General features: G+C 55.4%; 58 protein-coding genes, 1 tRNA gene, 3 pseudogenes and 1 riboswitch (1 of these 63 only partly in view). Of the genes and pseudogenes, 35 read left to right on the top strand and 27 right to left on the bottom strand.

Annotated features, from left to right (window positions below):
- Together dhaT and ACOI7Z_RS17185 are read right to left on the bottom strand one after the other, a co-directional pair.
- Nucleotides 1-33, bottom strand: the 5' end (the start) of a protein-coding gene (dhaT, locus tag ACOI7Z_RS17190) for a 1,3-propanediol dehydrogenase (protein WP_032454132.1). 1131 nt of this gene lie to the left of the window's left edge; 33 of the gene's 1164 nt are visible here — the first part of the coding sequence; its start codon is at nt 31-33; its stop codon lies beyond the left edge, outside the window.
- Nucleotides 34-54: 21 nt separating this feature from the next.
- On the bottom strand, nt 55-483 hold the full coding sequence (locus tag ACOI7Z_RS17185) for a GlcG/HbpS family heme-binding protein (RefSeq protein ID WP_087848567.1): 429 nt from the start codon (nt 481-483) through the stop codon (nt 55-57).
- A 415-nt stretch (nt 484-898) separates the two neighbouring features.
- Between ACOI7Z_RS17185 and ACOI7Z_RS17180 the strand changes: the two genes are divergently transcribed.
- From ACOI7Z_RS17180 to ACOI7Z_RS17160, 5 genes are read left to right on the top strand one after another with little or no spacing between them, the layout of a single operon-like run.
- Nucleotides 899-2566, top strand: a complete 1668-nt coding sequence (locus tag ACOI7Z_RS17180; protein WP_023291059.1) for a propanediol/glycerol family dehydratase large subunit — start codon at nt 899-901, stop codon at nt 2564-2566.
- Between the two features lie 12 nt (nt 2567-2578).
- Nucleotides 2579-3163: a propanediol/glycerol family dehydratase medium subunit gene (locus ACOI7Z_RS17175; RefSeq protein WP_065882634.1), complete on the top strand. Its 585-nt coding sequence runs from the start codon at nt 2579-2581 to the stop codon at nt 3161-3163.
- A gap of 2 nt (nt 3164-3165) precedes the next feature.
- Nucleotides 3166-3591, top strand: a complete 426-nt coding sequence (locus tag ACOI7Z_RS17170; RefSeq protein WP_023291057.1) for a glycerol dehydratase small subunit DhaB3 — start codon at nt 3166-3168, stop codon at nt 3589-3591.
- Between the two features lie 12 nt (nt 3592-3603).
- Nucleotides 3604-5427: a diol dehydratase reactivase subunit alpha gene (locus tag ACOI7Z_RS17165; protein WP_065882635.1), complete on the top strand. Its 1824-nt coding sequence runs from the start codon at nt 3604-3606 to the stop codon at nt 5425-5427.
- Between the two features lie 53 nt (nt 5428-5480).
- On the top strand, nt 5481-6284 hold the full coding sequence (locus tag ACOI7Z_RS17160; protein WP_044524799.1) for an MIP/aquaporin family protein: 804 nt from the start codon (nt 5481-5483) through the stop codon (nt 6282-6284).
- A 68-nt stretch (nt 6285-6352) separates the two neighbouring features.
- Here ACOI7Z_RS17160 and hdeB read toward each other — a convergent pair whose 3' ends face one another.
- Both hdeB and ACOI7Z_RS17150 read right to left on the bottom strand, forming a co-directional pair.
- A complete protein-coding gene (gene hdeB / locus ACOI7Z_RS17155; RefSeq protein ID WP_087777152.1) occupies nt 6353-6658 on the bottom strand; it encodes an acid-activated periplasmic chaperone HdeB in 306 nt (101 codons plus the stop codon).
- 26 nt (nt 6659-6684) lie between these two features.
- A complete protein-coding gene (locus tag ACOI7Z_RS17150) occupies nt 6685-7260 on the bottom strand; it encodes an HdeD family acid-resistance protein (RefSeq protein ID WP_023291053.1) in 576 nt (191 codons plus the stop codon).
- Nucleotides 7261-7500: 240 nt separating this feature from the next.
- On the opposite strand from ACOI7Z_RS17150, the gene ACOI7Z_RS17145 reads away from it, so the two are divergent.
- Nucleotides 7501-8163, top strand: a complete 663-nt coding sequence (locus ACOI7Z_RS17145; protein WP_072096602.1) for a YfdX family protein — start codon at nt 7501-7503, stop codon at nt 8161-8163.
- Nucleotides 8164-8253: 90 nt separating this feature from the next.
- On the opposite strand, the gene ACOI7Z_RS17140 is transcribed toward ACOI7Z_RS17145, so the two are convergent.
- Both ACOI7Z_RS17140 and evgA read right to left on the bottom strand, forming a co-directional pair.
- Nucleotides 8254-11496 carry an ATP-binding protein gene (locus ACOI7Z_RS17140; RefSeq protein WP_087848568.1) on the bottom strand — a complete coding sequence of 1081 codons (3243 nt, stop codon included), beginning with the start codon at nt 11494-11496 and terminating at the stop codon, nt 8254-8256.
- Between the two features lie 4 nt (nt 11497-11500).
- On the bottom strand, nt 11501-12115 hold the full coding sequence (gene evgA, locus ACOI7Z_RS17135) for an acid-sensing system DNA-binding response regulator EvgA (protein WP_023291050.1): 615 nt from the start codon (nt 12113-12115) through the stop codon (nt 11501-11503).
- 302 nt (nt 12116-12417) lie between these two features.
- On the opposite strand from evgA, the gene ACOI7Z_RS17130 reads away from it, so the two are divergent.
- Nucleotides 12418-12783, top strand: coding sequence for an HdeA/HdeB family chaperone (locus ACOI7Z_RS17130; RefSeq protein WP_170927796.1), 366 nt, complete (start codon nt 12418-12420; stop codon nt 12781-12783).
- A gap of 68 nt (nt 12784-12851) precedes the next feature.
- On the opposite strand, the gene ACOI7Z_RS17125 is transcribed toward ACOI7Z_RS17130, so the two are convergent.
- A complete protein-coding gene (locus ACOI7Z_RS17125; RefSeq protein ID WP_032691249.1) occupies nt 12852-13124 on the bottom strand; it encodes a hypothetical protein in 273 nt (90 codons plus the stop codon).
- Between the two features lie 759 nt (nt 13125-13883).
- Here ACOI7Z_RS17125 and ACOI7Z_RS17120 point away from each other — a divergent pair.
- The 4 genes from ACOI7Z_RS17120 (at nt 13884) to ACOI7Z_RS17105 (ending at nt 17009) form a co-directional block, all read left to right on the top strand.
- A complete protein-coding gene (locus ACOI7Z_RS17120) occupies nt 13884-15305 on the top strand; it encodes an integrase family protein (RefSeq protein WP_064157973.1) in 1422 nt (473 codons plus the stop codon).
- Nucleotides 15292-15888 carry a hypothetical protein gene (locus ACOI7Z_RS17115; RefSeq protein ID WP_139988936.1) on the top strand — a complete coding sequence of 199 codons (597 nt, stop codon included), beginning with the start codon at nt 15292-15294 and terminating at the stop codon, nt 15886-15888. Before ACOI7Z_RS17120 ends, ACOI7Z_RS17115 begins: the two co-directional genes overlap by 14 nt.
- A 92-nt stretch (nt 15889-15980) precedes the next feature.
- Entirely contained in the window at nt 15981-16181 is a 201-nt protein-coding gene (locus ACOI7Z_RS17110; protein ID WP_040968888.1) for a helix-turn-helix domain-containing protein, read from the top strand.
- Nucleotides 16182-16475: 294 nt separating this feature from the next.
- Complete coding sequence (locus tag ACOI7Z_RS17105) at nt 16476-17009, top strand: Bro-N domain-containing protein (RefSeq protein ID WP_420702417.1); 534 nt, start codon at nt 16476-16478, stop codon at nt 17007-17009.
- A 411-nt stretch (nt 17010-17420) separates the two neighbouring features.
- On the opposite strand, the gene ACOI7Z_RS17100 is transcribed toward ACOI7Z_RS17105, so the two are convergent.
- Nucleotides 17421-17606, bottom strand: coding sequence for a YlcI/YnfO family protein (locus ACOI7Z_RS17100; protein WP_058836928.1), 186 nt, complete (start codon nt 17604-17606; stop codon nt 17421-17423).
- A gap of 195 nt (nt 17607-17801) precedes the next feature.
- Here ACOI7Z_RS17100 and ACOI7Z_RS17095 point away from each other — a divergent pair, with 195 nt between their 5' ends.
- The 15 genes and pseudogenes from ACOI7Z_RS17095 (at nt 17802) to ACOI7Z_RS17025 (ending at nt 28866) form a co-directional block, all read left to right on the top strand.
- A complete protein-coding gene (locus ACOI7Z_RS17095; protein WP_087812480.1) occupies nt 17802-18011 on the top strand; it encodes a host cell division inhibitor Icd-like protein in 210 nt (69 codons plus the stop codon).
- Nucleotides 18008-18349 (top strand): hypothetical protein, encoded by a 342-nt coding sequence (locus ACOI7Z_RS17090; RefSeq protein ID WP_236948731.1) that lies wholly within the window; start codon nt 18008-18010, stop codon nt 18347-18349. Before ACOI7Z_RS17095 ends, ACOI7Z_RS17090 begins: the two co-directional genes overlap by 4 nt.
- Nucleotides 18342-18542: a hypothetical protein gene (locus tag ACOI7Z_RS17085; protein WP_048963659.1), complete on the top strand. Its 201-nt coding sequence runs from the start codon at nt 18342-18344 to the stop codon at nt 18540-18542. Before ACOI7Z_RS17090 ends, ACOI7Z_RS17085 begins: the two co-directional genes overlap by 8 nt.
- Nucleotides 18535-18813, top strand: coding sequence for a host cell division inhibitor Icd-like protein (locus ACOI7Z_RS17080; protein WP_279763988.1), 279 nt, complete (start codon nt 18535-18537; stop codon nt 18811-18813). Before ACOI7Z_RS17085 ends, ACOI7Z_RS17080 begins: the two co-directional genes overlap by 8 nt.
- Complete coding sequence (locus ACOI7Z_RS17075; RefSeq protein WP_022065368.1) at nt 18806-19003, top strand: hypothetical protein; 198 nt, start codon at nt 18806-18808, stop codon at nt 19001-19003. Before ACOI7Z_RS17080 ends, ACOI7Z_RS17075 begins: the two co-directional genes overlap by 8 nt.
- Complete coding sequence (locus ACOI7Z_RS17070; RefSeq protein WP_099842777.1) at nt 18996-19367, top strand: hypothetical protein; 372 nt, start codon at nt 18996-18998, stop codon at nt 19365-19367. The genes ACOI7Z_RS17075 and ACOI7Z_RS17070 overlap by 8 nt, the downstream gene beginning before the upstream one ends.
- Nucleotides 19364-21178: a DNA primase family protein gene (locus ACOI7Z_RS17065; protein ID WP_244357494.1), complete on the top strand. Its 1815-nt coding sequence runs from the start codon at nt 19364-19366 to the stop codon at nt 21176-21178. Before ACOI7Z_RS17070 ends, ACOI7Z_RS17065 begins: the two co-directional genes overlap by 4 nt.
- Before the next feature lie 286 nt (nt 21179-21464).
- Nucleotides 21465-21630 (top strand): annotated as a pseudogene (locus ACOI7Z_RS17060) (single-stranded DNA-binding protein); the annotation flags it as partial.
- Nucleotides 21631-21795: 165 nt separating this feature from the next.
- Nucleotides 21796-23136, top strand: a complete 1341-nt coding sequence (locus ACOI7Z_RS17055) for a Fic family protein (RefSeq protein ID WP_064157981.1) — start codon at nt 21796-21798, stop codon at nt 23134-23136.
- Nucleotides 23137-23472: 336 nt separating this feature from the next.
- Nucleotides 23473-24144, top strand: coding sequence for a hypothetical protein (locus tag ACOI7Z_RS17050; protein ID WP_142383825.1), 672 nt, complete (start codon nt 23473-23475; stop codon nt 24142-24144).
- Between the two features lie 434 nt (nt 24145-24578).
- On the top strand, nt 24579-24755 hold the full coding sequence (locus ACOI7Z_RS17045) for a hypothetical protein (protein ID WP_012540151.1): 177 nt from the start codon (nt 24579-24581) through the stop codon (nt 24753-24755).
- Nucleotides 24756-24826: 71 nt separating this feature from the next.
- Nucleotides 24827-25558, top strand: coding sequence for a hypothetical protein (locus ACOI7Z_RS17040; RefSeq protein WP_244357491.1), 732 nt, complete (start codon nt 24827-24829; stop codon nt 25556-25558).
- A gap of 20 nt (nt 25559-25578) precedes the next feature.
- On the top strand, nt 25579-26061 hold the full coding sequence (locus tag ACOI7Z_RS17035; RefSeq protein ID WP_048965090.1) for a hypothetical protein: 483 nt from the start codon (nt 25579-25581) through the stop codon (nt 26059-26061).
- Entirely contained in the window at nt 26058-27932 is a 1875-nt protein-coding gene (locus ACOI7Z_RS17030; protein ID WP_048965091.1) for a hypothetical protein, read from the top strand. The genes ACOI7Z_RS17035 and ACOI7Z_RS17030 overlap by 4 nt, the downstream gene beginning before the upstream one ends.
- A gap of 346 nt (nt 27933-28278) precedes the next feature.
- Complete coding sequence (locus tag ACOI7Z_RS17025) at nt 28279-28866, top strand: hypothetical protein (protein ID WP_211775891.1); 588 nt, start codon at nt 28279-28281, stop codon at nt 28864-28866.
- Nucleotides 28867-29789: 923 nt separating this feature from the next.
- Here ACOI7Z_RS17025 and ACOI7Z_RS17020 read toward each other — a convergent pair.
- Nucleotides 29790-30077: a DUF3892 domain-containing protein gene (locus ACOI7Z_RS17020; protein ID WP_071891521.1), complete on the bottom strand. Its 288-nt coding sequence runs from the start codon at nt 30075-30077 to the stop codon at nt 29790-29792.
- A 718-nt stretch (nt 30078-30795) separates the two neighbouring features.
- Nucleotides 30796-30871: transfer RNA gene (locus ACOI7Z_RS17015), tRNA-Ile, on the bottom strand.
- Between the two features lie 124 nt (nt 30872-30995).
- Here ACOI7Z_RS17015 and mug point away from each other — a divergent pair.
- Nucleotides 30996-31502, top strand: a complete 507-nt coding sequence (gene mug, locus ACOI7Z_RS17010; protein WP_002917636.1) for a G/U mismatch-specific DNA glycosylase — start codon at nt 30996-30998, stop codon at nt 31500-31502.
- Nucleotides 31503-31588: 86 nt separating this feature from the next.
- Here the strand turns inward: mug and rpoD are convergent, their stop codons facing one another.
- The 3 genes from rpoD to rpsU all read right to left on the bottom strand — a co-directional run bounded on the left by rpoD (nt 31589) and on the right by rpsU (nt 35722).
- The gene (gene rpoD / locus ACOI7Z_RS17005) at nt 31589-33430 is read right to left on the bottom strand and encodes an RNA polymerase sigma factor RpoD (protein ID WP_004174339.1); all 1842 of its coding nucleotides are present in this window, start codon (nt 33428-33430) and stop codon (nt 31589-31591) included.
- Nucleotides 33431-33649: 219 nt separating this feature from the next.
- Complete coding sequence (dnaG, locus tag ACOI7Z_RS17000; protein WP_017899733.1) at nt 33650-35395, bottom strand: DNA primase; 1746 nt, start codon at nt 35393-35395, stop codon at nt 33650-33652.
- A 111-nt stretch (nt 35396-35506) separates the two neighbouring features.
- Nucleotides 35507-35722, bottom strand: coding sequence for a 30S ribosomal protein S21 (rpsU, locus tag ACOI7Z_RS16995; protein ID WP_001144069.1), 216 nt, complete (start codon nt 35720-35722; stop codon nt 35507-35509).
- 237 nt (nt 35723-35959) lie between these two features.
- On the opposite strand from rpsU, the gene tsaD reads away from it, so the two are divergent.
- Entirely contained in the window at nt 35960-36973 is a 1014-nt protein-coding gene (tsaD, locus tag ACOI7Z_RS16990) for a tRNA (adenosine(37)-N6)-threonylcarbamoyltransferase complex transferase subunit TsaD (RefSeq protein ID WP_002916879.1), read from the top strand.
- A gap of 44 nt (nt 36974-37017) precedes the next feature.
- Here tsaD and ACOI7Z_RS16985 read toward each other — a convergent pair whose 3' ends face one another.
- The 8 genes from ACOI7Z_RS16985 to ACOI7Z_RS16950 all read right to left on the bottom strand — a co-directional run bounded on the left by ACOI7Z_RS16985 (nt 37018) and on the right by ACOI7Z_RS16950 (nt 43728).
- Complete coding sequence (locus ACOI7Z_RS16985) at nt 37018-38625, bottom strand: purine-cytosine permease family protein (protein WP_087848570.1); 1608 nt, start codon at nt 38623-38625, stop codon at nt 37018-37020.
- A 152-nt stretch (nt 38626-38777) separates the two neighbouring features.
- Complete coding sequence (ureG, locus tag ACOI7Z_RS16980; RefSeq protein WP_023291043.1) at nt 38778-39395, bottom strand: urease accessory protein UreG; 618 nt, start codon at nt 39393-39395, stop codon at nt 38778-38780.
- Between the two features lie 8 nt (nt 39396-39403).
- Nucleotides 39404-40078: an urease accessory protein UreF gene (locus ACOI7Z_RS16975; protein ID WP_032428994.1), complete on the bottom strand. Its 675-nt coding sequence runs from the start codon at nt 40076-40078 to the stop codon at nt 39404-39406.
- 1 nt (nt 40079) lies between these two features.
- Nucleotides 40080-40556 carry an urease accessory protein UreE gene (ureE, locus tag ACOI7Z_RS16970; RefSeq protein ID WP_017899736.1) on the bottom strand — a complete coding sequence of 159 codons (477 nt, stop codon included), beginning with the start codon at nt 40554-40556 and terminating at the stop codon, nt 40080-40082.
- A 9-nt stretch (nt 40557-40565) separates the two neighbouring features.
- Complete coding sequence (gene ureC / locus ACOI7Z_RS16965) at nt 40566-42269, bottom strand: urease subunit alpha (RefSeq protein WP_023291041.1); 1704 nt, start codon at nt 42267-42269, stop codon at nt 40566-40568.
- On the bottom strand, nt 42262-42582 hold the full coding sequence (locus ACOI7Z_RS16960; protein WP_023291040.1) for an urease subunit beta: 321 nt from the start codon (nt 42580-42582) through the stop codon (nt 42262-42264). The genes ureC and ACOI7Z_RS16960 overlap by 8 nt, the downstream gene beginning before the upstream one ends.
- A gap of 9 nt (nt 42583-42591) precedes the next feature.
- A complete protein-coding gene (locus ACOI7Z_RS16955) occupies nt 42592-42894 on the bottom strand; it encodes an urease subunit gamma (protein WP_002916871.1) in 303 nt (100 codons plus the stop codon).
- 9 nt (nt 42895-42903) lie between these two features.
- A complete protein-coding gene (locus ACOI7Z_RS16950) occupies nt 42904-43728 on the bottom strand; it encodes an urease accessory protein UreD (protein WP_064157986.1) in 825 nt (274 codons plus the stop codon).
- On the opposite strand from ACOI7Z_RS16950, the gene ACOI7Z_RS16945 reads away from it, so the two are divergent.
- On the top strand, nt 43718-43864 hold the full coding sequence (locus tag ACOI7Z_RS16945) for a hypothetical protein (protein WP_032428993.1): 147 nt from the start codon (nt 43718-43720) through the stop codon (nt 43862-43864). The two genes, ACOI7Z_RS16950 and ACOI7Z_RS16945, sit on opposite strands and share 11 nt — an antisense overlap.
- A 10-nt stretch (nt 43865-43874) precedes the next feature.
- Here the strand turns inward: ACOI7Z_RS16945 and ACOI7Z_RS16940 are convergent.
- Together ACOI7Z_RS16940 and plsY are read right to left on the bottom strand one after the other, a co-directional pair.
- A pseudogene (locus ACOI7Z_RS16940) lies at nt 43875-43940 on the bottom strand (hypothetical protein); the annotation flags it as partial.
- 185 nt (nt 43941-44125) lie between these two features.
- Nucleotides 44126-44743, bottom strand: coding sequence for a glycerol-3-phosphate 1-O-acyltransferase PlsY (gene plsY, locus ACOI7Z_RS16935; protein WP_004205257.1), 618 nt, complete (start codon nt 44741-44743; stop codon nt 44126-44128).
- Between the two features lie 107 nt (nt 44744-44850).
- On the opposite strand from plsY, the gene folB reads away from it, so the two are divergent.
- Nucleotides 44851-45234 (top strand): bifunctional dihydroneopterin aldolase/7,8-dihydroneopterin epimerase, encoded by a 384-nt coding sequence (gene folB / locus ACOI7Z_RS16930; RefSeq protein ID WP_004150923.1) that lies wholly within the window; start codon nt 44851-44853, stop codon nt 45232-45234.
- A 198-nt stretch (nt 45235-45432) separates the two neighbouring features.
- Nucleotides 45433-46254, top strand: a complete 822-nt coding sequence (gene bacA, locus ACOI7Z_RS16925) for an undecaprenyl-diphosphate phosphatase (RefSeq protein WP_023291038.1) — start codon at nt 45433-45435, stop codon at nt 46252-46254.
- Nucleotides 46255-46265: 11 nt separating this feature from the next.
- Here bacA and ACOI7Z_RS16920 read toward each other — a convergent pair whose 3' ends face one another.
- On the bottom strand, nt 46266-47507 hold the full coding sequence (locus ACOI7Z_RS16920; RefSeq protein WP_087848572.1) for a multifunctional CCA addition/repair protein: 1242 nt from the start codon (nt 47505-47507) through the stop codon (nt 46266-46268).
- Between the two features lie 61 nt (nt 47508-47568).
- Nucleotides 47569-48189, bottom strand: a complete 621-nt coding sequence (locus tag ACOI7Z_RS16915) for a TIGR04211 family SH3 domain-containing protein (RefSeq protein ID WP_023291036.1) — start codon at nt 48187-48189, stop codon at nt 47569-47571.
- Between the two features lie 214 nt (nt 48190-48403).
- Here ACOI7Z_RS16915 and ACOI7Z_RS16910 point away from each other — a divergent pair, with 214 nt between their 5' ends.
- The 3 genes from ACOI7Z_RS16910 to hldE are packed head-to-tail and all read left to right on the top strand — an operon-like array spanning nt 48404 to nt 54052.
- Nucleotides 48404-49702 (top strand): inorganic triphosphatase, encoded by a 1299-nt coding sequence (locus ACOI7Z_RS16910; protein WP_086074941.1) that lies wholly within the window; start codon nt 48404-48406, stop codon nt 49700-49702.
- A 20-nt stretch (nt 49703-49722) separates the two neighbouring features.
- On the top strand, nt 49723-52560 hold the full coding sequence (gene glnE / locus ACOI7Z_RS16905) for a bifunctional [glutamate--ammonia ligase]-adenylyl-L-tyrosine phosphorylase/[glutamate--ammonia-ligase] adenylyltransferase (RefSeq protein WP_170927797.1): 2838 nt from the start codon (nt 49723-49725) through the stop codon (nt 52558-52560).
- A 58-nt stretch (nt 52561-52618) separates the two neighbouring features.
- Entirely contained in the window at nt 52619-54052 is a 1434-nt protein-coding gene (gene hldE, locus ACOI7Z_RS16900) for a bifunctional D-glycero-beta-D-manno-heptose-7-phosphate kinase/D-glycero-beta-D-manno-heptose 1-phosphate adenylyltransferase HldE (protein WP_023291033.1), read from the top strand.
- Between the two features lie 80 nt (nt 54053-54132).
- Here the strand turns inward: hldE and ACOI7Z_RS16895 are convergent.
- A pseudogene (locus ACOI7Z_RS16895) lies at nt 54133-54279 on the bottom strand (hypothetical protein); the annotation flags it as partial.
- Here ACOI7Z_RS16895 and glgS point away from each other — a divergent pair.
- Nucleotides 54271-54468 (top strand): cell surface composition regulator GlgS, encoded by a 198-nt coding sequence (gene glgS, locus ACOI7Z_RS16890; RefSeq protein WP_004205248.1) that lies wholly within the window; start codon nt 54271-54273, stop codon nt 54466-54468. The pseudogene ACOI7Z_RS16895 and the gene glgS overlap by 9 nt on opposite strands.
- Nucleotides 54469-54502: 34 nt before the next feature.
- On the opposite strand, the gene ubiK is transcribed toward glgS, so the two are convergent.
- Nucleotides 54503-54775, bottom strand: coding sequence for a ubiquinone biosynthesis accessory factor UbiK (gene ubiK / locus ACOI7Z_RS16885; RefSeq protein ID WP_004174355.1), 273 nt, complete (start codon nt 54773-54775; stop codon nt 54503-54505).
- 120 nt (nt 54776-54895) lie between these two features.
- A riboswitch (FMN riboswitch) is annotated at nt 54896-55047 on the top strand.
- The last annotated feature ends 7 nt before the right edge of the window (nt 55048-55054 follow it).

Raw genomic sequence — 55054 nt, 5'->3', positions numbered from 1 at the left:
TGGCACCAGATAATCAAACATACGATAGCTCATAATATACCTTCTCGCTTCAGGTTATAATGCGGAAAAACAATCCAGGGCGCACTGGGCTAATAATTGATCCTGCTCGACCGTACCGCCGCTAACGCCGACGGCACCAATTACCTGCTGATTTAAAATAACCGGCAGGCCGCCGCCAAAAATAATGATTCGCTGTTGATTGGTCAGCTGCAGACCATACAGAGATTGTCCGGGCTGAACCGCTGGCGTAATTTCATGGGTGCCTTGTTTCAGGCTGCAGGCGCTCCAGGCTTTATTCAGCGAAATATCACAGCTGGAGACAAAGGCTTCGTCCATCCGCTGGACAAGCAGCGTGTTGCCGCCGCGGTCAACCACGGAAAACACCACCGCGACGTTGATCTCATTAGCTTTTTTCTCCACTGCCGCCGCCATTTTCTGGGCGGCGGCCAGGGTGATAGTCTGAATGTGTTGGCTCTTTTTCATGATTATCTCCCGCGCCAGGGTAATGCTGACGCGAATAGTCAGTAGGGGGCGAAAGTAAAAAAACTATCGCCACGCGGTTGGCTTAATTTATTTTTCTCAGCGTTATTTTGTCGCCCGCCATGATTTAGTCAACAGGTCTAAAAATGCTTCGGAAAAACGCGGTGGCGGGCTTTTTTTATTAATTGATTTATATCAATGCGGGCGATCACATTTTTTATTTTAGCCGTTGCGGCGGGGTTTCATAGTGAAACTGTTTGCCGATTTAACGTGCCAGATTGAAACAAAATTAATTTTATTTTTTTCACCAGTGGCTCATTTAAAGTTCCGCTATTGCCGGTAATGGCCGGGCGGGCAGCGACGCTGGCCCGGCGTGTTCGCTACCGTCTGCGGATTTCACCTTTTGAGCCCATGAACAATGAAAAGATCAAAACGATTTGCAGTACTGGCCCAGCGCCCCGTCAATCAGGACGGGCTGATTGGCGAGTGGCCTGAAGAGGGACTGATCGCCATGGAAAGCCCCTTTGACCCGGTCTCGTCGGTCAAAGTGGAAAACGGTCGGATCGTCGAGCTGGACGGCAAGCGCCGGGACCAGTTTGACATGATCGACCGGTTTATCGCCGACTACGCGATCAACATTGAGCGCACGGAGCAGGCGATGCGTCTGGAGGCGTTGGAGATAGCCCGCATGCTGGTGGATATCCACGTCAGCCGGGAGGAGATCATCGCCATCACCACCGCCATCACGCCGGCCAAAGCGGTTGAAGTCATGGCGCAGATGAACGTGGTGGAGATGATGATGGCGCTGCAAAAGATGCGCGCCCGCCGAACGCCCTCCAACCAGTGCCATGTCACCAACCTGAAGGATAATCCGGTGCAGATTGCCGCCGACGCCGCCGAGGCCGGGATCCGCGGCTTCTCCGAGCAGGAGACCACGGTCGGTATTGCGCGCTATGCCCCGTTCAACGCCCTGGCGCTGCTGGTCGGCTCGCAGTGCGGCCGCCCCGGCGTGTTGACGCAATGCTCGGTGGAAGAGGCCACCGAGCTGGAGCTGGGCATGCGTGGCTTAACCAGTTACGCCGAGACGGTGTCAGTCTACGGCACCGAGGCGGTATTTACCGACGGCGATGACACCCCATGGTCAAAGGCGTTCCTCGCCTCGGCCTACGCCTCCCGGGGGCTGAAAATGCGCTACACCTCCGGCACCGGCTCCGAAGCGCTGATGGGCTATTCGGAGAGCAAGTCGATGCTCTATCTCGAATCGCGTTGCATCTTCATTACCAAAGGCGCCGGGGTGCAGGGTCTACAGAACGGGGCGGTGAGCTGCATCGGCATGACCGGCGCCGTGCCCTCGGGCATTCGGGCGGTGCTGGCGGAAAATCTGATCGCCTCCATGCTCGACCTCGAAGTGGCCTCGGCCAACGACCAGACCTTCTCCCACTCGGATATCCGCCGCACCGCGCGCACCCTGATGCAGATGCTGCCGGGCACCGACTTTATTTTCTCCGGCTACAGCGCGGTGCCGAACTACGACAACATGTTCGCCGGCTCGAACTTCGATGCGGAAGATTTTGATGATTACAACATCCTGCAGCGCGACCTGATGGTTGACGGTGGACTGCGTCCAGTGACCGAGGCGGAAACCATCGCCATTCGCCAGAAAGCGGCGCGGGCGATCCAGGCGGTCTTTCGCGAGCTGGGGCTGCCGCCGATCGCCGACGAGGAGGTGGAGGCCGCCACCTACGCGCACGGCAGCAACGAGATGCCGCCGCGTAACGTGGTGGAGGACCTGAGCGCGGTGGAAGAGATGATGAAGCGCAATATTACCGGCCTCGATATTGTCGGCGCGCTGAGCCGCAGCGGCTTTGAGGATATCGCCAGCAATATTCTCAATATGCTGCGCCAGCGGGTCACCGGCGATTACCTGCAGACCTCGGCCATTCTCGATCGACAGTTCGAGGTGGTGAGCGCGGTCAACGACATCAATGACTATCAGGGGCCGGGCACCGGCTATCGCATCTCCGCCGAACGCTGGGCGGAGATCAAAAATATTCCGGGCGTGGTCCAGCCCGACACCATTGAATAAGGCGGTATTCCTGTGCAACAGACAACCCAAATTCAGCCCTCTTTTACCCTGAAAACCCGCGAGGGCGGGGCGGCTTCTGCCGATGAACGCGCCGATGAAGTGGTGATCGGCGTCGGCCCCGCCTTCGATAAACACCAGCATCACACCCTGATCGATATGCCCCATGGCGCGATCCTTAAAGAGCTGATTGCCGGGGTGGAGGAAGAGGGACTTCACGCCCGAGTGGTGCGCATTTTGCGCACGTCCGACGTCTCCTTTATGGCCTGGGATGCGGCGAACCTGAGCGGATCCGGGATCGGCATCGGTATCCAGTCGAAGGGGACCACGGTCATCCATCAGCGCGATCTGCTGCCGCTCAGCAACCTGGAGCTGTTCTCCCAGGCGCCGCTGCTGACGCTGGAGACCTACCGGCAGATTGGCAAAAACGCCGCGCGCTATGCGCGCAACGAGTCACCTTCGCCGGTGCCGGTGGTGAACGACCAGATGGTGCGGCCGAAATTTATGGCCAAAGCCGCCCTGTTTCATATCAAAGAGACCAAACATGTGGTGCAGGACGCCGAGCCCGTCTCCCTGCACGTCGACTTAGTAAGGGAGTGACCATGAGCGAGAAAACCATGCGCGTGCAGGATTATCCGTTAGCCACCCGCTGCCCGGAGCATATCCTGACGCCCACCGGCAAACCATTGACCGACATCACCCTCGAGAAAGTGCTCTCTGGCGAGGTGGGCCCGCAGGATGTGCGGATCTCCCGGCAAACCCTTGAGTACCAGGCGCAGATTGCCGAGCAGATGCAGCGCCATGCGGTGGCGCGCAATTTTCGCCGCGCGGCGGAGCTTATTGCCATCCCTGACGAGCGCATTCTGGCTATCTATAACGCGCTGCGCCCGTTCCGCTCCTCGCAGGCGGAGCTGCTGGCGATCGCCGACGAGCTGGAGCACACCTGGCATGCGACGGTGAATGCCGCCTTTGTCCGGGAGGCGGCGGAAGTGTATCAGCAGCGGCATAAGCTGCGTAAAGGAAGCTAAGCGGAGGTCAGCATGCCGTTAATAGCCGGGATTGATATCGGCAACGCCACCACCGAGGTGGCGCTGGCGTCCGACGACCCGCAGGCGAGGACGTTTGTTGCCAGCGGGATCGTCGCGACGACGGGCATGAAAGGGACGCGGGACAATATCGCCGGGACCCTCGCCGCGCTGGAGCAGGCTCTGGCGAAAACGCCATGGTCAATGCGCGATGTGTCTCGCATCTATCTTAACGAAGCCGCGCCGGTCATTGGCGATGTGGCGATGGAGACCATCACCGAGACCATTATCACCGAGTCAACCATGATCGGTCATAACCCGCAGACCCCGGGCGGGGTGGGCGTCGGCGTGGGGACGACCATCGCCCTCGGCCGGCTGGCGACGCTGCCGGCGGCGCAGTATGCCGAGGGGTGGATCGCGCTGATTGACGACGCTGTCGATTTCCTTGACGCCGTGTGGTGGCTCAATGAGGCGATCGACCGCGGGATCAACGTGGTGGCGGCGATCCTCAAAAAGGACGACGGCGTGCTGGTGAACAACCGCCTGCGCAAAACCCTGCCGGTGGTGGATGAAGTGACGCTCCTGGAGCACGTGCCCGAGGGGGTGATGGCGGCGGTGGAGGTGGCCGCGCCGGGTCAGGTGGTGCGGATCCTGTCGAATCCCTACGGCATCGCCACCTTCTTTGGGCTGAGCCCGGAGGAGACCCAGGCCATCGTCCCCATCGCCCGCGCGCTGATTGGCAACCGCTCAGCGGTGGTGCTCAAGACCCCCCAGGGCGACGTGCAGTCGCGGGTGATCCCGGCGGGCAAGATCTACATCAGCGGCGAAAAGCGCCGTGGAGAAGCCGATGTCGCCGAGGGCGCGGAGGGGATCATGCAGGCGATAAGCGCCTGCGCTCCGGTACGCGACATCCGCGGCGAACCGGGCACCCACGCCGGCGGCATGCTCGAGCGGGTGCGCAAGGTGATGGCGTCCCTGACCGGCCATGAGATGAGCGCGATCCACATCCAGGATCTGCTGGCGGTGGATACATTTGTTCCGCGCAAGGTGCAGGGCGGGATGGCTGGGGAGTGCGCCATGGAGAATGCCGTCGGGATAGCGGCGATGGTGAAATCGGATCGTCTGCAGATGCAGGTTATCGCCCGCGAGCTGAGCGCCCGACTCCAGACTGAGGTGGTCGTGGGCGGCGTGGAGGCCAACATGGCCATCGCCGGGGCGTTAACCACGCCGGGCTGTGCGGCGCCGCTGGCGATCCTCGACCTCGGCGCTGGTTCGACGGATGCGGCGATCGTCAGCGCGGAGGGGCAGATCGCCGCGGTGCATCTCGCCGGGGCGGGAAATATGGTCAGCCTGCTGATTAAAACCGAGCTGGGTCTCGAGGATCTTTCGCAGGCGGAAGCGATAAAAAAATACCCGCTGGCCAAAGTGGAAAGCCTGTTCAGTATCCGCCACGAGAATGGCGCAGTGGAGTTCTTCCGGGAAGCCCTCAGCCCGGCGGTGTTCGCCAAAGTGGTGTACATCAAGGAGGGCGAACTGGTGCCGATCGATAACGCCAGCCCGCTGGAAAAAATTCGTCTTGTGCGTCGCCAGGCGAAGGAGAAAGTGTTTGTTACCAACTGCCTGCGCGCGCTGCGCCAGGTCTCCCCCGGCGGTTCCATTCGCGATATCGCCTTTGTGGTGCTGGTGGGTGGCTCATCGCTGGATTTTGAGATCCCGCAGCTTATCACCGACGCCCTGTCGCATTACGGCGTGGTCGCCGGGCAGGGCAACATTCGGGGAACAGAAGGGCCGCGCAATGCGGTCGCCACCGGGCTGGTGCTGGCCGGTCATGCCGATTAAGCCGGCGCTCGCGCCAGCCTCTCTCTATAACGTGCTATTTCAGGATGCCAATGATGAACCAGACTTCTAGCTTAACCGGGCAGTGCGTGGCCGAGTTTCTTGGCACCGGACTGCTCATTTTCTTCGGCGCGGGCTGTGTCGCTGCGCTGCGGGTCGCCGGAGCCAGCTTTGGCCAGTGGGAAATCAGTATTATCTGGGGCCTCGGCGTCGCCATGGCCATCTATCTGACGGCTGGCGTCTCCGGCGCGCACCTTAATCCGGCCGTCACCATTGCCCTGTGGCTGTTCGCCTGTTTTGAACGCCGTAAAGTACTGCCGTTTATTGTCGCCCAGACGGCCGGGGCATTCTGCGCCGCCGCCCTGGTGTACGGGCTCTATCGTCAGCTGTTTCTCGATCTTGAACAGAGCCAGCATATCGTTCGCGGTACCGTCGCCAGCCTTAACCTGGCCGGGGTCTTTTCTACCTACCCGCATCCGCATATCACCTTTTGGCAGGCGTTTGCCGTAGAGACCACCATCACGGCGATCCTGATGGCGATGATCATGGCTCTGACCGACGACGGCAATGGCATCCCGCGCGGGCCGCTGGCGCCGTTGCTGATTGGCTTGCTGATCGCCGTGATCGGCGCGTCGATGGGGCCGCTAACCGGCTTTGCGCTGAATCCGGCGCGTGATTTTGGCCCTAAACTGTTTACCAGTCTGGCCGGCTGGGGTGCGATGGCCTTTACCGGCGGGCAGTCGATACCCTACTTTTGGGTGCCGCTGCTGGCGCCGGTGGTGGGGGCGATTATGGGAGCGTTTTTATACCGCAAGCTTATCGGCCACCATCTGCCGTGCGAATGCGCTAGCGATGAGTGAGACGGGGTCCGCCGCATCACGGCGGGCAACGAGGTTAACTTCCCCCGGCGAGTCGCCGGGGATCAGGGTTACTTCTTGATGACCGCATTGAGCTCGCCGAGTTTGGCGGCGGGGTTCTTGTGGCACTGCTGCAACATTTTCGGCACCGAAACGGTCTCGACTTCATGCCAGTCGACGTAGTCCCCGCCGCTGAAGTCGGTGTTGCGGTTCACCACCCAGAAGGCCACCGGGGTCATGCTTTTTGGGTTCATATCCATAAACTCCTGACAGGTCATATTCTGCGGTGTGGTTTCCAGAACCGCGAACGCCGGGCTGGTCATCAGACAGAATGTGGTGGCCGCTACGGTCAGTACGAGTACTTTAGGCAAATTCATTTTCTTCTCCAGTGACAAAATAGGGCTTAAGCCTGGGCGTGCTTCATTTTATTGCGCAGGACCAGCAAGCCGATGGCGCTAAATATCATTTCAACGCCGATAAAGGCGGTAATAAATATCCAGCTTTGCTGCGGATTCATGGCCAGCCACAGGCAGGCGATAAGTAAATCCAACAGGCCGATAAAAATATTCCAGCCGGCGCCGCTTTGTTTTCGGGTTTGACATCCGTTGACGATGCGGGAAATACCGCCGAGAACAAATAAAAAGCCGAATAAGAGGGCCAGGCTGCTCATGCCGTTAAGAGGATTAACGACAAAGCTCAGGCCGAGCACGATCCAGGCGATGGCGAAGATCAGCGCCACCAGGCGTGATTTCCAGTGCTGCTGGCGGAAGACGATCAGGCTGTACAGTGAGTAGAAGCCGCAGATCATCAACAACATGCCGGTCACCGTGGCGAGATACCAGCCGGCGACCAGCGGCCAGGCCAGGCAACAGGCCCCGCAGATAAACAGCAGCGCGGCCATCAAGCCGGCATGCCGTTTATATCGAATGAAGACGCGTGGGTTAAACGCATTTAAGGTGTAATGGCTAAACATAAACATAATTTCTCCGCAGATCCCAGTTGCCGGCCTGACGCTGAATAAAATGCGTCATGCTTTATTCAGCGGGCCAAAAGAAAGGTCTGAGGAAAATAGTAGGCCGCGCTATCGGCAGGCGTAAATAAGAGCGCTGAGGTGACTTTATACGCCTTGTCTGACAGCTGTCAGACAAGGCCCGCAATATTCCTTCCGGGCTCTGATTCTCAATGCCCATGATATTTTTTAAGCTGGCTGCGTTTGGTGATGCTTACCGATTTTAATCAGGAGTTAACGATGAAAAAAGTCATTCTGGCGAGCCTGCTGGCAACCATGATGGGTACCTCTCCGGTGTGGGCAGCAGATAGCGCGACGGCAGCGCCAGCCGCGGCAGCCACAGCGCAGGTGCAGAAAGAAGCCGCCGATGTGCTGCAGGTGGCAGTGCAGGGCGCGAACGCGATGCGCGACGTCCAGTTCGCCCGTCTGGCGCTGTTCCATGGCCAGCCGGATAGCGCTAAAAAACTGACTGACGACGCCGCCGCGCTGCTGGCCGCCGATGACGCCAGCTGGGCGAAGTTTGTGAAAACCGATGCTAAAGCCAAAATGATCGCCGATCGCTATGTGGTCATTAACGCCTCTATCGCTCTGTCTGAAGACTATGTAGCCACGCCGGAAAAAGAGAGTGCCATTAAATCCGCTAACGAAAAACTGGCGAAAGGCGATCAGAAAGGGGCTATCGATACCCTCCGTCTGGCCGGTATTGGCGTAATTGAGAACCAGTATCTGATGCCGCTCAACCAGACCCGTAAGGCGGTGGCGCAGGCGCAAGACCTGCTGAAAGCTGGAAAATATTACGAAGCGAATCTGGTGCTGAAAGGCGCTGAAGAGGGCATCGTGGTGGACAGCGAGATGCTGGTGGCAGGCAACTGATACCTGTTCCACCCTGAGAGAGTGCAGAGGAAGAAACTGACAAGGATGTCCCCTTAACGGTCGGGCAGGCGGACTGCCCGACCGGAACGGCTAGCGGCCGATCAGGGCGTCGATTTCGCCATCGATTTCGCGCATGACGCCGGTGATGCGCTGTACCACCTCCAGACAGCTTGCCGGCGTTAGCGAGTCAGGCCGCTTCGCCTCAAAAGGGGCGCACAGCGCTTGCAGCGCAGTAATCCCCAGAATTTGCGCTGAACCGTGCAGACGGTGCAGCGCTCGCAGAAAGATCTGTGGCTCATGCCGGGCGATTGCCTGTCCGGCAGCCTGTAAATCCGCGGCCGACGCATCGCGGAACGTCTCCAGCATCTCAGTCATCAGCGCCTGGTCTCCCCCGGTATTTTCGGTCAGCACGCTGAGCCGCAGGTGTCGGGCGACGTTTGGCGATGCGTGGCCCACCGCTAAACGGCTGAGCTCGTGGCTCAGCGTCTGAACCGACACTGGCTTAAACAGACACATATTCATGCCGCTGGCCAGACAGGCCTCCCGCGACTGCGGCAGCGCGCTGGCGGTCACCCCCCAAATCATCAGGTCCGGGTAGCGCCGACGTAGCGACGCCGCCAGCGCCAGGCCATCTTTCTTCGGCATATTGAGGTCCGTGATCAGCAGATCGTAATGTTTGCCAGCGAGCTTATTCTCCGCCTCTTCACCGTCGCAGGCTTCATCGACGCTATAGCCGATAGTGCTGAGCTGGCGCTTGAGCAGCAGCCGGTTGGTGGGATGGTCGTCGGCTATCAATATCGACAGCCCGGGCAAGGCCTGCTGCCTGGCCGGCAACGCCTTCGGCGCGCGAACGGCGCAGCGACTCACCTTGACTGGCAGGGTGATGGTGAAGGTGGTCCCCACGCCAGGATGGCTAACCATCTCCAGTCGGCCCTGCATGAGTGCGACCAGCTCCTGGCAAATGACCAGACCCAGGCCGGAACCGGTCTGTTTGCGCCCCTGGCGCGCCTGCGCATAACGGTGAAAGAGAGTGGTCTGCTCTTCTTCGCCGATCCCGCAGCCGCTGTCGCTAATGATGAGGGTCAGCTCCCCCTGCGTCTCATCCGCTTGCGTCAGCCGGCAGTCGACCTGAATCGCGCCCTCGGTAGTAAACTTCAGCGCATTGCCGATGAGATTATTGAGGATTTGCCGTAGCGCCTGCGGGTCGATCCACAGCATGGTCCCCTCCTGTAGCGCGTTATGGTCGTGGAGCGCGATCCCTTTTTGCTGCGCCAGCGCGCCGAAGGTGTGGCACTGCTGCGACACGACCTGTGCGACATCGCTCCACTGCGGGGTGATCTGGTATTTCCCCGACTCAATCTTGTCGATATCGAGAATATTACCGATCAGCCCCAGCAGGGTTTGCGCCGTCGACCCCGCCAGCTCGATCGCCTCTTTACGCTGACCGACGCTCAGCTCCGGTTTCGCCAGCAGTTCCAGAAAGCCGACGATGGCGCTCACCGGCGTGCGCAGCTCGTGGCTCATGCTGGCCAGAAAGCGACTCTTGGCTTTTGTCGCCTGAATCGCTTTGTCTTTTTCCCGCTCCAGGGCGCAGGAGAGGGCCTCCTTCTGCGCCAGCTCCTCCTCCAGCCGCTGCTGAGAGTCTTTACGTTTGCGCACTTCCCGGCACAGGGAGAGTCCCCACCCGAGACTGATGGCGATCAGCACCAGCGCGAAGGCGATCAGCTGGTAAAACTGGCGGCTGTACTGGCTCCAGTTCTCTATTTGCTGGCTGGAAATTTTCGACCACTTCTCGGTCATCTGCAGAATATCCCGCGGCGGAATGGCCTGCAGCGCTTTGCTGAGGATGGCGGCCAGCACCGGCTCATCGCGCGGGATCGCCAGCCGAATGGCGGCGACCGGGAGTCCGTCGATGCGGGCGTAGTGCAGACCCTGTGGATAATAGTGGTCGATCATATAGCGGGCGGAAAGCTCCGACGCTACCGCGGCATCCACCTCGCCTTCCTCCACCATCTTCATCGCGACGCCAACGTTATCCGTCTCCACCCAGTCAACCTGTGGAAAGCGCGCTTTCAGGTCGTGGGCGGCGATTGGCCCCACTGGCAGGGCGATCCGCGCCGGGCGGGCCAGCAGATGTGGGTCGGGGGCGCTGCCGCGGGCGACCAGCACAAAAGCCACGTTAATCAGCGGGTCGCTGAGGGTGACGTAGGCCTGCGGCTGTGGGGTCAGGGTCGCGGCGGGCATGATCGCCCAGTCCTCTTTTTCCATCCGCTTTGCCAGATCCTGACGGTTGCGCACCAGGATGGGGTCAAACTGCAGCCCGGTCTGTAGCGAGAAAATATTCAGCATATCGGCCATAATGCCGCGCAGCTCGTCCTCGTCATCCACCAGAGTAAAAGGCGGAAAATAGGGGTTGACCAGCAGGCGGACGCGACGATGCTTCTGTAGCCAGCGCTGCTCTTCGGCGCTAAAGGACAGCGGCGTATTGAGAAATGACAGATCGCCGCGGTTGAGCCAGTTTTGCATGATCCGCATCGCGGTATCGCTGTCGATAGCGTGGATAAAACGGTCAAGGAGCTGGTGCAGCGCCGGTCGATCCTCGCGGGTGACAAAGCGGTTGTGCTGCTCCTGCTGACGAAAATAGTGTGCGATGACCAGCGATTGCGAGAAATATTTCGAGATGCAGTGGCCGGTGGTGATGTTGTTGCCGATGAAATACTGATTCTCGCCGCTGACCACCGAGGCGAGAGCCTGATAGTCGCTATCGTAAAGGGTGATTTTGGCGTTGGGAAACGCCTGCTGAATGATATCGAAAAAGGCGCAATCGCGGGTGCAGGCCAGCGTGACGCGGCGGTCGGTGGTCAGCGGCGGCAGGGGGGATTTTAGCGAGGTGACCAGCGTCGGCCAGGTTTTGATCAGCGGTGCGGTGTGCGTCAGTCCCGGGGCGAGCGCATCCCGGTGCGCCACCTGAGTGAGCAGGGTATCCACCTGGCGGTCGGCCAGGGCGGCCAGCGCCTGCTGCTCGGTGTCATATTGGCGGATAACCACCTTCAACCCGAGGCTGTGCGCCATTAGCGCCAGATAGTCGGCGTTAATTCCCTGATAGCTCTCCTCGTCGCTGTCGTAGACGATAGGCGTCATCTCAGGCAGCCAGGTGCCGACGGTCAGCGTCGGCCGGGCGGCCAGCCAGACCTTTTCCGTATCGTTAAGCGGAATGTCGATTGCCGCAATGTGGGCATGGCTTTTCAGCTCCAGTTGCTTCATGGCAAACGCGGCGGGGGAGTGGCTTAGCGCCAGTCCGACAATCAGGGATAAAATAAGACGAACAACCATGGCATCACCCTATTTTATTGCGTTGCGCAAAGTCATAAAGCTCAAGCAGGGAGCTGCAGCCTAATTTATCCATCAGACGGACCTTATAGGTGCTGACCGTCTTATTGCTGATATTCATTTTGCTGCCGATGGTGGTGTAGTCGACGCCGCTGAGGATATAGCGGAAGACTTTCATCTCCTGCGTTGACAGCGTATCCAGCCGGTCCTGATCGGTGATGCCGTGGGTGCAGAAGCGCTCCAGTGAAAAGGGGAAATAGCTGTAGCCATTATTGGCCGCCTCGATCGCGGCGAGGATATTATTCATTCCCTCTTTTTTACTCACAAAACCATTGGCCCCGCAGTCGGCGCTGCGTTTGCCGTAGAACCGTTCATTTTTGGCGGAAATGACGATAATTTTTCCCTGGTAGCGGCGTTTGCGCAGTTGCTCTAGAACGTCGATGCCGCTGAGCTCCGGAATATCAACGTCAACGATCAGCAGGTCAGGCTGCATCGTTTCGGCGGCCTGCACCGCATGAGCGCCGCTGTCGAGCTCTGCCGCGACGGTAATACCGTTGGTATCGAGTAGGTTGCGAATGGCGATACGTGCCAATGGATGATCGTCAATGATTATCGCATTCATGGGGGCGTAAATCCTGATATGAAAAAGAAGGGCGATGTCTGGTGCAGGTGCGGCGGGGGTTATTTTTATCGATGCCGTAATAAGGCGCAATTGTAACACAAATCGTTTTCGCCCGGGGAAGATATTCTGGGCGAACCCTTCACTGAATATATTTGCATATCGGGATGACAGCTGTAGGAACAGGCGTTCGCTTACTTCAGCGCTGTCTGGTATTAAAAAAAATGCAAACGATTAATCTGCTCTTTTTAAGGTGAGTTGCCGGGAATATCGTCCGGTGACAACTGGCAGGTAAAATAATAACAATGGCAAAAGTGAAGCTCGCCCTTTGGCAAAAATGGGTTTGGAAACGTCTAATGGCAGGAATAATACTCGTGGCAATGAGTAGCGCCGCGGTGGGAAAGGACGCCTCGCCTGCTGAGGCGCGGACGCGCGATATGATGCGCTGTCAGGATTATCTGCAACTGGATCCGCGCACCTGGACGCCGATGGTGATCTGGCTGATGAACGATCCTTTTTCCCTGCAGCCGCCGGAGTGGACCGACTTCCATGAAGCCGAGCTGGTGCTGACGCCGATCCTCTCCGAAATCTGCCGTCAGGAGCCAGATGCCTGGCTGACTTCGCTGCGTGAACGGCTCAATTCCTACCAGCAGGTGCGGTCGCTCAATTAAGCGACCGCGATAAAGCGGCAGAAAAAGTGACTAAATGTGCAGTTAGCAGCCTTCTCCTGCGCAAAGGCTCAGCAGCGGCCCGCTTTTTTCGAGAGAGCGTCGCAGGTTTTGCTGGCTGGCGTCGGGTTGCTGCCGGCACAGATGGCATCCGAGACGGTACTGCCGCCGCCCAGCGGGATCAGTCCGTAAAGTTTCGGCTCGGCGGCTTTTGTCACATAGCATCGATGGCTGGTTTTGCCGATGGTGGCCACAAAATTGGTTTTCACATCCTGCTGCTTCGCATCGGAAATTGTCACCTGTGAAGCATCGACATTAAAAGCAAAGGCGGCGGCCTCTTTCATTTCACTTTCCGTCGCCATTGGCGGTTTTGCTACGCAACCCATTAATAACAGTGCCAGACAGGTACTGATTGATATATCCCGTATTTTCATCATTTCATCCTTTTTGTGAGTCAACGGGTTATATATAAGAGGAGCGAGAGGGGGGCGTTGATTTTGATCAGCTGGTACAGGGAAGGGGTATTTTTCGGAAATTGGCCTGAATTGTTAAAGTTATCGTGAGCAGTATGAATTCCAGCGTTGAGGGAATGAAAGGCGTTTTATGCCGACCTTGCGTAGTAAGACAGAGTAAACAGGAACGCGGCAATGATGGACTGGCTTCGGGAGGTGGGCAACGCAGATGGCCTGCGCAAACTTTTGCCAGGATAGAGCACTGTCTATTTTAGCGTAAGCGTAAATTTTCCTTTTCGCGATAACGGATTTTTTATCCTCTTAGCGGAATGGCAAGAAAATGCTGACCACGCGCATTGCTCAACGGCTTATGTTGCCATTTTATCGCTATTCTAAAATTTAGAAACAAAAAAGCCACTCTTTCGAGTGGCCTAACTGTATGTATTTACTGCTAAAATTTGGTGGCCCCTGTTGGGTTTGAACCAACGACCAAGCGATTATGAGTTATAGGATTGATTTATAACCATTATTCATTTTCGTTGAAAAACAGGTATTTAATCGTATGCATACCCCGCCATAATGCACTAATATTACCCAATATTACCTATCTGAAATATCCCCGGCATATCCCCGGGATTGCGAGAGGGAAGATTGGAAACCATCAAGTTCACCAAAGCTGCCATCATTGCGATCGCTTCTGATTCAGGGAAAAGGCTTGAGTTTGCTGACAGTGTTTTGCCCGGTCTACGCCTGCGAGTTACCCCTACAGGGTCGAAATCATTTTGTGTTACCCGGTACCGGGAAGGCAAATTCATCCGTGTCACTTTGGGTAAGTTTCCCGATCTCACTGTAGACCAGGCCCGTGACATGGCCTCACGCATCCTCGGTGAGGTGGCGACGACCCGCAGGAATCCAAACGACCAGCGGCGGGAAGATAAAAACAAATCCATCACCCTGGCTGAAGCGCTAGCGGAGTACATCAAATCCCGCGCTGGGCGTATCAAGCCGACAACTATAGAGCAGTATAAGGGCGTGCTGACTAACTTCTCTGGAGACTGGCTTAAAACACCGCTGGCGGCCATTGACCGTGAGAGAGTTGAAGTTAGGCATAAAGCCATTACTGATGGCGGTATATGGTTTGGCGATAAACCGCAGCGTGCTGGAGTAGCAGCAGGCAGTAAAGCCCAGGCTGATTTATGGGCGCGGGTTTTGCGTGCGGTCTACCGGTATTCGCATGATCATTATCGCGACAACGATGGCAACCGTCTGTTACCTGATCCGCCCACGATGGTACTGAGCACCAAACGAAAATGGCACGGCACAGCGCGTAAAACATCCCGTATCCGCAATAATGAGCTTTCCCGTTGGCTGGCCTCTGTTGATGCCGTTCGGCAACATGGAGCCAGTATCAGGGATGATTTTGCCGTATCGGTCTGCGATGCGCTGGATGTGGCTTTATTTACGGGCTTGCGCCGTGCGGAGGTGTTCGGGCTGGAGTGGGTCAGGGTGAATATGTCCGGCCGTTACTTCTGGATTGACCAGACGAAGAACGGAGACCCGCTTGAACTTCCGATTACCGATACACTGTTGGCTATCTTCCAACGCCGAAAAGAATTACGTCGTGATAATAACCCGTATGTATTTCCGGCGGAGAAAGGCGGAATAGTTACGGATCCCCGAAGGGTGATAGGCCAGATAAGCGAAGCTACCACGCAGGGCGGTACAGAGAGCGCCATTGGTTTCACCTGTCATGATGCTAGGCGTACTTTCGGCAGTGTGGCGGAGTTGGTAGGCGTTGGTTCATACATTCTTAAACGCCTAATGAACCACCGCACTTTCCGTAGTGCTGATGTCACACAGGGCTACTTGCACTATTCCGCCGATGAGTTGATGGAACCAGCGCAGAAAGTCGAGCGGGCAATACTGGAGCATGCTGGGTTAATTGAAAAAACTGGTGGGTTAGATAGCCAGTTGCTGGCCGTTATGGGGGCAATGACCGATGAAGAAAAACGCAGGATTCTTTTTGATATTCTTAATATTGAAATTAGGAACATAAATCATGGAAAAATTTAACGTGCCGGATAAATTATATTATCCAATTCATGAGGTTGCGGAAAAGTTAGGAGTCACTGTAAGGGACTTGTATCATTTTGAGGCTGTTTGTGCATTGGAACTTTGTGTGTATATAAAACACCATAGATATGATGAGAATCATAGTTTGAGTGGCACCTATAAAATTCTCCATGGCAATTTTTCAGAGGCTCAATTTGATGATGTGGATATAATCATCTACAGTGTTAAAGACGAGAGTTTAGATATTGATGGTGATATAGGTGAAATAGATTTTGGCGATGCACCGTTAGTTGTTGATTCAAAGTTTTTATATATAGAAAGAGATAGCTTGCATAAATTCCATCAATTATCCATCGATTATTTTAAAAGTACTCAGTCTGGAGAACATCCCCGAACAGCGAATAGAAAGGGAGAAGTAATTCCTGCATTATTGAAAATGATTCCAGAATTTGATGATGTTGATTTGGAAGGTGAAAGTATAAGTAAAATAGCTTCAATTTTAGAAGCAATTGCAGCAGCTAAAGGAATTGAGTTGAATCTTCCAGATAAAAATACTTGGGCGCGTTACTTGGGGAGAAAGTGAATTCACTTCTTACCTAAGTGAATTCACCCAAAATCTAGCCCGAGATACCAATAATCCTCACCGTTGTTACCCATTAACCACGGTGAGGCATCATGACTACCAACACCATGCAAGACAAAAAACTTACCCGCCCGGAAGCTGCCGCATACATTGGGGTTGCTCCGCGCACTATGGCTAACTGGCACAGTACAGGCCGGGTAAAAATCCCCTTCTACAAAGTAGGCCGTAAAAAAACTATCTACCTGCAATCAGATCTTGATACGTATCTGGCATCGGTTCGCCAGTCTGCGTAATGGGGTGGGATATGGCACAAAGAAAAGCTCTTCGTATCCGCAACTCCACTCTGAAGAAAGGCAAAACTCTAGCATCAACATGGGCACCAGAGACGAGTTTCACTCCCGCTGCTGTACCTAACGTCAATAACCCATATAGCCGTAAATCGGCCTAACAGAAGACCAATGCAACCACACGCAACTTCGTCTGATCAGCGAAAATAAATTTTGTTGCGTGGCGTTGCGTTAAAAATATTGCAGCATACCTAACGCTGTCGCGGCGGCTCTGAATAACAACTTTTTGGAGCGATAGAAATGACTCGGAAAAAATTAACTGCCTTAACTGGCAGCGGCCAGACTCACCCTGAAACCGGCAAAAAGGCGAATTTCACGGCAAATGAAAATGATATTTCGGTAATTAAATTTGAAGGGCGCACAGTCAGGATTGTGAATGTCTTCGGTGAGCCGTGGTTCGTTGTCTCTGATGTATGCCAGGCGTTGGAAATCAGCAACCCTACCAGTGCCGTTGCCTCTCTGGATGGTGACGAGGTAATGACCCTAACTTTAACTGAGGGTCATTCGGGTAAGCGTGGTGGAGCACGTAGCTGGAATATGGCCGCAGAATCCGGCTTCTATAAACTGATTGCCCGCAGCCGCAAGGCATCCACTGCTGGGACGTTCGCCCACCGCTTCAGCCGCCGCAAGGATCAGTACACAAAGAAAGCCAGTAAGTGCGGTAGTGACCTACAGGCGTGCAAAGGAGAGAAAGCCCGTCTTGAGATGGAAGAAATTGGATTATGGAGAAAGTATCAACCCGGATTGCTGGAGGGAATTGAAGATGATGCATAAAACAAAGGCAGCTTTGCAGAGCTGCCAATGTCACTACGAAAAACCGAAACAGATTAAGCATACCAGGGTTAATGCTGGTGGTCAAAACCTCACCCAACTCAATTTTGAGGGCGCTGATTTTAGTGGTTTTTTTAGCCAGCGCAATTCTGCGCCCACTGATTTTACTCAGCTTTTATGGCAAAGCCCAAAAGTGAGTTTTGCGTATAACTCATTGATTCCCGCATTCTTCCTCACTTTGGGGAAAAAGGGCGGGAAATCAAACCCTACCCTGTGCTTTCTGTTTCTTCAGTCTGATTACCGTGTTAGCCAAATAAGGGCTTTAACAATCCAGTATGTGGAATACGCAGTTGCAACTAAAAAAACAACAGCGATGGCGTCTCGCCATTTACCCCGTTCCGTGTCAGGCATAAATCATTCCTCTGGATCTGCCTTAGCTTTTTTGCGCTGCCGGCGTTTAATTTCGCCTTCTAAAGCTGCGACGACAAACTGCCCGGTGCTTTCTCCCGGCTCTTTCAATTGCTCCATCGAACCTGCGATCTCATGCGGAACCCTTGCGGCTATAGTCTGCGATTTTCGGTTGACTGCTTTGGTTGCCATACTGTTTCACTCCCTAAAAGGTGTTCTACAGTATGTACGAAATAAAAAAAGTGTTCAACACTTGACGTGTTCAACACCTTTGCATAAATTGGTGTTGAACACCTTGTGTTGTCTAAACACAATAATAGCGAAGCCCGGCAGTGCGCGAACACTAACCGGGCCTCTGACCACAAACCGTTAAGTGAGGTAACAGTTATGGCTGACAATCAGTCTACCCAAACTCGCCCTGAATTTACATGGAGATTTCTCTCCACTTCTGAGCAGTACCCTACTGCCAAACCATTGGTGATCTACGTCAACGCATCCAGTGAGCAGGAAGCCCGAGACACCATGCCCGGCGTAACTCTCATTTTCGCCGCCCGTCTTCCATTTCATGCCTTTCAGGTGATGGAGGCGGCAGTATGAATATTGCTCAAAGAGATCGAATCCTGGAACGTGTAACTCAGGTCATTGGGCGTACAGAGAGTATTGTGCCTAATACTCCAGAAAGTAATTCACACGATCGTTTATTGCGGATAAGCGCAGGTCTCTTGCATCTGTTAAATGAGGTCCTTCCTGGCATTGCCAATACGACTGAACGCGAAGAAATAGACGAAATAGCAGTGTGGGTAGATGCCATGTATTCCATCACGATGATAGAAGCGTTAGATGCAAAATCACTGCCTCCCACAACCGAGCCAGGCTTTCGCAATGAAGTACCTGCGCCGACATTCCCTTCAGGTCAGGAGGTTCGCCATGAGTGAATTAACCGTCCAGCAAGCTGCTGATAAAGCATATCAGGCAGAAATTATTCTCGCCCTGATGCAGGGAAAGTCGGCTGTGCGCATGGAAGATAGCGAAATTGACGCGCTGATCGTGATGGTTAAAGAGTTGATCGGCGATGTAGGTAGTTTTCTTGGTGAAGAAGCATCACGTGAGGAGGTGGAAAATGCATAACCCTCAGCCTAAAAACTTTACCTGGCTTTTTCTGGCAACTTACGCCGATGCTAAAGCGCTCCCTGTCGTTCTGCGTACTCAGGCTAATACCGAAGATGAAGCCCGTTCACAGCTTAGTGGTGATTTTTCTCTGACATTCGCGGCAAAAATCCGTTCCGATTGTCCTCTCACTTGTCATTGGGTGGATCGGGATAGTTCTGTTTTGTGGTCTGTCATGGGCTGCAATGCTGACGCCTCAATTCAGCAAATGAAGGGGGGCCGCAATGTCTAAGCTCGAAATATTGACCCTGAAGAAGGCGAAATCGCGAACTTTACAGCTTTCAACGTTGCTTATGGTGATTTCAGAGAACGCTGTGCAGGAGCACGAAAGGCAATCTCTGGTCGAGCTTGCATACGACATTTCGTGTGAGCTTGCTTCCTTCATTCTTGAACAAGAACTGCCGGAGGTAGGCCATGCATAACCCGGCTGAGTTAAACGAATCGCTTGAAAGGCGTGTGGAACTGCTGACTGAAAAGGTGCTGTTCCTTGAGCAGCAGATCAAAACACTGACTGACAGCCAGGGGGGAGAAATCCCCCCGGGTATGGCACCAGTATCTACGCTGGCTGCTGAGTTCGGTATCTCCACCAAAAAGGCGGAAGAACTGGCGAAAAATACCGGCGTGATGATGGTGAAGTTAAAAGCAGGTGGCTTTGTTGCGCCGGAAGAGAAATTCAGGGAGGTGGCCAGACAGGTGTTACGTAGCGCTAAACGTAAATACGGATCGGCGTACTGGTATCACCCGTTGTTAGGTAAATTCCAGATGAGTGGAGGGATCCCGAAGTGAAAAATGCACCGAACCTTAAACATCTTCCCAGGGAGAAATTCACCGAGGCAGTTATTTTTGCGGGAACTGATGCTTATGCGCATGCGAAAGGGTGGGAGGAGGGCCTGGGTAAACAGGTTGCCGAGGATACGACGCCTCCCATCTACCTGGGCCCAAAACAACTGGCTGAGCTGGCGAACCTGAATATCGTCGATAAAGGGCGACGGAGTGCCCGCGTGTACCTGGCCGGAGATATTGAACCGATACAGATTAACGCTATTGGTGAAAAGCTGGCGCTGGCAGGTGTACAGGATGCCAAATTGTATAAAGGTATTCCCGATCGCCAGCCTGAGGACTGGCACGATTATCTGAGTCGACTGCGTGAACAAGCGGAACGGAGGAAAAGAACGGTGGTCGATCTGCCAGTAACTAAGCGAGAACCCTTGCAAAATAACGTAGTGCCAGCACTGAACCAGATGGGGGCCAGCCAGCGCGGTGAGGTGCTGTTGGCTCACTATGATGGCAACCTGGCGATTCATGCCGACTCCGATACGGTTCACCACTACAACGGTGTTGTCTGGAATCCGCTGCCGGATAAAGAACTGCAGCGTGAAATGGCACAGATCTACATCGATTCCGAGGTGGCTTACTCACAGAACGCCATTAAGTCTGCTGTGGAAACTATGAAACTGAGTCTCCCGGTTATGGGGGTTACAGCCCGCAACCTTATCGGCTTCAGCAATGGGGTATTTGATACCCGGACGGGGCAATTCAGGGAGCACAACAAGACCGACTGGCTGCTGATCGCCAGCGAACTCCCGTTCAGTCCGCCAGCAGAAGGCGAGACACTGGCGACTCATGCGCCGAACTTCTGGAAATGGCTTCGTCGTTCTGTGGCCAGTAATGACCGAAAGACCGACCGTGTACTGGCTGCGCTGTTTATGGTGCTTGCGAACCGCTACGACTGGCAGTTGTTCCTTGAGGTCACGGGGCCGGGTGGCAGCGGTAAGAGTGTCATGGCAGAAATTTGCACGATGCTGGCGGGCAAGGCCAACACCGTATCAGCCAGTATGAAAGCGCTGGAGGATGCGAGGGACAGGGCGCTGGTGGTTGGTTATTCGCTGATCATCATGCCAGACATGACGCGATACGCTGGCGACGGCGCCGGTATTAAGGCCATTACAGGTGGCGATAAGGTGTCAGTCGATCCCAAACATAAGGCACCTTACTCGACGCGGATACAGGCGGTCGTGCTGGCCGTCAACAATAACGCCATGACGTTCAGCGACCGCAGTGGCGGAATATCCCGTCGTCGGGTGATTTTTAACTTCTCCGAGGTCGTGCCGGAAGATGAACGTGACACGATGCTGTCCGAAAAGATAGAAGGTGAGCTGGCCGTCATCATTCGTCACTTGCTGATCCGCTTTGCTAATCAGGACGAAGCTAAAAGACTGTTACATGAACAACAGAAATCAGAGGAGGCGCTGACTATCAAGCGTGAAGGTGATTCACTGGTGGACTTCTGTGGCTATCTGATGGCATCGGTGGTGTGCGATGGCATGTTTATTGGTAACGCTGAGATTGTACCATTCAGCCCACGCCGCTATCTGTATCACGCCTACATGGCATACATGCGGGCCAATGGCCTGAGTAAGCCAGTGTCGTTAATGCGGTTCGGTACGGATATGCCCGGAGCTATGGCTGAGTATGGGAAGAAGTACGAAAAACGGAAGACCAAGCACGGTATCAGGTCAAACGTCACCCTGCATGATGATTCAGAAGACTGGATGCCATCATGTAACAGCACTTCTGAGAACGGCAAGGCAGAGTAAAGTTACAGATTAAGTGTTCACCAGTATTCACCCTGTTAAAAAAATTATTTATAACAGTAGGTTAAAGGGTGAACACTTATTTGTTAAGTATTCACCAGGTATTCACCTGTTCACCTTTTGATTGTTTTTTGTCCTAAAAGGTGAAGGGTGGGGTGAACACTTGTGAACACCTTAAAGAAGAGTGTTCACCATATAACTACATGAATTTAATTATGAAATTTGAAAGGGTGAAGGGGTGAACACTTAAATGCATATTTTTTAATTTTATAGCTTTGGGGCTTCGAAAATGACAGTACAAATATCAGCATATGGTCGGCTGGTGGCCGACCCTGAGACCCGGACAACGGGAAAAGGCGCGAACATGGCTATGGCACGCGTGGCAGTATTGCTGCCCTGTAATGCGGTTCATACCAGAGAGGTCTTTCTGGCTGCTTGTTATAGTCTTTGATCATTAGGCTGACACGCTGGCTAAACACCGTAAAGGTGACCCTGACAGCAAGGTGGCCTAGATAGATTGCAATGACTAAGGGGCAATGCAAACGAGATGTGCAGACTTGACTGAGTTGGAAGAATTGCATAATCTCAAATCAACATCAAATTTTATAAATTGAGGTAATATGGCAAAACATCCAGTAGAACAAGCACCTGTGCTTAATTTTTCAGATCTAAAGATTGACTCAATCTTACCATACCTCAGTAAATATGGTGTGATTGACGAACGTGGACGCTATCTACACTGGAGCCAGCTAAAATGGAGGGTACCAAGTAAGGAAGCAAATGATATCTGGTTGGCCATCAAGTTTAATAGACATCACTTGAAGAAAAATATAGGTCTTCTGGATAAGTCTAACAATGGATTTCATTATATTATTCATGACTCTCTGGAGCCAAAATTGCATAAAATTGTGCAGTTAGGGGCGGGAAGGATTGCTGCCGTTGCTGGTGCTCAGGCGTCTAATAATATAAAACAAAATTATCTTGTTTCTTCATTATTGATGGAGGAGGCGATAACCAGTGCTCAATTAGAGGGGGCTGCGACTACAAGGGCAGATGCAAAAAAAATGCTGGAGGAGGAGCTGTCTCCGGTAACTGAGGGTGAAAGGATGATACTCAATAATTATATGCTTTTGAGGCTAGCGGATAGGAGAAAAAACGAACCGTTAACAAGAGACTTAATGCTTGAGTTTCATCGTGTGGCTACCAAAGGAGTATCTGAGAATAATAATGTACCAGGAGAATTCAGATGCAGTAATGATATTTATATTGGTGATGAGGATAATCCATTATTTTACCCTCCAGATCACTCTCTCCTAGAGGAGCGGCTAGAAGCTATTTGCAGATTTGCAAATGATAGTCATGATGGTGAGAGTGGCTCTAAGTTCATTCCTCCGGTAATTAAGGCTATTATTTTGCACTTTCTGATGGGGTATGAACATGCATTTAGAGACGGGAATGGGAGGACCGCTAGAGCAATTTTCTACTGGTTTATGTTGAAAAATGGATATGATATATTTGAATATATATCTATTAGTAAAGTTATAAAGGAACACGCTCGGGATTATGGTCTGTCATATCTGTATGTTCAAAAAGATTTCGGTGATTTGACATACTTTATTGATTTTCATTTGAGGGTTATTTTAGAGGCTTTTGATGAGCTTCAGGAATATTTGAAGGTTAAAACCGATGAGTTTTATGAAATAGTAAAAATACTGGAGTATTCAAAGTACAAAGATGCCTTAAGCTTTACTCAAAAGGATTTGATAAAAAAAGGTATAAAAGAGCCAGGGAGAATGTTTAAGGTCAAATCTGTTCAAAACATTTATGGTGTCAGTGAAAATACAGCAAGGAAAATCTTAAGAGAGTTGGTTAGTTTGGGTATTTTCTTGCCCATAACTCTTGGGCGAACTACTCATTATATTGCGCCGGCTGATTTGAGAGACAGATTAAAGACTAAATAGTAGTGCTTTCGTATTGCTAAATAGGCTAGTTTGTTGAATTAGACGGAGAGGAAATTGATATATGGATAATAAAGAGATCTGCGCCAGAACTGTAAGACGAAACAGCAAGGCAGGGCAGCAGGAGGCTGGTTACTAACGCCTTGCGTCGGGCACCTGAGCAACATTCACCAGCAACCGTTTATGGCGATTTTTGAGCAGATGCCGACATTTAATGATGGTTTTTTGTATCTCCACAAGTTTGGGGTAATTTGATGTACTGATGGAGTAATTTGAAAGGTAAATGTATTTTTATTACTAGTTTCTTGGTTTTTATTGTTAAAGTTGATAGGTGTTAAAATGGATATTGAAAGAAAAAATGAGTATTTACGGGTGCTTTATCATGAATTAGGACATTGGTTTGTAGCAAAACAAGTAGGTTTTAATCCATTGTATATCAAGGTTAAATCTGAGTGGGCCTCAACATGGGTTTCTAGCGGTCATTGCTCGACGGCTTTGTATTGTTTATGTAAGCAGGAAAATGTTACTGACTATTTAATTGATAGGCAGTTAGTATTGCTTGCGGGAGCGGTTTTCGAGGCTGTTTATTTAAATGTAAGTACAGAATGTGCAATTTATAATCTTCAGAACGATACGGCTAGCAATGACAATGAAAAGTTTATGGAATTGGCTATGCTTTCACTTAATTTATTACTTGGTAAATTTGGCAGTAAAGTGGATGATTTATATGAAAGGTCAAATAAACTTCAGCGTGATTGTCTGCATGAAGAAATTTTAATGCATAGAAAAGATCTTGTTGAGATTATTTTCCTGGTCTGTCGCAATAAGATTAATCATTTTTTTGATGAGGTTGGGTGCATTTTTGATGATTATTTAGAGTCACAAGGTGATATTGGTGAGGTCGAGATTCCAAGTGAGGCTTTAGATATTGCTTACAAATCAATTATTAAAGATGTTTATTTTTTTAAGGATGCCTCAGCATTTAGAAAAGGATTTTTTCGGAATCTATAATTTATCTTCTATGAGTTTATTATTTTCAGGGGCGTGGCATTCCTTCTTTATTTATAATTGCTCTCAGAATATTTTTCTTAAGTTCAGGATATTTATCAGGTGGGTATGTTTATCTTAGCGTTGTTTTCATGTATTGATTTTTAATACTGAAACCACTCAGTAGTTTGAGTGTTACACGTAAAATAATAACTCTCATAAAATGCCTTTATCTGGCAAGGAAAAGGACCCAATTCGCCCTCATCTCCACACATCTCTTCCTCACCCCTCAAGGCTACTTAACTTTCCCCTCCATTCGGTAACTCACCCAGCACCTCTCAGAGAGTCCTTAATCTTTATGATTAAAATATTTTATCTTGACGATTTAATTTATTGATCATAAGTTAACCCCATACAGAAGAAGTCTGTACGTTTAACCAGTGTCAGGAGGTCAGGAAATGGCAGTAACCAGCAAAAAGCCGATTCTTGTCGATCAGCCGATTCTCGAAGGTTTACAGCGCCTTCGGGATGATGAATGCCGACGTTCTGCCGTTGGCGCAGCTCCAAGCATTCAGGAGCTGGCGCGTCATCTTTTGCGGCAGGGTATCCACCGGCATGAGGCGGGCAAGAAGTAACGCTACCGCCCAAAAAGGAGAAACCAATGCCGCTAATGAAACTACCCTCATGGGCGCGAGCAGCGTTCGGTATGAAAGGTAAGAAAAAACAGTCCCAACTCTCTGAGGAAAAACCATCTATGTTCGATTTCTCGCATCTTTCAGGAAAAAACAAAACGAAGGGTGAATCTGATAACGGGAATGTGCCACTGAAACTGGACAGTGACGACACCAGGATCGCCAGACCTAAGCAGCACAGTCGCGGCCACAATGTCGCGGTTTCCCCGGAGGCAAAAAATAACCCGGTTCTGGCGGTTCGTTTGTTGAAGGAAACGGAGCTTTCTTCGAAGAAAATAAAGCTGCAGCTGGCATCGTCGCCGATAGCGCTTTCTGTGTTTACCCAAAAGTTTATGGAAGAGAACGACCCGACCTGGGAATTTCAGGATGACGAAGAGAAAGCTCGCTCGGCGCTAACGTTTTCAACGCAGAACCGTGATGCAAATGGTTACTCTGCTGCCCAGAGTAGCGCTCTGAAGGCGCTGAAGAAGATGGAAGAGCCTCTGACAGAAGACGAGATTAAAGCATTAGCCAGCAAGGCATCTAAGATGCAAAACGACTATGACCCTATGTCACCTCAGAATGTGAATGCTCGCCGTAAGGCTGACGAAGAGTACCGGGAAGAGGTCGCGCAGGCAGCTGCACGCCGTAACGATCGTATCCGGGCATCTGGTGTGAGCCTGCCGGGAGATACCCGTCGCGTGAATGGCAAGATTGAAGGGCCAGCAGGCGAAGCCGAACGCCTTAAATCACAGGTTCCTCTCTGAGAGCTGCGGAGATGAGCGTTATGAACTTTCAGCACCTCAACAAGCCGCAATCTGATGCGCAGTCGTATGGCTTTTCCGGGCGCCGTATGCAGCGTATGCACCAGCTTCAGCAATCGGTTGAAGAAGAGGAACTCCCTGAATTCCCCCATTCTGATGCGCATCTGATAGCGGTGAGCAAAGAGGCAAAACAAAATCCGATACAGGCATTTCATCTTATCGCGGAAGGGATCCCACATCAGCAGGCCATTGCCAGACTAAAAGGCAGCGCTCGCCAGCTCAGTCGTTTTACCCGTCGGGCTATGGAGAAAGTTTATCCTGGCTGGGAGTTCCTTGATGCCGAAGACCAGAACATGGCGGCATTCCAGCACAGCATGATTAACGGTGACACAAACGGCTATCGTGCAGGTTTTAATGCTGCCCTGTCGGCGCTGGAGAAGTTTGTAGAGCCCATTACGTTTGATGACATCACCAATAGCGTTAATTCGCTGGTGGAGGAAGCATGAGTAATTCATTCGATTTTGAACTGGTTGCCGGTGATCATGTCAGCGAAGCAATAGCACATATCGACGAGGCTGTTCGCAATCTTGAACCTCAACTGGAGAAGACCCGGAAAGGGTTACAGTTGGGTGGACAGGAGACGCTTGATGGGCTGAATGGGTATAACTCCAGACTGGACATCATGGCCAGCACGGCTCGCGATAACGTTCAGTTTATCGGAGACATGATCCCCCCATTAAAAATAGTGGGGGAGATGTCGTCTAAAATTGCCGGAATGGGGCTGGCAGGTGGAGTTGTTGGGGCCGTCGGTGGCGTGGCTTACGCAACGGGTAAACTTGCCGAGAGTTACAAAGAGGCAGCTCGGGGCGCTTATGACCTGGACACCCATGCGAAAAATACCGCGATGAGCGTTCAGGATTTTTCCCGCCTTTCAGGTGCCCTTCAGCTTGTGGGGGCCGATAGCGAAAGCGCTGCTTCTTCCATTGAGGGAATCTTTAAATCACTCAACGAAGCGAACAGTGCGGGTAATGCTGTTGTCATGTCTGCTATGGCGCAGATAGGCGCACAAATTGAGAAAAACAAAGATGGTTCGGTTAATACGCTAAAGACGCTTGAATCCATCGCAAGGATTTTCCCTAAACTTCGTCCTGACCAGCAGAAGTCGTTCGCTAATGCCATGGGGTTAACCCCTGAAATGTTGACACTGTTGCGCGAAGGCTCGAAGTATGCCGGGCTTCTGGCAAAAGCGGATAAGGTAGGATTGACGGTGGATCCCGCCCTTAACCAGCAACTTACAAGCTTCGATGTTGCAGTTAAGGAAGCGAGCGCTTCCTGGGACGGATTCAAATCAAAGCTTGAACGTAAGGTTTATGCCTCTATTGATACCAATGGCCTTACCGATATGGTGAATGGCTTTACGGATATGCTGGCGAATAATTTCGACAACATTTCCATGGGGCGGTTTGCCGGACAAAACAAAGGCGACGACTCAGAGCTGATGCGCAGAGCGCTGGCAGATCCTGAATTCCAGAAAAGACTTAATGGGAATGAAAAAAACCAGCTAACTGCTGGCGTTATGACCGATGAAGCAAGGAAGAAATATCACCAGTATTTTTATAACCAGGATCGATCCCGGCAACTACTGAGGGATGTCAACGCTATTACCCGACCCGCTCCTGTACGCGGTCAGATCCCCTATAGCCCGGCCAGTAAAAACACACCGGGATTTCGAAATCATAACCCTGGAAACCTGAAAGCTGCACCTAACTCAACCGGGAAGAGGGGCAAATTTTCCACATTTGCCAGCGATGATGATGGTCTGTCGGCTATGGCTCGCCAACTGATGCTTTATGGCGATCGTGGAAATAATACTCCCGGTGGAATTATTCATACGTATGCTCCGAGTTCTGAAAACAACACGCGTGCATATATTGACGATGTGACCTCAAGAACCAGGTATGGAGCCGATCAACGGCTTGACCTTCATAACCCGGAAGTTCTTAAGACGCTGATGGCCTCAATGATTCAGCACGAACAGGGCTCACAGCCCTACACTGAAGAGCAACTGAAAAAGGCGATACAGTCAGCCATTATGGATGATCAGTGGTCTGGACAGAGAAACCCCGAAAGGTTGACGCAGCAGCGTCGGGATATCATTTCTGGCGCCGGAGGTGGAGGACGATCCTCTTCCATACTGTCTCCTGCGGACGGAGACAGTAATGTTAACGTAATTACCGAGAATATAACCCGCTCCCTTACGGACGCTCTTGCAGAACAACCATTGAGACTGGAAATAACGATGATTAACGATAAAGGCGAGCGGAAAACGTACAACGTTGAAAACAATGGGAAAATCATTACGCCCATGAACTATTGATGCGGCCTTCCACCGTCGCCTTACAAAAATGGGTCCTTCCTGAGACTTTTGTAAGGCACGGGCATTGCGCGCCGCAGTGTTTGTGCAGCTACAGGTTTTCAATTTGATTGACACTTTACACTTGACACTTTTTGTTGACAGGTTGTTAAAGTCCAGAAGCGGCGCGTGATGCAGGGGAGTTCGTGAGAATTTTGATTGATAGTTTGATTGACACTTTCAGCCCGAAAAGTGTCAAGTTGACAGAAAAATGTGTCAAGCGGTTGACCACTTGACGTTTGATTGACAGTTTTCCGCTGGCGGGTTGACACTCTGGCCAGCCGGCGACAATGAGGCAGGAGAAAAAGTTATGTCATTAATGAGCGTCAGTCAGTACGCAAAACATGCCGGAATGAGCCGGCAGGCGCTGTATAACTGGGAGAGCCATGAAGGATTTCCTGCGCGGGTTGACGGGAAGATTGACCAGGAGGCCTGTGATACTTATCTGGCCCGATACCGCAGCGCCAGTGACCCGCGTACGAAGAATGCCAGGGGTAAAACCAAGCCTGCTCCAGCTGGTGAGGTGCAGGGGAATATGCTGGTGGAAATGAGCGTCGCGGAGATTAAGCGCATCATAGCATCAGGCATCTCCAGGGTGGCCGGGATGGATCCGGACGAACGAGCCCAGGTTGCTGCAAAGGCCGTAGAGCTGTTTGTAAGCGAAGGCCCCTATAACCCGCCTGTAACGTTCGGCGGCTACCGGCTGTCGATTGTTGAAACGCCAGATGATGAAATCGGGCAGATCATCGCGGGCGGTGCGTTCGGCCTGTCAGCCTGTGATGTGATTTACGAGTGCCGGGATTACACCCTGACTCTCATGAGTGATGAAACCGAAGAAACAGCCATGCGGAGGGTTATACCTTCGTTGCTGTATGCCCTGGCCGACGATACCGACTAAAGCAAAGTGTGCCAGCGGGCTCCTGTTATTCCAGCCCTTTAGGGCTGGTTTTTTTAAGCTTTATGACTGCGAAGCATCGTACAGAAAGGACAGTTACAGCCACTTACCGGGCTGGCAGTACAGGTTCCGATATTGACTGCCTGAGATGTTCCGGTCTGTTGTCGACTGTAAAAATTGTTGGTGATGTTGTCGGCGAGGGTTTCAGCCTGCATTGAACTCGCTTCGTTTGTAGCGACAGGTTGTGATACGAAAGCGAGTGCGTTGTATGAAGTGAGGACGAGAGATACAGCCATAATACTTTTTATTTTCATGTTACAGATCTCAAGCGATGGGGGAAGTGGCGTTGCTCATATTATAGGCTTTATCAAAGTATGCAAAATCCCGGATTAAATATTTCGTAAACCCATAACAAAAAATTCCCTCTGAGAGATTAATCACATGTTAAATCATAATGATATAGAAGTAACGCTCATCAACCTCGCCAAAAAACAGGGACTGAGCCTGAATGGAAAAGATTTATTAGATATTCGCACGCAGGTAGCGACCGCTCTGGCCGCCAAAGACCGACATCGCCAGCGGATGACATCCCCAGAATATCACTGGCGCAAGCCACCACCTCGGCGATAGCCTCCTGAACATTGAGTCGCTGAAATGTTTTAAACGTGCCATATACTGGAAAAGTTTACCAGTAACATAAGGTTGAATTCACTAAAGCATGATGACAAAGTGACGGTCTCGCATAAATCAATTGCTTACGGCAAATGCAGGCTTAATTTCGCCTGCTTAGTACCTGTGTGGCCGCAGCGCTGTCGTTCAGGAAACAGCAAAAGCACCGAATTAACTCTGAGACATTCCAGTGGCTAAAGCCGAAACCACCCAGGTAATTTTCTATCTTATAAAATGTTGTTTAAAAGCCGTAAAGATTAGCAGCTTGGCAGGGAGAGTAAATTGTCACTCCACTTACCATCGGCGTAAGTCCTAATGTATTTAGCCCCGCCATTCCCCGGGTCTACAACACCTACATACGCAACATTGCCTGCTGAATCCTGAACATAGAAGGTATGTTCTTTATTTTCAATCGCACGAACAACCTGAGCGACAGTCCATTTTGAACCAGCTGGTTGAAACTGGTCGCTACCTACATGAGTAATATGTTGGTGAGATTTCACGGTTCCTGACAAGGTAATGCACTTAATTCTTACATTTGCCATACAAACAATCCTCATTTTTTATCGAACTGAGTTGGAATGCTGTGTGCGCGATTACGCAAAAACAAGTGTAAGATATCATTGCAAAAAGTGTGTATATGTTTTTTGGGTTTTATTCTTTGTTTACATCTTTTGGGGGGCTCTTAGAACCTGCTTTCACGGCTAGTGAATTGAATTTAATAATGAAAAATTTTGGCTGGCCATTATCACCAGATGGACTGGAAGCGATGTGAAGCGACGTGTGAAAATTCACCTGCTTTAGCCTAACTAGCGCCTGCAGAACGTCACTGCGGATTGAATAAGGAGGGGGGGCTATGCTCGATATTTTGCTGTTTGCTGTTTGCTGTTGGATGGGATGGAGACGCATGGCTGGTAGAACAAGTTGATTTGGACAAGGGAGTGTTAGGTTTATATGAATATCCGCAAATGTGGCTTTTAGATGATTCAGATGTAGCTAAGTGGCGGCTACCTATTCAGTTTTGCATTGACCGATATGCTGTTTTCGGTGGGATGAACCTGATTGGGGATGCAGGCGTAAAACCATCAGAGATGGAAATCATGCGCACGATAGCTAAAAGCTGTTCAAAGGCTGTCGAATGCTGTGAGTTTTAAACGGTCATTAAATAACCATAAATCACTATTGATACCTCTCAGCAATATCCCCGGCATATCCCCAAAAAACAAAAGGAGCTACGTTTTTAGCGTAACTCCTTGTTTTGTCTGGTGGCCCCTGTTGGGTTTGAACCAACGACCAAGCGATTATGAGTCGCCTGCTCTAACCACTGAGCTAAGGGGCCGTGGCGAGGGATTATAAAGTAACTGACGGTTGCAATCCAGCGTAAAGCGCGCAGCTGCTGTTTTTATAAACAATGCATTTTCAATCCTTTATAATCATGTTTTAGCCATACAGCCGGAGAAAACATGATTAGCGATATCCTTGCGCCGGGCCTGCGCGTTGTCTTTTGCGGTATCAACCCGGGGAAGTCCTCCGCCCATACCGGCTTTCATTTTGCCCATCCTGGCAATCGCTTCTGGAAGGTCATCCATCAGGCCGGGTTTACCGACCGACAGCTCAGGCCGGAAGAGGAGCTGCAGCTGCTGGATACGCGCTGCGGCATCACCATGCTGGTTGAGCGTCCGACGGTACAGGCCAGCGAGGTCGCCCTGCAGGAGCTGCGCAGCGGCGGCCGTGAGCTGGTGAGGAAGATTGAGGAGTATCAGCCGCAGGCGCTGGCGGTGCTCGGCAAGCAGGCCTTCGAGCTGGCCTTTAACCAGCGCGGCGCGAAGTGGGGGAAACAGGCCATGACCATCGGCACGACCCAGGTGTGGGTGCTGCCCAATCCCAGCGGCTTAAATCGGGCGACGCTCGATAAGCTGGTGGCAGCCTATCGTGAACTGGATGATGCCCTGGCGACCCGCGGCCAGTAGCGGAGAGGGGCGACTTTCCCCGAGCGACCAGCGAAACGCCATAAAAAAAGCTCCCCGGAGGGAGCTTTTTAACCGGCTGGCGACGATTAATCGTCGAGGAAGCTACGCAGCACTTCAGAACGGCTCGGGTGGCGCAGTTTACGCAGCGCCTTCGCTTCGATCTGACGGATACGTTCGCGAGTAACGTCGAACTGTTTACCCACTTCTTCCAGCGTGTGGTCGGTGTTCATGTCGATACCGAAACGCATACGCAGGACTTTCGCTTCACGAGCGGTGAGGCCGGCCAGCACGTCGTGCGTTGCCGCGCGCAGGCTCTCGGTGGTCGCGGAATCCAGCGGCAGCTCGAGGGTGGTATCCTCAATGAAATCCCCCAGATGCGAATCTTCATCGTCGCCGATCGGCGTTTCCATGGAGATAGGCTCTTTGGCGATCTTCAGCACTTTACGGATCTTGTCTTCCGGCATCAGCATGCGCTCAGCCAGCTCTTCCGGGGTCGGTTCACGGCCCATCTCCTGCAGCATCTGACGGGAGATACGGTTGAGCTTGTTGATGGTCTCAATCATATGCACCGGAATACGGATGGTGCGCGCCTGATCCGCGATAGAGCGGGTGATGGCCTGACGGATCCACCAGGTGGCGTAGGTTGAGAACTTATAGCCGCGACGGTATTCGAACTTATCAACCGCTTTCATCAGACCGATGTTGCCTTCCTGAATCAGGTCGAGGAACTGCAGACCGCGGTTGGTGTATTTCTTGGCGATCGAGATAACCAGACGCAGGTTCGCTTCCACCATCTCTTTCTTCGCCCGGCGGGCTTTCGCTTCACCGATGGACATGCGACGGTTGATATCCTTCACCTGCTCGATGGTCAGGCCGGTCTCTTCTTCGATCTGCTGCAGCTTCTGCAGGCCGCGCTGCACGTCTTCTTTCACTTCCAGCAGCTTCTCGGACCACGGCTTGTTCATCGCCACCGCGGCGTTGAACCAGGTTTCGCTGGTTTCGTTGCCGGTGAACAGAGTGATGAAGTTTTTCTTCGGCATTTTGCACTGCTCAACGCACAGCTTCATGATGATACGTTCCTGAGTACGAACGCGATCCATCATGCTGCGCATGCTGTTGACCAGGTAATCGAACTGCTTCGGCACCAGGCGGAACTGCTTGAAGACTTCGGACAGCTTCAGGATCTCTTCCTGGGCGGCGGCATGGCTACGACCTTTGGCTTTGATGGTGTCGCGCGTCAGCTCGTACTGGGTACGCAGCTCGGCGAACTTCTCACGGGCCAGCTCAGGGTCGATGCTGTTGTCGTCATCGCTGTTGTCGTCGGCGTCTTCATCTTCGTCTTCGTCTTCGTCGTCATCCATCTCTTCCTGAGACAGCTCGGAGCCAACGTGGGTGGCGGTCGGCGCCATATCTTCTTCGGCGTTCGGATCGACGAAACCGGTGATCAGATCGGACAGACGGGCTTCTTCCGCTTCAACGCGGTCGTACTGCTCAAGCAGGTAGGTGATCGCTTCCGGATATTCGGCAACGGAGCACTGCACCTGGTTGATGCCGTCTTCGATGCGTTTGGCGATGTCGATTTCGCCTTCACGGGTCAGCAGCTCTACGGTACCCATTTCACGCATGTACATGCGCACCGGGTCGGTCGTGCGCCCGATTTCGGATTCCACGCTGGAGAGCACCTGCGCGGCGGCTTCGGCAGCATCTTCATCCGCGGTGTTTTCGGCAAGCATCAGATCATCGGCATCCGGTGCTTCTTCCATCACCTGAATGCCCATGTCGTTGATCATTTGGATGATGTCTTCGATCTGATCGGAATCGACGATATCTTCCGGCAGATGGTCATTGACCTCGGCATAGGTCAGATAGCCTTGCTCCTTACCACGTTGGACAAGAAGCTTCAGCTGTGACTGCGGGTTTTGCTCCATAAGACGGTATCCACACTTAATTCGTTTGATTGGTGTCGGCAGGCGGGCTGTCGACATTTAAAGCGAGGGCGTACTTATATTATTGCCGCTGCGCCTCTGCGCGGCTGTCGGGGGCTTCCCGATCGATACTCGGCACTTAAGCCGTTAAATACGGTGTCCTTCACGTTGCTCTGCGTTCTGCTGCTGCATCAATGCAACGTGAATGACTTAGTCTGTCATTTATTTTTTCGCCAGCTCCTGGCTGATGGTCCAGAGCTCCCGGCGTTCCTCACTGCTTAAACCGTGTGTGCGATCGCGAGCTATCAACTCTTCCTGTCGCAGTTCCAGCAGTGAATCAAACATATGGTTGAGCGAGTCGGTGAAGGTTTGTTCAGCGATATCTTTATCTGCTATATCGTCCCACATCGACAGTTTTTCAAGGGTTGCGGCCTCTTTTGTGCCGCGATATTGCTCTAAAAGTTGCCCGGTTGTCAGACCAGGCTGCGCCAGACAGCTTTTCACCAGCTCGCCGAACAGGCTCAGCCCCGGCATTTTGCGCGAGTCCAGCCCCTCCAGCGGTGGGACTAACGGCGCCAAATCCGGGTTTTGCACCAGCAGTCCTATCAGTATACGCATGGTCGTGCGTTTTAGCTGTGGTGCGGGGCGCGGCGCGCCATTTTCCGCCTGTTTTGGCATTAAACGTTCAAGCTGGGCGTCATCTAAAATGCCCAGCTTGTTGCCCAGCTCCTGACGCAAATAGATGCGCAGGGTTTCGCCCGGCACCTGGGTTATCAGCGGCAGCGCCAGCGTGCTCAGCTGCGCGCGCCCGTCCGGCGTGCTGAGGTCGACCTGCGGCAGCAGGCTGTTAAACAAGAACGTGGAGAGCGGCTGAGCCTGCTCCATCCGCGCCTCGAACGCCGCTTTGCCCTCTTTACGCACCAGCGTATCCGGGTCTTCGCCGTCAGGCAGAAACATAAAGCGCAGCTGGCGACCATCGGTCATGTACGGCAGCGCCGTCTCCAGCGCGCGCCAGGCGGCATCGCGGCCGGCCCGGTCGCCGTCGTAGCAGCAGATGACGTTATTGGTCACCCGGAACAGCAGCTGGATATGGTCGGCTGTGGTCGAGGTACCCAGCGAGGCGACAGCATAGTTGATGTCGTACTGCGCCAGCGCCACGACGTCCATATAGCCTTCGACAACCAGCAACCGCGGTGGTTCGGGGTTGTCCTGCTGCGCTTCATACAGGCCATACAGCTGACGGCCTTTATGGAATATGTCGGTTTCCGGGGAGTTGAGATACTTCGGCAGGGCATCGCCCAGCACCCGTCCGCCAAACCCAATCACCCGACCTCGCTTATCGCGGATGGGAAACATTACCCGTTCGCGGAAGCGGTCGTAACTGCGTCCCTGATCGTTGGTAACCAGCATGCCGGCATCAATAAGCGACTGGCGGTTTTCCTGATTGCCGCCAAAACGTTTTAAAACGTTATCCCAACCTGGGGGAGCATAGCCGATGGCAAAGCGCGTAATCACCTCGCTGCTTAACCCCCGTTTTGCCAGGTACTGGCGCGCAGGGTCGGCGGCGGGCTGCATCAGAGACTGTTGATAAAACGTATTCAGACCATCCAGTAACTGGTAGAGGTTCTGCCGTTGATGGCGCTCTATCTGGCTGGGTCCGTTGCCTGCTTCATAAGGCACTTCGAGGTTGTGCATGGCGGCCAGCTCTTCGACCGTTTCCACGAACTCGAGCTTGTCGTAGTTCATCAGGAAATCGATAGCATTGCCGTGCGCCCCGCAGCCGAAGCAGTGGTAAAACTGTTTTTCACCGTTGACGGTGAAAGAGGGGGTTTTTTCGTTATGGAACGGACAGCACGCGTGAAAATTTTTGCCCTGCTTTTTCAGCTTTACCCGCGCATCGATCAGATCGACGATGTCGGTTCTGGCAAGCAGATCGCTAATAAATACACGTGGAATTCGTCCAGCCATAAGCCCCGTTATTTCTGATGACTATAAACGAAAATAAGCCGCGCATTCCTTTCGGAAGCACGGCCTTACAACTACAACTCGGTCTGAATTGAGAGCGTCGCTCTCAACAGATTAGTACAGACGAGTACGGCGTGCGTTTTCGCGAGCCAGTTTCTTCGCGTGACGTTTCACTGCAGAAGCTTTAGCGCGCTTACGTTCGGTAGTCGGTTTTTCATAGAACTCACGACGACGAACTTCCGCCAGAACACCTGCTTTTTCGCAGGAACGCTTGAAGCGACGCAGAGCTACGTCGAACGGCTCGTTTTCACGTACTTTAATTACCGGCATGTGCCTCTCACCTTTGATTAATTCGGTTTGCCGCTGGCCGCAATGCCAGCTTATTTCAAAATGGTGCGGAATTTTACTGCAACTACTGCTGCTTTGTAAAGCACCGGCGCCTTTTTTGAAAGGGACTTTTATAAGGGTGAGGAGTATACACGAAGAGAGCACCAGGGGTGAGCAAAGTTTTACATCGCCGGTCATTGGACCTACACTGCGCGGTATTGAAGCGAGGTAAAACAACTCATGCGTGTACTGGGCATTGAAACATCCTGCGATGAAACCGGCATCGCGATTTATGACGACCAGCAAGGTCTGTTAGCCAACCAACTGTATAGTCAGGTGAAACTGCATGCGGACTACGGCGGCGTGGTGCCGGAGCTGGCATCGCGCGACCACGTGCGCAAAACGGTGCCGCTTATCCAGGCGGCGCTGAAAGAGGCCGGTCTGACGGCGAAAGATATCGATGCCGTCGCCTATACGGCGGGTCCTGGCCTGGTGGGGGCGCTGCTGGTCGGCGCCACCGTGGGCCGGTCGCTGGCCTTCGCCTGGAACGTGCCGGCGATTCCGGTACACCATATGGAAGGGCACCTGCTGGCGCCGATGCTGGAAGATAACCCGCCAGCGTTCCCGTTCGTCGCGCTGCTGGTCTCCGGCGGTCATACTCAGCTGATCAGCGTCACCGGCATCGGCCAGTACGAGCTGCTGGGCGAGTCGATTGACGATGCGGCGGGCGAAGCCTTTGATAAAACCGCGAAACTGCTGGGGCTGGATTATCCCGGCGGGCCGATGCTGTCGAAAATGGCGTCCCAGGGTACTGAAGGCCGCTTCGTCTTCCCGCGTCCGATGACCGACCGTCCGGGGCTGGACTTCAGCTTCTCCGGTCTGAAGACCTTCGCCGCCAATACTATTCGCAGCAATGGCGACGATGAGCAAACCCGCGCTGACATCGCCCGCGCGTTTGAGGATGCGGTCGTCGATACGCTAATGATTAAATGTCGCCGCGCGCTGGAGCAAACCGGCTTTAAGCGTCTGGTGATGGCGGGAGGCGTGAGCGCCAACCGCACCCTGCGGGCGAAGCTGGCGGAGATGATGCAAAAACGCGGCGGCGAGGTGTTCTACGCCCGCCCTGAGTTCTGTACCGATAACGGCGCGATGATCGCCTACGCCGGCATGGTGCGTCTGCAAACCGGCGCTAAAGCCGAGCTCGGCGTGACGGTCCGCCCGCGCTGGCCGCTGGCCGAGCTGCCTGCCGCCTAAAGCGTCCTGACACAGGCCGACGTTACGTCGGCCTGCCTTCCTGACTACTCCATACTTTTACACAGCGAGCAGATGGCGCCCTGATGCTTATGCGAGTGCATCACGTCCGGGCGCTCGTACTCTTCTTCACAGCTAACGCATTGATATACGGTGGTCGAGGCGTTCCCCGCCGCGTCATAGCGCGGTTCGGCGATCCCGTCATCTCTCTGCTTAATATAGTAGCGCCCGCGGGTGAGGAGCCCCATCAGCGGGGTCATGACAAAGGCAACGACCAGCGCAATCAGCGGCGAGAACGGCGCCAGCGTCGCCCCCAGCAGACCGAAGAAGGCGCAGATCGACAGCCCGGCGGCCAGGCCAAAGGAGACCACGCCCACCGGGTTAACGTTGTAGATCATGCCGCGACGATACTCCGGCTGCGCCGGCGCCAGCTTGAGCAAGCCTTTATTAAAGGTGATGTCGGTCGCCACCACCACGACCCAGGCGATGGCAAAGTTGGAGTAAAAGCCGAGGATCCACGACAGGGCGCTGAACATATCGCCTTCCATCAGCGCCAGGGCAATCGCCAGGTTGACCACCACAAAAATAATCCGCCCCGGATAGCGTTTGGTGGTGCGGGTCCAGGCGCTGGTCCACGCCAGCGAGCCGGAATAGGCATTGGTGACGTTAATTTTGATCTGCGAGATCACCACCAGCACCACCGCCAGCGTCAGAGCCAGCCAGCCGGGCACCAGGTTATCGAAGACGCTGACGAACTGCTGCACCGGTTCGGTATTGTGTACCGCCGGGAAACGGGTCAACAGATAGAAGCCGAGGAAGGCGCCGATAATCTGTTTGATCGCGCCTAGCACCACCCAGCCCGGGCCGGCGGAAAAGACCGCCAGCCACCAGGCTTTACGGTTCTCAGCGGTTTTAGGCGGCATAAAGCGCAGGTAATCAATTTGCTCGCCAATCTGCATGATCAGCGACAGGCATACCCCGGCGCCGAGCATGATGGCGGTGATATCCACCGTCGACGCGCTGTTTTTACCGGCGAAATGCAGGAAGCCGTCCACCAGCTGCGGATCCTTGACAATCAGCCACACCACCGGCACCACCATCAGCACCAGCCACAGCGGAGTGGTCCACACCTGCAGGCGGGTCAGGGCTTTCATGCCATAGACCACCAGCGGGAGCACCATCAGGGTGGCGATCAGATACCCCATCCATAGCGGGATCCCGAGGCCCACCAGCAGCCCCTGGGCCATGATCGAGCCTTCGAGGGCGAAGAAGATAAAGGTGAAGCCGGCAAAAATAATGCTGGTGATCACCGAGCCGAAATAGCCGAAGCCGGCGCTGCGGGTGATCAGGTCAAGGTCAATGTTGTAGCGCGCGGCGGTGATCGCCAACGGAATGCCGGTGAGGAAGATCACCAGCGCCGCCACCAGGATCGAATAGATGGCGTTGCTGGTGCCCCAGGCCATACCGATGCTGGCGCCGATGGAAAAGTCCGCCAGATAGGCGATGCCGCCCAGCGCCGTGACCGCGACGACGCCCGGTCCCCAGCGGCGGAAGCTCAGCGGGGCGTAACGTAAGGTGTAATCTTCTAAGGTTTCCCGGGAGCCGGAAGTCCGCGCGGTCGCGGGTAATTCAGGGTTGAGATCCAGTGATGACATAGTCATTCCTTAATGGTTAGGCATGACTTGAATTAGCAAACCTTATGCCATATTGCAGGGCAGGCGTGGCGGGGAGGGTGGTGCAGAGTGACAGAAGAGAGGGCAGGAGCTGCACCATCCGGACGCGCTTGCGCCCGGCTGGTGCAAAAGGCCTATTTGCCGAGCATGCCTTTGTCTTCGAGGAAGGCAATAATGGTGCTCAGGCCGTCGCCACGCTTCAGGTTGGTGAAGGTCCATGGGCGATCGCCGCGCATACGCTGGGTATCGCTCGCCATCACCTCCAGTGAAGCGCCCACATAGGGGGCAAGGTCGGTTTTATTGATCACCAGAAAATCGGATTTGGTGATCCCCGGCCCGCCTTTGCGCGGGATCTTCTCCCCTTCGGCCACGTCGATAACATAGATGGTCAGATCCGCCAGCTCCGGGCTGAAGGTGGCGCTCAGGTTATCGCCGCCGCTTTCCACGAAGATAAGGTCGAGGTTACCGAACTTTTCACTCAGCGCTTCCACCGCGGCGAGGTTCATCGAGGCATCTTCACGGATCGCCGTGTGCGGGCAGCCGCCGGTTTCCACCCCGACAATGCGTTCAGGCGCCAGCGCGCCCGCTTCAGTGAGGATGCGCTGATCTTCTTTGGTGTAGATGTCATTGGTGACCACCGCCAGCTGCCAGGTATCGCGCATCGCTTTGCACAGCGCTTCCAGCAGGGCGGTTTTACCGGAGCCGACCGGGCCGCCAACGCCGACGCGCAGCGGGTGTTTATAAGAATTCATGGCTTCTCCTAGGAACGGAATAATCGGGAGTATTGAGTTTCATGCCGGGCAGAGGCGATGGCGGCGAGCGGCGTGGCCGATCCGATATCGCCGTCCGGCGCGGCCAGCGCGCGGGGCATCGCCGCCGCGTAGTGGTCGCAAAGACGTAAAATCAGCTGTTGAGCGGCCTGCTGGCCGAAGGGCACCAGCTTAACGCCGGCCATCACGGCGCTCTCAATCCAGCTGTAGCCCAGGCTTAGGGCCATCTCGGGCAGCGCGATGCGCCAGCGCACGCCGAGCCAGGCCATCCCGGCGAGCTGGCTTTGCTGGCACAGCGTGCGCCACGGCGGTGGACAGTCCGGCTGCCAGTCGCCAAGCAGGCGGGCAAACGCCGCGCCGCGGTTGCGCTCTTCCTCCCGCAGTTCACGGGTCTCCCGGCAGGCCAGCAGATAAGCCGTCCAGCGCCGGGCCGCGGCGATATCGCCTTGTTCGCAGGCGCGGTACAGGCGGGCGAACAGCGGCAGGTCGACGGTAAAAAAGCCTTCCGTCATCTGCCGTCGCTGCCAGCGCTCGAAGGCCGCGACGTCCGGCACCCATCCGGCTTCCACAGCCCACTCCAGCCCCTGGGACCAGCTGTAACCCCCTACCGGCAGGTTGCTGCTGGCCAGCTGCATCAGCCGCAGACGTTGTTCCGCTGTCGACATGCTAGTGGCTGTGAGCGTGGTGGTCATGATGAGCATGATGATGACCGTGGCTTTCGCTGGCGTAAGCGCCGGCTTCCGGCTCGAACGGCAGCTGGCCAAAGGTCACCGTCAGGCCGAACTGGCGCAGCATATCGTCCAGCACGTGATCGTGATGGTAGCGCAGCTCGCCCGGCATGATCTGCAGCGGTACGTGACGATTGCCGAGGTGGTAGCAGGCCTTCGCCAGCATAAACGGATCGTCGCAGCGCACCACCGACACTCCTTCATCAGCGGCAATCACCTGCACAAATTCGGTGCCGTCTTCGTTGCTGAGCACATCGCCGCCGCGCAGCAGCAGCCCGCGGGGCAGCAGCAGGCCGGCTTCCCGGCCATCGTTGAGGGTGACTTTTACCCGGCTTTTGACGCGAACATCAATCGGCAGCGTAACGCTGGCGGTCGCGGCGGCGGGGGTCTCCAGACGTTGAGTTAAATAAAGCATCCGCTCTCCTTAAAACAGAAAATAACGTTGCGCCATCGGCAGAACCTCTGCCGGCTCGCTGGTGATGAGTTCGCCATCCACCCGCACCTCATAAGTCTGCGCGTCGACGGTGATGTTAGGCTGCAGGCTGTTGTGCACCATGTCGGCTTTCTGCACCGTACGGCAGCCTTTCACCACGGCGATCGCGCTGCGCAGGTTCAGCCGCTCGGCTACGCCGTTGTCCGCCGCCGCCTGCGACAGGAAGGTGAGGCGGCAGTGATGGCGGGCGCTGCCCAGCGCGCCAAACATCGGGCGGTAGTGCACCGGCTGCGGGGTTGGAATTGAGGCATTGATATCGCCCATCGGCGCGATGGCGATCATGCCGCCTTTGATCACGGTGGCCGGTTTCACGCCGAAGAAGGCAGGCGACCAGACCACAAGGTCCGCCAGCTTACCCACCTCAATGGAGCCGACTTCGTGTGCGATGCCGTGGGTCAGTGCCGGGTTGATGGTGTATTTGGCGATGTAGCGCTTCACGCGGAAGTTGTCGTTATCCCCGGTCTCCTCCGCCAGCGCTCCGCGCTGCACCTTCATGCGGTGCGCCACCTGCCAGGTGCGGAGAACCACTTCCCCGACGCGGCCCATGGCCTGCGAATCCGAGGAGGTGAGCGAGAAGGCGCCAAGGTCGTGCAGCACGTCTTCCGCAGCGATGGTTTCCCGGCGAATGCGCGACTCGGCAAAGGCCACGTCCTCGGCGATGTCCGGGTCCAGATGGTGGCAGACCATCAGCATATCGAGATGTTCATCGATGGTGTTAAGGGTGTAGGGCAGCGTTGGGTTGGTGGAGGACGGCAAAATGTTCGGGTGGGCGCAGGCGGTGATGATATCCGGCGCATGGCCGCCGCCGGCCCCTTCGGTATGGAAGGTGTGAATGGTGCGCCCGCCGATGGCGGCGAGGGTATCTTCCACAAAACCGGACTCATTGAGCGTGTCGCTGTGCAGCGCGACCTGAATATCCATCTCATCGGCGACGGTTAACGCGCAGTCGATCGCCGCCGGGGTGGCGCCCCAGTCCTCATGGATCTTCAGGCCAATAACGCCCGCCGCCACCTGCTCGCGCAGAGCGTCCGGCTGAGAAACGTTGCCCTTGCCCAGCAGGCCGATATTGACCGGCAGGCTGTCGGCCGCCTGCAGCATGCGTGAGATATACCATGGCCCCGGGGTGCAGGTGGTGGCATGGGTACCCGCCGCCGGGCCGGTGCCGCCGCCGACCATGGTGGTCACGCCGGAGACCAGCGCCTCTTCCGCCTGCTGCGGACAGATCCAGTGAATATGGGTATCGATCCCGCCGGCGGTGACGATTTTTCCTTCGGCGGCAATGACTTCCGTCGCGGCGCCGATGGGGATGGTGACGTTGGGCTGGATGTCGGGGTTGCCGGCTTTGCCGATGGCGAAGATCCGACCGTCCTTCACGCCGATATCGGCCTTAACGATCCCCCAGTGATCGACGATCAGCGCATTGGTGAGCACCAGGTCGACACAGTCGGCGGCCAGCATCTGTCCCTGACCCATCCCGTCGCGGATCACTTTGCCGCCGCCGAATTTGACCTCTTCCCCGTAGGTGGTCAAATCGTCCTCCACCTCTATCCACAGCTCGGTATCGGCCAGGCGCACCTTGTCGCCGATGGTGGGGCCGAACATGTCGGCATAGGCCTGGCGTGAAATATTACTCATCGTTTGCCTCCAGAGGGCCCATGACCTCGCCGCGGAAGCCGAAAACGGCGCGGTGACCGGCGAAGGCCACCAGCTCAACCTCGCGTTTCTGGCCAGGTTCAAAGCGTACCGCCGTGCCGGCCGGGATATTCAGGCGATAGCCGGTGGCCTGCTGACGGTTGAACTTCAGCGCCGGGTTGACCTCGGCGAAATGGTAGTGCGAACCGACCTGAATCGGCCGATCGCCGTGGTTTTCAACGACCACGCGACAGGTCGCCCGGCCGGTGTTGAGGGCTATCTGGCCGGGCTTAACGTGATATTCACCGGGGATCATGGCGCTACCTCAGATAATCGGGTTGTGAACGGTGACCAGCTTCGAGCCGTCCGGGAAGGTGGCTTCGACCTGGATATCCGGGATCATTTCCGGGACGCCCTCCATCACCTGCTCGCGGGTCAGGACGTGACGGCCTTCCTCCATCAGCGAGGCCACGCTTTTGCCGTCGCGGGCGCCTTCCATAATAAAGGCGCTGATCAGGGCCACGGACTCCGGATAGTTGAGCTTCAGGCCGCGGGCCAGGCGGCGTTCCGCCACCAGCGCGGCGGTAAACAGCAACAGCTTGTCTTTTTCTCGGGGGGTCAGTTCCATAACGTTCTCTTAAGTCAGCCAGATTCGGGGAAGTACGGGGGATTTGCCGGTGAGATGAGGGCGCAGAAACTGCCAGACGTCGCGCATCACCTGCTGGCAAATCAGATTATCGTCACTGAGGAAGCGCACCGTCAGCAGGCGGTCGGTCAGGCTGGCGCCGGCGTAGAGGCCGAGCGGCGCCAGCGCGTCGCGCACCCCGTCGAGCAGGGCATCGGTTGCCGGATAGCACAGCAGCGTGCCGACCCAGGGGCGTCCGGCGACGCTGGACAGCTCTCCCTCCTGCAGGTGCAGGCGCTCGACCAGCAGCGGCTCATCGTCCACCCATACTTCCAGCCGGTTGCTGAGGGTGCCGTGGCTGAAGGTTTCGCCGATCACCGGGCGGCCAAGGCAGAGCAGATCCCAGGCCAGCAGCGTGCTGGAGGCACAAAGGTGAAAGGTGGTGGACAGCCGGGCGTTCGCCCCGGGAAAGAAGATGGCATCCTGCGGGAGCCACTCCAGGGTCGCCTGCGGGGCGAGGGTCAACTGCTGGCGCAAAAGCGCTTGCGCGCCGCTGCTGCGGTAAAACTTGCTGGCGCCAGGCATGGTTATCAGGGTATGGCAGCCGGGATCAAGGTGGGCGCTAATCGTCAGCTCATCACCGCCGACGATGCCGCCGGGGGGGTGAAGCAGATAGAGATGACAGGTCTCTTCTTCCGGGTAAAACGGGCGCTGGACGGTCAGCGGGCCGACGTGTTGGGCGCTGGCGAGAACGGTCTTGCCGCCGGCCTGCTGAAAGCGCAGATCCAGCGTGGCCTGCCAGCCTTTTTTGAGTGGTGGTAACACGGTGCCGTGCAATGTTGCGCCCCTGCAAAATCAAGATAAAACAGCAGCAATGAGTATTGATCGGCGGGAGATTATCCCGGTCATACGAAACGCTTATGTCATCTGTTACCCGGAGCGTCGCATCGGGCGCGAGGGGAAAGCGGCATAACCGCTCCGGATTATTCACCCGGATAATCATTGCCGTCAATATCCTGAACCGTTGCCTGGCCGCGGCGGAAAAGGCGTCAGCGCGGTTCACGCCGCGCCGGCGGTCGCTGGCGAGAATTTTGCTGTGGGTCGCCGCTAACGCATTGTTACAAAAGGGGGATGTGGCGATGATCGCCAATCATGATGACGTAAGGCGAAAGAGCGGGTGAGACCGCTAAATAGAACCGGGGATCCCTCCGGCTGGGGTGGCCGGGAGGGGAGATTACTTCTCTTCTGGCGTTTTTTTCTTCTTCACCCGCGTCCAGATTTTGCTCTCCTGGCGGCGCCACAGACGCTGAATGTTGTCGTGATGGCGCAGCAGGATCAGGCAGGAGAGCATCGACACCGGGAAGGTGTACTGTGGTTTGAACCACCAGACGTAGAACGGAGCGATCAGCGCGCTGACGATAGCGCCAAGGGAAGAGTAACCGCTGAGCAGGATGGTCAGCAGCCAGGTCCCGGCCATCACGCCGGTCAGGTCGAGGCCGATGGGGGCGATAGCGCCGAAGGCCGTGGCGACGCCTTTACCGCCGCGGAAATGAAAGAAGACTGGCCAGATGTGGCCCACGCAGGCGGCAATCGCCACTAAACCCAGCCAGAACGGCGTCAGGCCCAGCGCCCAGGCGCCCCATACCGGCAACATGCCCTTCAGCACATCAAAAATAAGTACCGCTACGGCCGCCCCTTTTCCGCCGATTCGTAGTACGTTAGTGGCCCCGGGGTTGCCTGAGCCGCTGTCGCGTGGGTCGGGCAGGCCAGCAAGGCGACATACCAGAATGGCGCTGGAAATGGAGCCGCAGAGGTAGGCGAGGAGTACCAGTCCAGGCGCGATTGCACTCATAACGCTGTTCCGTTTTGAAAATGTCGTTGTATTCTCTGCATCTGTGGATAATACGCATAATTCGCCGGAAGTGGTATCCGGTTTAGCTAAAAAGCAGGCAGGGCGTGATGGATATTGTATTTATAGAGCAACTTTCGGTAATCACCACCATTGGTGTTTATGACTGGGAACAAACTATTGAACAGAAGCTGGTGTTCGATATCGAAATTGCATGGGATAACCGCAAGGCGGCCGCCAGCGATGATGTCAGCGATTGCCTTAGCTATGCTGATATCAGCGAGCGCGTCATCGCGCATGTTGAGGGGGGAAAATTCGCGTTAGTGGAGCGGGTGGCGGAAGAGGTGGCCGACCTGCTGCTGGAGACATTCCAGTCGCCATGGGTGCGCATTAAAGTCAGCAAACCTGGCGCCGTGGCTCGCGCGGCAAACGTCGGGGTGATTATTGAACGTGGCCTTAATCTGAAACAAAACTTTTCAGGTCATACTTGTTAAACAAATTGCGTTTATACCGGTCATAGCATCCGGTCATCAGGCAATTTTACTGGCGATCTCCTACCAGAACGGCAGGTGAATCCTTGTGTACGCCGTGTATGCTGCGGATTGCGCGCCCTCTGGCAGCCGGGTTGTGCCTGTTGAACGATACCGTGTTCCTGGTTTTTTTCATTTTACTTTTTTAAAGGGTTTAATTGGATGAGCGATATACACTCGCTGCTGGTGGCGGCAATATTGGGTGTGGTTGAGGGGTTAACAGAATTTTTACCTGTTTCCAGTACCGGTCATATGATTATTGTTGGTCACCTGCTGGGGTTTGAAGGTGATACGGCAAATACCTTTGAAGTGGTTATTCAGCTAGGCTCGATACTCGCCGTGGTGGTGATGTTCTGGCGTCGCCTGTTCGGCCTGATCGGCATCCATTTCGGCAAGCCGCCGGCGCATGAAGGCAAGGGCAGCGGTCGCTTATCGCTTATCCATATCCTTCTCGGTATGATCCCTGCGGTGGTGATGGGGCTTATTTTCCACGACACCATTAAGTCCTTGTTTAACCCGGTAAACGTGATGTACGCCCTGATTGTCGGCGGTGTGCTGTTAATTGCGGCGGAAGTGCTGAAGCCGAAACAGCCGCGCGCGGTCGGGATTGACGATATGACCTATCGTCAGGCATTCGTTATCGGCTGCTTCCAGTGCCTGGCGCTGTGGCCGGGCTTCTCCCGCTCAGGGGCGACCATCTCCGGCGGCATGCTGATGGGCGTCAGCCGCTACGCGGCGTCAGAGTTCTCATTCCTGCTGGCGGTACCGATGATGATGGGCGCCACGGTGCTGGACGTCTACAAGAGCATCGGCTTCCTCAACATGGGCGATGTTCCGATGTTTGCCGTCGGCTTCGTGATGGCGTTTATCGTGGCGCTGATTGCGATTAAAACCTTCCTGCAGCTGATCAAACGGATCTCGTTCATTCCGTTCGCTATCTACCGCTTTATCGTCGCGGCAGCGGTTTACGTGGTCTTTTTCTAAGGCCTGCGCCCTCAGCCTTGCGGCTGGGGGCAACGCTGTTCCTTCCACTGCGCCACCGCCGCAATTCTCCGCCGCGTCAGCTCCTCGCGAATTTCCGCCCCTTTAAATCCTGCCGCTACCACCTCTTTGGTGGAGACCGACTGCGCCACTTCCCAGGCCTCCAGCAGCAGGCGCCCCTGCGGATAATCGCTGGCCTCAAAGCCGGTGCGCCCGCGGACGTCGGCTTCGCTGGTGAGGGCGATCTGTTGCACGCGCTGCGGTTTACGCCAGGCGTCAATGCTGTCGAAAAGTTTGACGAGGGTTTTTGGCTGCAGGATCGGCAGGGTGTGGATCAGATCATGGTACTCCGCCACCAGTTTCGCGAGATCGCGGATATCGTTCGGCACCCGCAGACGTGCGCAGAGCTGCTCCACCAGCTTGACTCCCGCCGGGCCATGGCCGTGGTGACGCGGCCAGAGCGCTTTCGGCGTCAGCCCTTTGCCGAGGTCATGGCACAGGGTGGCGAAGCGCACCTCGACGTCCGGCGATAGCATCGCGGCCATCGTGACGGTCATCAGGGTGTGCAGGCCGGTATCGATTTCCGGGTGCCATTTGGCCGGGGCCGGCACGCCGTACAGGGCGTCAATCTCCGGGAACAGCACGTTGAGGGCCTGGCAGTCGCGCAGCGTCTGGAAAAAGACCTGCGGGTTGCGGGTGGTCAACGCGCTTTCCGTCTCTTTCCACACCCGCTCCGGCGTTAAATGGGCCAGTTCGCCGGCCTCAACCATGGCGGCCATCAGGGTCTGGGTCTCTTCGGCGATGCGAAAACCGAGATGGGCATAGCGGGCGGCAAAACGCGCCACGCGCAGCACGCGCAGCGGGTCTTCGCTAAAGGCGGGAGAGACATGGCGCAGCAGGCGCTGGCGGAGATCGTTTTGTCCGCCGTAGGGGTCGATAATCGTACCGTCGGCATCCTGGGCGAGGGCGTTGACCGTCAGGTCGCGGCGCAGCAGATCCGCCTCAAGAGTGACGTCCGGGGCGGCATAGCAGGTAAAACCGGTATAGCCTGCGCCGGATTTGCGCTCGGTGCGGGCCAGGGCATACTCTTCCCGGCTTTGCGGATGAAGAAACACGGGAAAGTCGCGGCCTACCTGCTGATAGCCCGCGTCAAGCATCTGTTGCGGGGTGGCGCCCACCACCACCCAGTCTCGGTCTTTGACCGGCAGTCCTAACAGCGCGTCGCGCACCGCACCACCGACCAGATAACTCTTCACGCCTGATTCTCCCGTATCTGTTTTTCGCAAGATGATACGTAAGTCTGGCAGAGAAGACGAATTAGTTCATCCACCGGTCTTTACGTTTGCGGCTTGGCACCAGATGCGGCAGCACCAGACCCAGCAGCAAACCGACGCCCAGCACGCCGCCGCCGTACATAAACCACTGCATGATAATGGTGCGCTGTTTATCATCAAGCTGCAGATTCGCCGCATTCACCTTCTTCTGCGCGACAACCAGCTCGTTTTTCAACTTTTGGTTCTCGTCTTTCAACGCGTTGATCACGCTGTCGCTGCCGGCGACTTTCTTCTGCATATCCGCCGTGCGCTGGTTCCAGGTGGCGTCGATATTATTCAGCTTATCGGTCAGCGTTTTGACCTGGTTTTCCAGATCCGGGACGCGGGTGCGCAGGCTGGGCTCGTTGCTCAGCTCTTTCAGCGGGATCCAGGCGGTACGCCCATTCGCGTCGCGGATCTGCGCGTAACTGGTGCTGTCGTTGGTTTGCAGCACCGACACTTCTTCCCCGGCGTTGATGGTGCCGACCAGACGATAATTATCGCCCGGGCCGCTGCGAACCCAGGTGTTCAGCTCATCGGAAACGTAGCGCTTTTCTTCTGCGTGAACCGCCGTGGCGGCGCTAAGCGCGAGCAAAGTAAAAGTAATCAGGCGTAATTTTGGCATCAGGTCATCGTTTGGTCATAAAAAGTGGAACGATAGTAGAGGCATCGCCAGAGCGACGCAAAGTTTTCCACCACAATCGGAATCATCCAGGAGGTGGCCCGGCAAAAAGCGCGTTGCATGGCGATTCGCCGCAAAATACTATCTACTGACAAAAAATATCGTCGTAAGTTCGCCGCAATTTGTCGGCGCAGCACAGAAGCGGAAGAATTCAGTCATGGCTCAAGAAATCGAACTTAAGTTTATCGTCGCTCAGGATGGGGTAGAGACGCTGCGCGAGCAGCTCAATGCGCTCGAGGCGAAACATACGCCCGCGGGCCAGTTGCTGAACATTTACTATGAAACCGCCGATAACTGGCTGCGTCGTCACGACATGGGGCTGCGCATCCGCGGCGACCAGGGGCGTTATGAGATGACGCTGAAAATCGCCGGTCGGGTGGTGGGCGGCCTGCACCAGCGCCCGGAATACAATATTCCACTGGATAAACCGGAGCTGGCGCTTGAGCGCCTGCCGGCGGAGGTCTGGCCGCAAGGGGAACTTCCAGCCGCGCTGGCGGAGCATGTGCAACCGCTGTTCAGCACCGACTTTGCCCGTGAACGCTGGGTGATCCAGGAAGGAAAGAGTGAAATTGAGATTGCCCTCGATCGCGGCGAAGTGAAGGCGGGCGAGCATCAGGAGCCGATCTGCGAGCTGGAGCTGGAGCTGCTCGCCGGGGAGACCGCCGATCTGCTGCGCCTCGCGCAGCGTTTGCTGGAGAGCGGCGTCCTGCGTCAGGGGAGCCTGAGCAAAGCCGCGCGCGGGTATCATCTGGCGCAAGGCAACGACGAGCGCCCGGTAACCCGGCTGGCGGTGCTGCCGGTGGCGGCGAAGGCCAGCGTGGAGCAGGGGCTGGAGGCGGCGCTGGAGAGCGCCCTGGCGCACTGGCTGTATCACGATGAGGTCTGGCTGCGCGGCAACGCGAAAGCCAAAGCGGAAATCCTGCTGGCGATAGCCCGCGTGCGCCATGCGCTGGTGCTGTTCGGCGGCATCGTGCCGCGGAAGGCGACCACCCACCTCCGCGCGTTGCTGAACGACGCCGAAGCGGCGCTGCTGGCCGCGGACACCGCCGATGAGGCGTTATTCTGCACCGAGGTCGTCGCCGCCAAACTGGCGCTGACCGAATGGCTGGTCCAGCGCGGCTGGCGTCCGTTCCTCAACGAGGCGGGAGAGAAAAAAATAGCCGGATCGTTCAAACGGTTTGCCGATATTCACCTTTCCCGGGCGGCGGCTGAGCTGCGCGGCGCCGTGCAGCACCTGGCGGTGGAGGATGCCGCCGACCAGCTGCCGAAGCTGGCGCGCGACATCGACAGCGTCCAGTTGCTGGCGGGCGCCTATGGCGACGCCGTCGCGCCGTGGCTGGAGAACTGGCAGGAACTACAGCGTGCGATAGAGCATGACGACCGAAGCGTCTTTGAATATTTCCGTCGCCAGGCGCTGGCTGCCGAGCCGTTCTGGCTGCATAGTGGAAAACGATAATTACAGGCCAGGGAGCCCCTATGATGCCGCTTTCTTCGCAGTTACAGCAGCACTGGCAGATGGTCGCTGACCGCCTGCCAGCGGATTTCCCCGTCGCCGAACTGAGCCCGCAGGCCAGGTCGGTGATGGCGTTCAGTGATTTTGTCGAACAGAGTGTGATCGCCCAGCCAGGCTGGCTGAACGAGCTTGCCCAGTCTTCACCGGAGGCGGAAGAGTGGCGGCATTATGAGACCTGGCTGCAGGATCGCCTGCAGGCGGTGGCTGACGAAGCGGGATTGATGCGAGAGCTGCGTCTTTTCCGCCGTCATATGATGGTCCGCATCGCCTGGGCGCAGGCGCTGTCGCTGGTAAGCGAAGAAGAGACGCTGCAGCAGTTGAGCGTCCTGGCGGAGACCCTGATTGTCGCCGCCCGCGACTGGCTGTACGCCGCCTGCTGTAAAGAGTGGGGAACGCCCTGCAATGCCGAGGGCCAGCCGCAGCCGCTGCTGATCCTCGGGATGGGAAAGCTGGGCGGCGGCGAGCTGAACTTCTCTTCCGATATCGATCTGATTTTTGCCTGGCCCGAGCATGGCGCCACCCGCGGCGGCCGCCGCGAGCTGGATAACGCCCAGTTCTTTACCCGCCTGGGGCAGCGGCTTATCAAGGCGCTCGACCAGCCGACGCAGGACGGCTTTGTTTATCGGGTGGACATGCGCCTGCGGCCGTTTGGCGACAGCGGGCCGCTGGTGCTCAGCTTTGCGGCGCTGGAGGATTATTACCAGGAGCAGGGCCGGGACTGGGAACGCTACGCGATGGTGAAAGCGCGGATCATGGGCGATAACGACGACGCCTACGCCAGCGAGCTGCGCGCGATGCTTCGCCCCTTCGTCTTCCGCCGCTATATCGACTTCAGCGTGATCCAGTCGCTGCGTAACATGAAAGGCATGATCGCTCGCGAAGTGCGGCGTCGCGGGCTGAAAGACAACATCAAGCTCGGCGCCGGCGGGATCCGTGAAATTGAGTTTATCGTGCAGGTCTTTCAGCTGATCCGCGGCGGTCGCGAACCTGCGCTGCAGCAGCGGGCGCTGCTGCCGACGCTGGCGGCGATTGATGAGCTGCATCTGCTGCCGGAAGGCGACGCGGCGCGGCTGCGCGCGGCCTATCTGTTCCTGCGCCGGCTGGAAAATCTGCTGCAGAGCATCAACGATGAGCAGACTCAGACTCTGCCGCAGGATGAACTGAACCGCGCCAGGCTGGCGTGGGGGATGCATACCGACGACTGGGAGACGCTGAGCGCGCAGCTGGCGAGCCATATGGCCAGCGTGCGGCGGGTGTTTAATGAGCTGATCGGCGATGATGAGGCCCAGTCGCCGGATGAGCAGTTGGCGGAGTACTGGCGCGAACTGTGGCAGGATGCGCTGGAAGAAGATGACGCCAGCCCGGCGCTGGCGCATTTAAACGACGCCGACCGCCGCAGCGTTTTGGCGCTGATTGCTGATTTCCGTAAAGAGCTGGATCGGCGCACCATCGGCCCGCGAGGCCGCCAGGTGCTGGATCAACTGATGCCGCATCTGCTGAGCGAAATCTGCTCGCGCGCCGATGCGCCTCTGCCTCTGGCGCGGATCACGCCGCTGTTGACCGGGATCGTCACTCGCACCACCTATCTTGAGCTACTGAGCGAATTCCCCGGCGCGCTGAAGCACCTGATTACGCTCTGCGCGGCGTCGCCGATGGTCGCCAGCCAGCTGGCGCGCCACCCGCTGCTGCTTGATGAACTGCTGGATCCCAACACCCTCTATCAGCCGACGGCGACCGATGCCTATCGCGACGAGCTGCGCCAGTATCTGCTGCGCGTGCCGGAAGAGGATGAAGAGCAGCAGCTGGAGGCATTGCGCCAGTTCAAGCAGGCGCAGCAGCTGCATATCGCCGCGGCGGATATCGCCGGCACGCTGCCGGTGATGAAGGTCAGCGATCACTTAACCTGGCTTGCCGAAGCGATCCTCGACGCGGTGGTGCAGCAGGCATGGGGACAGATGGTGGCCCGCTACGGCCAGCCGACCCACCTGCACGATCGCCAGGGGCGCGGCTTCGCCGTCGTCGGCTACGGCAAGCTCGGCGGCTGGGAGCTGGGCTACAGTTCCGATCTCGACCTGGTGTTCCTCCATGACTGCCCGGCGGAGGTGATGACCGACGGCGAGCGGGAGATCGACGGCCGTCAGTTCTACCTGCGGCTGGCTCAGCGGATCATGCATCTGTTCAGCACCCGCACCTCGTCCGGTATTCTCTACGAAGTTGACGCCCGGCTGCGCCCTTCCGGCGCGGCGGGGATGCTGGTCACCACCGCCGACGCGTTTGCCGACTATCAGCAGAACGAAGCCTGGACATGGGAGCATCAGGCGCTGGTGCGCGCTCGCGTGGTCTATGGCGACCCGGCGCTGCAGGCGCGATTTGACGCCATTCGTCGCGATATCCTGACCACCGCGCGGGATGGCGCGACCCTGCAGACCGAAGTTCGCGAGATGCGTGAGAAGATGCGCGCCCACCTCGGCAATAAACATGCCGATCGTTTTGATATCAAAGCCGATGCCGGTGGGATCACGGATATTGAATTTATTACCCAGTATCTGGTCCTACGCTATGCCAGCGACAAGCCGAAGTTGACCCGCTGGTCTGATAACGTGCGTATTCTCGAGCTGCTGGCGCAGAACGACATCATGGACGAGGAGGAAGCGCGAGCCTTAACGCACGCGTACACCACCTTGCGTGATGCGCTCCATCACCTGGCCCTGCAGGAGCTGCCGGGACACGTGGCGCCAGAGGCATTCAGCCGGGAGCGTGAGCAGGTCAGCGCCAGCTGGCAGAAGTGGCTGATGGCTTAACTATAAAATCGGGTGTGCTATTATCGCGCGCAAAGTTTGCGTCTCGCAGGAGAGAGTCATGAAAGTAACGCTGCCGGAGTTTGAACGTGCAGGAGTGTTGGTGGTGGGTGATGTGATGCTGGACCGCTACTGGTACGGCCCCACCAGTCGTATTTCCCCGGAAGCCCCGGTGCCGGTGGTGAAGGTGGAAAATATCGAAGAACGTCCTGGCGGCGCGGCAAACGTAGCGATGAACATCGCCTCCCTGGGGGCGACGTCGCGCCTGGTGGGATTGACCGGGATTGATGACGCCGCCCGCGCGCTGAGCCAGGCGCTGGCCAACGTCAATGTGAAGTGCGACTTTGTCTCCGTCCCGACACACCCGACCATCACCAAGCTGCGGGTGCTGTCGCGCAACCAGCAGCTGATTCGCCTCGACTTTGAAGAGGGCTTTTCCGGCGTTGATCCGCAGCCGATGCACGAGCGCATTCAGCAGGCGCTGGGCTCCATTGGCGCGCTGGTTCTCTCGGACTACGCTAAAGGGGCGCTGACCAGCGTCCAGACGATGATCAAGCTCGCCCGTGAAGCAGGCGTGCCGGTGCTGATCGATCCGAAAGGTACCGATTTCGAACGCTATCGCGGCGCAACGCTGCTCACGCCGAACCTCTCTGAGTTTGAAGCGGTGGTGGGCAAGTGCCAGAATGAAGCGGAGATCGTTGAGCGCGGCATGAAGCTCATCGCCGAATTCGAACTGTCAGCGCTGCTGGTGACGCGCTCTGAGCAGGGGATGACGCTGCTGCAGCCGGGGCGTCCGCCGCTGCATATGCCGACCCAGGCCCAGGAAGTGTACGATGTCACCGGCGCCGGCGACACGGTGATTGGCGTGCTGGCGGCGACCCTGGCCTCCGGCAATACCCTGGAAGAGGCCTGCTATTTCGCCAACGCCGCGGCGGGCGTGGTGGTTGGCAAGCTGGGGACCTCCACCGTTTCTCCTGTCGAGCTGGAAAATGCGGTTCGCGGCCGGGCTGAGACTGGCTTCGGCGTGATGAGCGAAGAGGAACTCAAACAGGCGGTTGCGGCAGCGCGCAAGCGCGGCGAGAAAGTGGTTATGACCAACGGCGTCTTCGACATTCTGCACGCCGGCCATGTCTCCTATCTGGCGAATGCGCGCAAACTGGGCGACCGTCTGATCGTGGCGGTCAACAGCGATGCCTCCACCAAACGTCTGAAAGGCGAAACCCGCCCGGTGAACCCGCTGGAGCAGCGGATGATCGTGCTGGGGGCGCTGGAGGCGGTCGACTGGGTGGTCTCCTTCGAAGAAGATACACCGCAGCGCCTGATTGCCGGGATCCTGCCGGATCTGCTGGTCAAAGGCGGCGACTACAAACCGGAACAGATCGCCGGCAGTGAAGAGGTCTGGGCGAACGGTGGCGAAGTGCTGGTGCTCAACTTTGAAGATGGGTGCTCAACCACCAACATTATTAAGAAAATACAGAAAGATAGCGAAAAATAACCGTTTCGCTATTCACCCACCAGAACGGTGCGGCATCACGGCCTGCGATAGCGATATCGCGGGCCGTTTTTATTTAATGATGTGGAAAATGATTTGGCGCAATAAATAATCACATTAAGCGCATTTTTCGTACAAATGGCGTTAAGGTAAGCGTAAATACTGAAGTGAGTAAAAGGCATATGACTGATCAGAACATCCACCGCTGAAGGAGTATGCGCATGAACCATAACGATATGTATTCAATGAAGAATTTTGATTTTTTGGCGCGGAGTTTCGCCAGAATGCACGCCCAGGGCCAGCCAGTTGATCTTCAGGCCATCGTCGGCAATATGGATGAAGAACATCGTGAATGGTTTTGCCAGCGCTATGAACTGTACTGTCGTCAGGTGAACAGCCCGGCGGAAGCCGCACACTAAGTCAACGCAAACGGGCCCCTGAGGGCCCGTTTTTTTACTGCTGCTCTTCGCTGCCAGGCGTCGTCGCCGGGCGGTTTTCAAGGTCATTCAGGCGCTGTTCCAGCAGCGCCAGTTTTTCGCGGGTCCGCAGCAGAACCTGAGTCTGCACGTCAAACTCTTCGCGGCTAACCAGATCCAGGCGGGTCAGCTGCGACTGCAGCGCCTGGCGGATTTTCTTCTCAACATCCTCACCCAGATCGCGAAGTCCTTTTGGCATCGACTCATGGACCTGGCGGGCGATTTGTTCAATTTTTTTCGGGTCAATCATGGTGGTTTCCTGCTCGGGTCGGATGATTGATCATTGTAGTGCGAACCAGGCCGCCTATAAACCAGAAATGTTTGAAGCTTATGCATTGCCGAGGATAGTCAATAGCGTTATAGTTATCTCGCTTATTCTCAGGGCGGGGCGAAATTCCCCACCGGCGGTAAATCAACCATGGCGTTGAAAGCCCGCGAGCGCTTCCCGTGACTACGGGAAGGTCAGCAGATCCGGTGTAATTCCGGGGCCGACGGTTAAAGTCCGGATGGGAGAGAGTAACGGCACAGT

The organism is Klebsiella sp. C283 (genome assembly GCF_048822555.1).
Taxonomy (GTDB): Bacteria; Pseudomonadota; Gammaproteobacteria; order Enterobacterales; family Enterobacteriaceae; genus Klebsiella; species Klebsiella quasipneumoniae.
Note: the sequence above shows the minus strand (reverse complement) of the source record. Positions and strands in the feature narration are given on the sequence as shown.

Coding starts and splice junctions, on each gene's coding strand:
- ACOI7Z_RS17185 (WP_087848567.1), bottom strand. CDS start 483: ATGAAAAAGAGCCAACACATTCAGACTATCACCCTGGCCGCCGCCCAG.
- ACOI7Z_RS17180 (WP_023291059.1), top strand. CDS start 899: ATGAAAAGATCAAAACGATTTGCAGTACTGGCCCAGCGCCCCGTCAAT.
- ACOI7Z_RS17170 (WP_023291057.1), top strand. CDS start 3,166: ATGAGCGAGAAAACCATGCGCGTGCAGGATTATCCGTTAGCCACCCGC.
- ACOI7Z_RS17165 (WP_065882635.1), top strand. CDS start 3,604: ATGCCGTTAATAGCCGGGATTGATATCGGCAACGCCACCACCGAGGTG.
- ACOI7Z_RS17160 (WP_044524799.1), top strand. CDS start 5,481: ATGAACCAGACTTCTAGCTTAACCGGGCAGTGCGTGGCCGAGTTTCTT.
- hdeB (WP_087777152.1), bottom strand. CDS start 6,658: ATGAATTTGCCTAAAGTACTCGTACTGACCGTAGCGGCCACCACATTC.
- ACOI7Z_RS17150 (WP_023291053.1), bottom strand. CDS start 7,260: ATGTTTATGTTTAGCCATTACACCTTAAATGCGTTTAACCCACGCGTC.
- ACOI7Z_RS17145 (WP_072096602.1), top strand. CDS start 7,501: ATGCTTACCGATTTTAATCAGGAGTTAACGATGAAAAAAGTCATTCTG.
- ACOI7Z_RS17140 (WP_087848568.1), bottom strand. CDS start 11,496: ATGGTTGTTCGTCTTATTTTATCCCTGATTGTCGGACTGGCGCTAAGC.
- evgA (WP_023291050.1), bottom strand. CDS start 12,115: ATGAATGCGATAATCATTGACGATCATCCATTGGCACGTATCGCCATT.
- ACOI7Z_RS17130 (WP_170927796.1), top strand. CDS start 12,418: ATGGCAAAAGTGAAGCTCGCCCTTTGGCAAAAATGGGTTTGGAAACGT.
- ACOI7Z_RS17125 (WP_032691249.1), bottom strand. CDS start 13,124: ATGAAAGAGGCCGCCGCCTTTGCTTTTAATGTCGATGCTTCACAGGTG.
- ACOI7Z_RS17115 (WP_139988936.1), top strand. CDS start 15,292: ATGGAAAAATTTAACGTGCCGGATAAATTATATTATCCAATTCATGAG.
- ACOI7Z_RS17110 (WP_040968888.1), top strand. CDS start 15,981: ATGACTACCAACACCATGCAAGACAAAAAACTTACCCGCCCGGAAGCT.
- ACOI7Z_RS17105 (WP_420702417.1), top strand. CDS start 16,476: ATGACTCGGAAAAAATTAACTGCCTTAACTGGCAGCGGCCAGACTCAC.
- ACOI7Z_RS17100 (WP_058836928.1), bottom strand. CDS start 17,606: ATGGCAACCAAAGCAGTCAACCGAAAATCGCAGACTATAGCCGCAAGG.
- ACOI7Z_RS17095 (WP_087812480.1), top strand. CDS start 17,802: ATGGCTGACAATCAGTCTACCCAAACTCGCCCTGAATTTACATGGAGA.
- ACOI7Z_RS17090 (WP_236948731.1), top strand. CDS start 18,008: ATGAATATTGCTCAAAGAGATCGAATCCTGGAACGTGTAACTCAGGTC.
- ACOI7Z_RS17085 (WP_048963659.1), top strand. CDS start 18,342: ATGAGTGAATTAACCGTCCAGCAAGCTGCTGATAAAGCATATCAGGCA.
- ACOI7Z_RS17080 (WP_279763988.1), top strand. CDS start 18,535: ATGCATAACCCTCAGCCTAAAAACTTTACCTGGCTTTTTCTGGCAACT.
- ACOI7Z_RS17075 (WP_022065368.1), top strand. CDS start 18,806: ATGTCTAAGCTCGAAATATTGACCCTGAAGAAGGCGAAATCGCGAACT.
- ACOI7Z_RS17070 (WP_099842777.1), top strand. CDS start 18,996: ATGCATAACCCGGCTGAGTTAAACGAATCGCTTGAAAGGCGTGTGGAA.
- ACOI7Z_RS17055 (WP_064157981.1), top strand. CDS start 21,796: ATGGCAAAACATCCAGTAGAACAAGCACCTGTGCTTAATTTTTCAGAT.
- ACOI7Z_RS17050 (WP_142383825.1), top strand. CDS start 23,473: ATGGATATTGAAAGAAAAAATGAGTATTTACGGGTGCTTTATCATGAA.
- ACOI7Z_RS17045 (WP_012540151.1), top strand. CDS start 24,579: ATGGCAGTAACCAGCAAAAAGCCGATTCTTGTCGATCAGCCGATTCTC.
- ACOI7Z_RS17040 (WP_244357491.1), top strand. CDS start 24,827: ATGAAAGGTAAGAAAAAACAGTCCCAACTCTCTGAGGAAAAACCATCT.
- ACOI7Z_RS17035 (WP_048965090.1), top strand. CDS start 25,579: ATGAACTTTCAGCACCTCAACAAGCCGCAATCTGATGCGCAGTCGTAT.
- ACOI7Z_RS17030 (WP_048965091.1), top strand. CDS start 26,058: ATGAGTAATTCATTCGATTTTGAACTGGTTGCCGGTGATCATGTCAGC.
- ACOI7Z_RS17025 (WP_211775891.1), top strand. CDS start 28,279: ATGTCATTAATGAGCGTCAGTCAGTACGCAAAACATGCCGGAATGAGC.
- ACOI7Z_RS17020 (WP_071891521.1), bottom strand. CDS start 30,077: ATGGCAAATGTAAGAATTAAGTGCATTACCTTGTCAGGAACCGTGAAA.
- mug (WP_002917636.1), top strand. CDS start 30,996: ATGATTAGCGATATCCTTGCGCCGGGCCTGCGCGTTGTCTTTTGCGGT.
- rpoD (WP_004174339.1), bottom strand. CDS start 33,430: ATGGAGCAAAACCCGCAGTCACAGCTGAAGCTTCTTGTCCAACGTGGT.
- dnaG (WP_017899733.1), bottom strand. CDS start 35,395: ATGGCTGGACGAATTCCACGTGTATTTATTAGCGATCTGCTTGCCAGA.
- rpsU (WP_001144069.1), bottom strand. CDS start 35,722: ATGCCGGTAATTAAAGTACGTGAAAACGAGCCGTTCGACGTAGCTCTG.
- tsaD (WP_002916879.1), top strand. CDS start 35,960: ATGCGTGTACTGGGCATTGAAACATCCTGCGATGAAACCGGCATCGCG.
- ACOI7Z_RS16985 (WP_087848570.1), bottom strand. CDS start 38,625: ATGTCATCACTGGATCTCAACCCTGAATTACCCGCGACCGCGCGGACT.
- ureG (WP_023291043.1), bottom strand. CDS start 39,395: ATGAATTCTTATAAACACCCGCTGCGCGTCGGCGTTGGCGGCCCGGTC.
- ACOI7Z_RS16975 (WP_032428994.1), bottom strand. CDS start 40,078: ATGTCGACAGCGGAACAACGTCTGCGGCTGATGCAGCTGGCCAGCAGC.
- ureE (WP_017899736.1), bottom strand. CDS start 40,556: ATGCTTTATTTAACTCAACGTCTGGAGACCCCCGCCGCCGCGACCGCC.
- ureC (WP_023291041.1), bottom strand. CDS start 42,269: ATGAGTAATATTTCACGCCAGGCCTATGCCGACATGTTCGGCCCCACC.
- ACOI7Z_RS16960 (WP_023291040.1), bottom strand. CDS start 42,582: ATGATCCCCGGTGAATATCACGTTAAGCCCGGCCAGATAGCCCTCAAC.
- ACOI7Z_RS16955 (WP_002916871.1), bottom strand. CDS start 42,894: ATGGAACTGACCCCCCGAGAAAAAGACAAGCTGTTGCTGTTTACCGCC.
- plsY (WP_004205257.1), bottom strand. CDS start 44,743: ATGAGTGCAATCGCGCCTGGACTGGTACTCCTCGCCTACCTCTGCGGC.
- folB (WP_004150923.1), top strand. CDS start 44,851: ATGGATATTGTATTTATAGAGCAACTTTCGGTAATCACCACCATTGGT.
- bacA (WP_023291038.1), top strand. CDS start 45,433: ATGAGCGATATACACTCGCTGCTGGTGGCGGCAATATTGGGTGTGGTT.
- ACOI7Z_RS16915 (WP_023291036.1), bottom strand. CDS start 48,189: ATGCCAAAATTACGCCTGATTACTTTTACTTTGCTCGCGCTTAGCGCC.
- ACOI7Z_RS16910 (WP_086074941.1), top strand. CDS start 48,404: ATGGCTCAAGAAATCGAACTTAAGTTTATCGTCGCTCAGGATGGGGTA.
- glnE (WP_170927797.1), top strand. CDS start 49,723: ATGATGCCGCTTTCTTCGCAGTTACAGCAGCACTGGCAGATGGTCGCT.
- hldE (WP_023291033.1), top strand. CDS start 52,619: ATGAAAGTAACGCTGCCGGAGTTTGAACGTGCAGGAGTGTTGGTGGTG.
- glgS (WP_004205248.1), top strand. CDS start 54,271: ATGAACCATAACGATATGTATTCAATGAAGAATTTTGATTTTTTGGCG.
- ubiK (WP_004174355.1), bottom strand. CDS start 54,775: ATGATTGACCCGAAAAAAATTGAACAAATCGCCCGCCAGGTCCATGAG.